General features: G+C 33.4%; 46 protein-coding genes and 2 tRNA genes (1 of these 48 running past the window's edge). 23 read left to right on the forward strand and 25 right to left on the reverse strand.

The features are described from left to right. Positions 1 to 154: 154 nt before the first annotated feature. Together F1003_RS14850 and F1003_RS14855 are read right to left on the reverse strand one after the other, a co-directional pair. Entirely contained in the window at positions 155 to 1675 is a 1521-nt protein-coding gene (locus F1003_RS14850) for an OmpP1/FadL family transporter (protein ID WP_155090228.1), read from the reverse strand. 38 nt (positions 1676 to 1713) lie between these two features. Beyond that, positions 1714 to 2790, reverse strand: a complete 1077-nt coding sequence (locus tag F1003_RS14855; protein ID WP_155090229.1) for a hypothetical protein — start codon at positions 2788 to 2790, stop codon at positions 1714 to 1716. Positions 2791 to 2890: 100 nt separating this feature from the next. Between F1003_RS14855 and proS the strand changes: the two genes are divergently transcribed. The 3 genes from proS to rpsT all read left to right on the forward strand — a co-directional run bounded on the left by proS (position 2891) and on the right by rpsT (position 4826). Continuing rightward, a complete protein-coding gene (proS, locus tag F1003_RS14860; protein WP_155090230.1) occupies positions 2891 to 4369 on the forward strand; it encodes a proline--tRNA ligase in 1479 nt (492 codons plus the stop codon). Between the two features lie 109 nt (positions 4370 to 4478). Then, positions 4479 to 4550, forward strand: a tRNA-Glu gene (locus F1003_RS14865). A gap of 24 nt (positions 4551 to 4574) precedes the next feature. Then, complete coding sequence (rpsT, locus tag F1003_RS14870; RefSeq protein ID WP_155090231.1) at positions 4575 to 4826, forward strand: 30S ribosomal protein S20; 252 nt, start codon at positions 4575 to 4577, stop codon at positions 4824 to 4826. 140 nt (positions 4827 to 4966) lie between these two features. Here the strand turns inward: rpsT and rho are convergent, their stop codons facing one another. Further along, positions 4967 to 6580, reverse strand: a complete 1614-nt coding sequence (gene rho, locus F1003_RS14875) for a transcription termination factor Rho (RefSeq protein WP_155090232.1) — start codon at positions 6578 to 6580, stop codon at positions 4967 to 4969. A gap of 206 nt (positions 6581 to 6786) precedes the next feature. Here rho and F1003_RS14880 point away from each other — a divergent pair, with 206 nt between their 5' ends. Continuing rightward, a complete protein-coding gene (locus F1003_RS14880; protein WP_155090233.1) occupies positions 6787 to 7197 on the forward strand; it encodes a DUF4293 domain-containing protein in 411 nt (136 codons plus the stop codon). Positions 7198 to 7258: 61 nt separating this feature from the next. Here F1003_RS14880 and F1003_RS14885 read toward each other — a convergent pair whose 3' ends face one another. Continuing rightward, positions 7259 to 7753 (reverse strand): metallophosphoesterase family protein, encoded by a 495-nt coding sequence (locus F1003_RS14885; RefSeq protein WP_162306993.1) that lies wholly within the window; start codon positions 7751 to 7753, stop codon positions 7259 to 7261. A 117-nt stretch (positions 7754 to 7870) separates the two neighbouring features. On the opposite strand from F1003_RS14885, the gene truA reads away from it, so the two are divergent. Together truA and F1003_RS14895 are read left to right on the forward strand one after the other, a co-directional pair. Next, positions 7871 to 8617 carry a tRNA pseudouridine(38-40) synthase TruA gene (truA, locus tag F1003_RS14890; RefSeq protein ID WP_155090234.1) on the forward strand — a complete coding sequence of 249 codons (747 nt, stop codon included), beginning with the start codon at positions 7871 to 7873 and terminating at the stop codon, positions 8615 to 8617. A gap of 29 nt (positions 8618 to 8646) precedes the next feature. Continuing rightward, positions 8647 to 10416 carry an ABC transporter ATP-binding protein gene (locus tag F1003_RS14895; protein ID WP_155090235.1) on the forward strand — a complete coding sequence of 590 codons (1770 nt, stop codon included), beginning with the start codon at positions 8647 to 8649 and terminating at the stop codon, positions 10414 to 10416. Between the two features lie 7 nt (positions 10417 to 10423). Here F1003_RS14895 and F1003_RS14900 read toward each other — a convergent pair whose 3' ends face one another. Genes F1003_RS14900 through folP form a run of 5 tightly spaced genes read right to left on the reverse strand, consistent with a single transcriptional unit; the run spans position 10424 to position 14322 of the window. Continuing rightward, positions 10424 to 11209 (reverse strand): DUF3667 domain-containing protein, encoded by a 786-nt coding sequence (locus F1003_RS14900; protein ID WP_155090236.1) that lies wholly within the window; start codon positions 11207 to 11209, stop codon positions 10424 to 10426. After that, positions 11206 to 11994 (reverse strand): DUF3667 domain-containing protein, encoded by a 789-nt coding sequence (locus F1003_RS14905; RefSeq protein ID WP_155090237.1) that lies wholly within the window; start codon positions 11992 to 11994, stop codon positions 11206 to 11208. The genes F1003_RS14900 and F1003_RS14905 overlap by 4 nt, the downstream gene beginning before the upstream one ends. Beyond that, entirely contained in the window at positions 11994 to 12776 is a 783-nt protein-coding gene (gene cdaA, locus F1003_RS14910) for a diadenylate cyclase CdaA (RefSeq protein ID WP_155090238.1), read from the reverse strand. The genes F1003_RS14905 and cdaA overlap by 1 nt, the downstream gene beginning before the upstream one ends. A 34-nt stretch (positions 12777 to 12810) precedes the next feature. Beyond that, positions 12811 to 13494, reverse strand: a complete 684-nt coding sequence (locus F1003_RS14915; protein ID WP_155090239.1) for a hypothetical protein — start codon at positions 13492 to 13494, stop codon at positions 12811 to 12813. Beyond that, positions 13495 to 14322, reverse strand: coding sequence for a dihydropteroate synthase (folP, locus tag F1003_RS14920; RefSeq protein ID WP_162306999.1), 828 nt, complete (start codon positions 14320 to 14322; stop codon positions 13495 to 13497). It lies immediately after the preceding gene. A 143-nt stretch (positions 14323 to 14465) separates the two neighbouring features. Here folP and F1003_RS14925 point away from each other — a divergent pair, with 143 nt between their 5' ends. From F1003_RS14925 to F1003_RS14960, 8 genes are all read left to right on the forward strand, one after another. After that, entirely contained in the window at positions 14466 to 15008 is a 543-nt protein-coding gene (locus tag F1003_RS14925; RefSeq protein ID WP_155090241.1) for a DUF1599 domain-containing protein, read from the forward strand. Between the two features lie 86 nt (positions 15009 to 15094). Further along, positions 15095 to 16189 carry a BT_3928 family protein gene (locus F1003_RS14930; protein WP_155090242.1) on the forward strand — a complete coding sequence of 365 codons (1095 nt, stop codon included), beginning with the start codon at positions 15095 to 15097 and terminating at the stop codon, positions 16187 to 16189. 1 nt (position 16190) lies between these two features. Next, positions 16191 to 17267 carry an ABC transporter permease gene (locus F1003_RS14935; RefSeq protein ID WP_155090243.1) on the forward strand — a complete coding sequence of 359 codons (1077 nt, stop codon included), beginning with the start codon at positions 16191 to 16193 and terminating at the stop codon, positions 17265 to 17267. 31 nt (positions 17268 to 17298) lie between these two features. After that, a complete protein-coding gene (locus F1003_RS14940; RefSeq protein WP_235898396.1) occupies positions 17299 to 17793 on the forward strand; it encodes a TlpA family protein disulfide reductase in 495 nt (164 codons plus the stop codon). Between the two features lie 62 nt (positions 17794 to 17855). Beyond that, positions 17856 to 18605 (forward strand): triose-phosphate isomerase, encoded by a 750-nt coding sequence (tpiA, locus tag F1003_RS14945; protein ID WP_155090245.1) that lies wholly within the window; start codon positions 17856 to 17858, stop codon positions 18603 to 18605. Continuing rightward, on the forward strand, positions 18606 to 19445 hold the full coding sequence (prmA, locus tag F1003_RS14950) for a 50S ribosomal protein L11 methyltransferase (RefSeq protein ID WP_155090246.1): 840 nt from the start codon (positions 18606 to 18608) through the stop codon (positions 19443 to 19445). A 247-nt stretch (positions 19446 to 19692) separates the two neighbouring features. Beyond that, positions 19693 to 20721, forward strand: a complete 1029-nt coding sequence (locus F1003_RS14955) for a M57 family metalloprotease (RefSeq protein WP_155090247.1) — start codon at positions 19693 to 19695, stop codon at positions 20719 to 20721. A gap of 224 nt (positions 20722 to 20945) precedes the next feature. Then, positions 20946 to 21221 (forward strand): ATP-dependent Clp protease adaptor ClpS, encoded by a 276-nt coding sequence (locus F1003_RS14960; protein ID WP_155090248.1) that lies wholly within the window; start codon positions 20946 to 20948, stop codon positions 21219 to 21221. A 46-nt stretch (positions 21222 to 21267) separates the two neighbouring features. Here the strand turns inward: F1003_RS14960 and F1003_RS14965 are convergent, their stop codons facing one another. The 5 genes from F1003_RS14965 to F1003_RS14985 form a co-directional block, all read right to left on the reverse strand. Then, positions 21268 to 22674: an MBL fold metallo-hydrolase gene (locus F1003_RS14965; protein WP_155090249.1), complete on the reverse strand. Its 1407-nt coding sequence runs from the start codon at positions 22672 to 22674 to the stop codon at positions 21268 to 21270. A 72-nt stretch (positions 22675 to 22746) separates the two neighbouring features. Beyond that, positions 22747 to 23550: a sulfite exporter TauE/SafE family protein gene (locus F1003_RS14970; RefSeq protein ID WP_155090250.1), complete on the reverse strand. Its 804-nt coding sequence runs from the start codon at positions 23548 to 23550 to the stop codon at positions 22747 to 22749. Then, complete coding sequence (locus tag F1003_RS14975; RefSeq protein WP_155090251.1) at positions 23551 to 23967, reverse strand: DUF6691 family protein; 417 nt, start codon at positions 23965 to 23967, stop codon at positions 23551 to 23553. 2 nt (positions 23968 to 23969) lie between these two features. Next, positions 23970 to 24527, reverse strand: coding sequence for a YeeE/YedE family protein (locus F1003_RS14980; protein ID WP_155090252.1), 558 nt, complete (start codon positions 24525 to 24527; stop codon positions 23970 to 23972). 57 nt (positions 24528 to 24584) lie between these two features. Next, positions 24585 to 25220: a Crp/Fnr family transcriptional regulator gene (locus tag F1003_RS14985; RefSeq protein ID WP_155090253.1), complete on the reverse strand. Its 636-nt coding sequence runs from the start codon at positions 25218 to 25220 to the stop codon at positions 24585 to 24587. Between the two features lie 85 nt (positions 25221 to 25305). On the opposite strand from F1003_RS14985, the gene F1003_RS14990 reads away from it, so the two are divergent. The 7 genes from F1003_RS14990 (at position 25306) to F1003_RS15020 (ending at position 38466) form a co-directional block, all read left to right on the forward strand. After that, positions 25306 to 25379 (forward strand) — tRNA-Arg (locus tag F1003_RS14990). A gap of 229 nt (positions 25380 to 25608) precedes the next feature. Continuing rightward, the gene (locus F1003_RS14995) at positions 25609 to 27717 is read left to right on the forward strand and encodes a T9SS type A sorting domain-containing protein (protein WP_155090254.1); all 2109 of its coding nucleotides are present in this window, start codon (positions 25609 to 25611) and stop codon (positions 27715 to 27717) included. Between the two features lie 243 nt (positions 27718 to 27960). Next, entirely contained in the window at positions 27961 to 30960 is a 3000-nt protein-coding gene (locus F1003_RS15000) for a CHAT domain-containing protein (RefSeq protein WP_162306994.1), read from the forward strand. 278 nt (positions 30961 to 31238) lie between these two features. After that, the gene (locus F1003_RS15005; protein WP_155090256.1) at positions 31239 to 32138 is read left to right on the forward strand and encodes a hypothetical protein; all 900 of its coding nucleotides are present in this window, start codon (positions 31239 to 31241) and stop codon (positions 32136 to 32138) included. Beyond that, positions 32139 to 33308 carry a CHASE2 domain-containing protein gene (locus F1003_RS15010; RefSeq protein ID WP_155090257.1) on the forward strand — a complete coding sequence of 390 codons (1170 nt, stop codon included), beginning with the start codon at positions 32139 to 32141 and terminating at the stop codon, positions 33306 to 33308. A 50-nt stretch (positions 33309 to 33358) separates the two neighbouring features. Continuing rightward, positions 33359 to 34066 (forward strand): hypothetical protein, encoded by a 708-nt coding sequence (locus F1003_RS15015; protein WP_162306995.1) that lies wholly within the window; start codon positions 33359 to 33361, stop codon positions 34064 to 34066. A gap of 5 nt (positions 34067 to 34071) precedes the next feature. Further along, positions 34072 to 38466, forward strand: a complete 4395-nt coding sequence (locus tag F1003_RS15020) for a caspase family protein (RefSeq protein WP_155090259.1) — start codon at positions 34072 to 34074, stop codon at positions 38464 to 38466. Between the two features lie 9 nt (positions 38467 to 38475). On the opposite strand, the gene F1003_RS15025 is transcribed toward F1003_RS15020, so the two are convergent. The 9 genes from F1003_RS15025 to F1003_RS15065 are packed head-to-tail and all read right to left on the reverse strand — an operon-like array spanning position 38476 to position 52461. After that, positions 38476 to 40542: a CHAT domain-containing protein gene (locus F1003_RS15025; RefSeq protein WP_155090260.1), complete on the reverse strand. Its 2067-nt coding sequence runs from the start codon at positions 40540 to 40542 to the stop codon at positions 38476 to 38478. An 11-nt stretch (positions 40543 to 40553) separates the two neighbouring features. Continuing rightward, positions 40554 to 41903, reverse strand: coding sequence for a CHAT domain-containing protein (locus F1003_RS15030; RefSeq protein ID WP_155090261.1), 1350 nt, complete (start codon positions 41901 to 41903; stop codon positions 40554 to 40556). Between the two features lie 6 nt (positions 41904 to 41909). Next, positions 41910 to 43637, reverse strand: coding sequence for a caspase family protein (locus F1003_RS15035; RefSeq protein WP_155090262.1), 1728 nt, complete (start codon positions 43635 to 43637; stop codon positions 41910 to 41912). A 20-nt stretch (positions 43638 to 43657) separates the two neighbouring features. Continuing rightward, a complete protein-coding gene (locus F1003_RS15040; protein ID WP_155090263.1) occupies positions 43658 to 45742 on the reverse strand; it encodes a caspase family protein in 2085 nt (694 codons plus the stop codon). 10 nt (positions 45743 to 45752) lie between these two features. Next, complete coding sequence (locus F1003_RS15045) at positions 45753 to 47762, reverse strand: caspase family protein (protein ID WP_155090264.1); 2010 nt, start codon at positions 47760 to 47762, stop codon at positions 45753 to 45755. Between the two features lie 18 nt (positions 47763 to 47780). Further along, positions 47781 to 49223, reverse strand: coding sequence for a hypothetical protein (locus F1003_RS15050; protein WP_155090265.1), 1443 nt, complete (start codon positions 49221 to 49223; stop codon positions 47781 to 47783). A 19-nt stretch (positions 49224 to 49242) separates the two neighbouring features. Further along, complete coding sequence (locus F1003_RS15055) at positions 49243 to 50685, reverse strand: alpha/beta hydrolase (RefSeq protein WP_155090266.1); 1443 nt, start codon at positions 50683 to 50685, stop codon at positions 49243 to 49245. Positions 50686 to 50726: 41 nt separating this feature from the next. Next, positions 50727 to 52253, reverse strand: a complete 1527-nt coding sequence (locus F1003_RS15060; RefSeq protein WP_155090267.1) for a trypsin-like peptidase domain-containing protein — start codon at positions 52251 to 52253, stop codon at positions 50727 to 50729. A gap of 37 nt (positions 52254 to 52290) precedes the next feature. Beyond that, positions 52291 to 52461 (reverse strand): hypothetical protein, encoded by a 171-nt coding sequence (locus F1003_RS15065; RefSeq protein ID WP_235898397.1) that lies wholly within the window; start codon positions 52459 to 52461, stop codon positions 52291 to 52293. A gap of 66 nt (positions 52462 to 52527) precedes the next feature. On the opposite strand from F1003_RS15065, the gene F1003_RS15070 reads away from it, so the two are divergent. Then, positions 52528 to 52965, forward strand: coding sequence for a hypothetical protein (locus tag F1003_RS15070; RefSeq protein WP_202913901.1), 438 nt, complete (start codon positions 52528 to 52530; stop codon positions 52963 to 52965). Between the two features lie 74 nt (positions 52966 to 53039). Here F1003_RS15070 and F1003_RS15075 read toward each other — a convergent pair whose 3' ends face one another. Beyond that, positions 53040 to 53213 (reverse strand): SsrA-binding protein, encoded by a 174-nt coding sequence (locus tag F1003_RS15075; protein WP_155090268.1) that lies wholly within the window; start codon positions 53211 to 53213, stop codon positions 53040 to 53042. 609 nt (positions 53214 to 53822) lie between these two features. Between F1003_RS15075 and F1003_RS15080 the strand changes: the two genes are divergently transcribed. Next, positions 53823 to 55781 carry an endonuclease gene (locus F1003_RS15080; RefSeq protein ID WP_155090269.1) on the forward strand — a complete coding sequence of 653 codons (1959 nt, stop codon included), beginning with the start codon at positions 53823 to 53825 and terminating at the stop codon, positions 55779 to 55781. Positions 55782 to 55865: 84 nt separating this feature from the next. On the opposite strand, the gene F1003_RS15085 is transcribed toward F1003_RS15080, so the two are convergent. Beyond that, positions 55866 to 57671, reverse strand: the 3' portion of a protein-coding gene (locus tag F1003_RS15085) for a M56 family metallopeptidase (RefSeq protein ID WP_162306996.1). The gene runs 144 nt beyond the window's last position; the window shows 1806 of its 1950 coding nt (coding positions 145–1950); its start codon lies beyond the right edge, outside the window; its stop codon occupies positions 55866 to 55868.

The raw sequence follows: 57671 nt of genomic DNA on the forward strand, positions 1-57671 counted from the left end.
GTTCACCATTGAGTACGACGAACCGACCAACGGACAGAGAAAGGAGTTCAGAGCCCATTTTACCTTGAAACGATAATTATTAATAATACATAACAAGTAAAAGCCTGAACATATTTGTTCAGGCTTTTTATTTCTTCTTAATCTGTAAAGTATTTTAAATTCTAAACCCTAAGGTTAAAATTACGTCTGTAAACTTTGATTGTATTAGTGCAGAATCTGTTAAGCCTACATTGTATAACTGATAATTTGTATCACGTTCAGATTGACTGAAAGCAACATCTAAATTAAAGTCTCCAAAGCTATATCCTAGACCAAGAGAATATCCTGTTAAATCACCAAAAAAAGTATCATCCTTATAAGGACTTTCTTCAAAGCGATATCCACCTCTAAAACTTAATTGTTTGTATCTGTATTCACCCCCTAACCTATAGGATACAGAAGTGTCTAATACATCACTAATAGCATTATTCAAACCGGAGAAATAAATGTCAGAGGTAGGTCTAAACTTAGTAGAGCTATAGTCTTTTACTGAATAGTCAAAACTTAATAAACCCTGTTTACCAAAGACGTAAGCTAAACTACCTGTAAGTTTTCCTGGAGTTTGTAATCTATATTCTGGAAAAATGTTTATCACATTTGGGTTAATGATTTGATTTACACTAGAGCCATCTTCAATTCTCGTTGTGGCAAGATATTGAGAAGTTTCTTCAGATATTCTATACCATGTAGGGGAATTATAAGATAAACCAACTCTAAATTCTTCTGTTAGTTTTGCAATACCACCAAGTTGAAACGAAAATCCACTACCAGTTGTAAGAAGATTGTTTTCAAAATCTACATTGGTAACTGAAGATGATGCATTATTGTTAGATTCACTAAAAAACGTAGTACGCTCATAATTGATAAAATGTGAATTAAGATTTAAACCAAAATAGAATTTATCATCATAATTTGTTGCAAAATTAAAAGCTAATTTTCCATTGTAACCTCTACTGGCATAGGCATATTGTTGATTAAAATCTGTACCGTTTATGTTTCTTATGTAATCAGTGTTTTCATCTGTGTCTTCAACAGGATCAATTAAAAAGCCTTCAAATCCTAAAAAAGCCTGCTGATGATCAAATCCGTAGAATGAACCAATTTCAGAATAGGCTTCGGATAAAGTTTCGCCTGGAAAAGCAGAAATTTCATCTAACCTCTTTCCTGTCGCATTTTGATAAAAGTACTCAACAATACTTGTGTTTGGGTTGACTCCACTAGCCACCCAATCATCGTCAAAGTCTGCAGACCTGTCATAGGCTGCACTAAGAGTGAAATTTTTCCAAGGGGAGCTTATATTGGTATTGTTAAATACTAAAGTTGCACCAAGTTGATTAATGTCGAAATTAGAATTTGAAGATGAATTTGTTCCGTTAAAATAAGTTATATCATCCTCCTTATTGAATAAACCAAAAGAAAGCGAAGCGTGGCTATTGTTAAATATAGCAGATCCAGCGGGATTGATATTGACACTGGACATATCTCCCCCTAGTGCCCCAAAAGCACCGCTCATAGCTCTAAAGCGAGCAGTTCCTTGAATTTCATCCATTGAATAGCGCACAGCATCAGTAATGTCCTGAGCTAAAATATAAGATGTGCTCGCCAAGCCTATGCAAAGCATAAGTAATTTTTTCATAAGTAATTTTTTTAAATTTTTGGAATTAAAACTATGATTTACCCTCTACCACGTCTTCCTCCTCCAGACGACCTAGACCCGCTTGATGATCTAGAACTGCTGGAAGAACGTACACTACCGGAAGATCTAGAAGAAGAACTTCTTGTTGACCTAACAGAACCTGAAGACCTAGTACTCCTACTTGATCTAACAGAACCAGATGATCTGGTACTCCTAGACGGTCTAGTAATTCTCGTATTGCTTCTTGTGTTTGAAGAACTTCTGACACTCCTAGAAGGTCTAGTAACTCTTGTACCTACGCTACTAGTTGAAGAATTGCCTCTCCTTACAGTATTACCTCTATTCGTTCTTGTGGTATTTGCTGCCCTAGACAGTCTTCGTGTAGAATAATCTCTACTCGAGATTGCAGCATTACTTCTGTTTCTACGAGTTAAATTATTGTTGTTTAACAATGAACCTCTTCTGCCACCATTATAAGCTAGACTATTATTCCCATAGTATCCATTCCAAGCCCAATTGTTGTATCCTGGTGGACACCAAGCATTCCAGCCCCAATTGTTCCAACCCCAGCCCCAACCAGCGTTCCAACCCCAGTTATTCCAGCCGTAAGCCCAACCAGCATTCCAGCCCCAGTTGTTCCAGCCCCATCGATTCCAACCCCAAGGTCGTCCCCAACCCCAGTTATAGCCATAGCCGTAGAACCATGGGTCATTGATACCAAATCCGTACCAACCATTGTCTATAATATTTATTGTAACTGAACTGTTTTGTCCCCAACCACCATAAACAGGTCGTTGCTCTAAAGTATCTTGAGCTCTTTCTACATAATTGCCTTCGTAGGAATCTATATCGGTAAAAATTTCACTTTCTTCTGTAGCTGCATCGAGTTGTGCAGAATTTTCAGCAAAGTAATTTTTATAATAATTTGAGTCCTCAGTAGAAGTCGTAGCTACTATTGGTCGTTCAACATAGGTGTCATCATAATCATCAGTAGCATAGATACCATCGTTATCGTATCCTGCATATTGAAATGAACCACATGAAGTTAACACGGCCATTAAGCCGAGTGCAACAAAAAATGGCAATTTTTGTTTTGTAAATGTCTTAAATTGCATATCTCTTTTATTTTATTGTTGAACATAGCAAAAATAGTTAGTTTTGCTGAACTATTTCTTTATTTAACATAGTCACAATATTTGTGCCAAAACACTAAAAATGAGCAAAAATCTTACGAGTAGAGCTGAAGATTATTCAAAATGGTATAATGAATTGGTTGTAAAAGCCGATTTAGCTGAAAATTCAGCCGTTAGAGGTTGCATGGTAATAAAGCCTTATGGTTATGCAATTTGGGAAAAAATGCAAGCGGAATTGGATAGAATGTTCAAGGAAACTGGCCATCAAAATGCTTATTTTCCATTGTTTGTGCCTAAAAGTTTGTTTGAGGCGGAAGAGAAAAATGCAGAAGGTTTTGCCAAGGAATGTGCTGTGGTAACACATTATAGATTACAGAATGATCCAGATAATGAGGGAAAACTTAGAGTTGATCCAGAAGCCAAATTAGAGGAAGAGCTTGTGGTAAGACCAACAAGTGAAGCCATTATTTGGAGTACCTATAAAGGTTGGATACAGAGTTATAGAGATTTGCCAATCTTAGTGAATCAATGGGCAAACGTAGTTCGTTGGGAAATGAGAACTAGATTATTTCTTCGAACTGCTGAGTTTTTATGGCAAGAAGGTCATACGGCACACGCTACAAAAGATGAAGCTTGGGAGGAGACTAGGTTAATTAATGGTATATACGCAAAATTTGCTGAGAATTTTATGGCTATTCCTGTAATACAAGGTTTAAAAACTGAAAGTGAACGTTTTGCGGGTGCAGAAGAAACCATGTGTATAGAAGCATTGATGCAAGATGGTAAGGCGCTTCAGGCTGGGACATCACACTTCTTAGGGCAAAATTTCGCTAAAGCTTTTGATGTTAAATTCACAAATAAAGAGGGTAAACAAGATTATGTTTGGGCTACATCTTGGGGAGTTTCAACAAGGTTGATGGGAGCTTTAATAATGACACATAGTGATGATAAAGGTTTAGTTTTACCACCAAACTTAGCACCATATCAAGTTGTTATTGTACCTATATATAAGAATGAGGAACAATTTGATGCGATCAGCGAAGTGGCAGATGAAATTATAAGTGATTTAAAAGAACGTAACATCAGTGTTAAGTTTGATAAAAGAGATACACTAAGACCAGGTGCCAAATTTGCACAACATGAATTGCAGGGAGTACCATTAAGAATTGCTATAGGGCCAAAAGATCTTGAAGATGAAACGGTAGAAGTTGCAAGGCGTGATACATTTACTAAGGAAACAGTAATCTTAGATAGAATAAATGTAGTTGTAGAAGATTTACTTGAGGAAATTCAGGAAAGCTTATTTACTAAAGCATTAAACTATAGAGATACTCATATAACAGAGGTCGATGATTTTGAAGAGTTTAAAAAAGTTTTGAAAAACAAATCAGGATTCATTTCAGCACATTGGGATGGTACGGCTGAAACCGAACAAAAAATAAAAGAATTGACCAAGGCAACTATAAGATGCATTCCAATAGACAATAAAAAAGAGTCTGGAGAATGTGTACTTACGGGAAATCCGTCTAGTCAACGTGTACTTTTTGCTAAGGCATATTAATTTTTTTTCAAAAAATATATACTAGTAGTTGCAACATTTAAAAATAGTTGTATTTTTGCATCCGCAATGGAAACATTGTTGGTTCATTTAAATAAGTAAATAACCAAATGGCCCGTTCGTCTATCGGCTAGGACGCCAGGTTTTCATCCTGGTAAGAGGGGTTCGATTCCCCTACGGGCTACAATTTTTAATAAGAAAAAATAAAATGGCAAATCATAAGTCAGCTTTAAAAAGAATTAGAAGTAACGAAAGAAGAAGAGTGCTTAACAGATATCAGCACAAAACTACTCGTAGTGCTATAAAAAAATTACGAGAAGTAACTGATGCTAAAGAAGCAAAAAAAATGTTACCTTCTGTACATAGTATGATTGATAAGTTAGCAAAGAAGAATGTTATTCATTCTAATAAAGCAGCTAATTTAAAGTCTCAATTAACTAAACATGTTGCTGCATTATAATTGCAGAAACCACTAAGATATCTAAAGCCTTCTCATTTTGAGGAGGCTTTTTTGTTACCTTGTTTGTATAATAAATCCAATAAAAAAACCTTAAACAATTAAGTTTAAGGTTTTTCTATTACATATAATAAAGAAAAGTTCTATCCATTCATAGAAATAAGGAACTCTTCATTGTTTCTTGTCTGTTTAAATCTATCATTAATAAACTCCATAGCTTCTACAGGATTCATATCAGCAAGATACTTACGCATTACCCACATTCTTTGAATCGTATTTTCGTCTAGTAATAAATCATCTCGTCTAGTACTTGATGATGTTAGATCAATAGCTGGGAAAATTCTTCTGTTAGATATCTTGCGATCTAGTTGAAGTTCCATATTACCAGTTCCTTTAAATTCTTCAAAGATAACTTCATCCATTTTAGAACCTGTTTCCGTCAATGCTGTTGCAATGATAGTTAATGACCCACCATTTTCAATATTACGTGCCGCACCAAAGAATCGTTTTGGTCTGTGAAGTGCATTAGCATCAACACCACCTGATAAGATTTTACCAGAAGCCGGCTGTACTGTGTTGTAAGCTCTTGCTAAACGAGTAATAGAATCTAAAAGAATCACTACATCGTGACCACATTCTACCAAGCGTTTTGCTTTTTCAAGAACGATATCTGCAATCTTCACATGTTCGTGCGCTTCTTTATCAAAAGTTGAGGCGATTACCTCACCACGTACATTACGTTGCATATCGGTAACCTCTTCAGGACGCTCATCTATAAGTAATATCATTTGATATACTTCAGGATGATTAGCTGCTATTGCATTTGCAACATCCTTAAGCAACATGGTTTTACCAGTTTTTGGCTGTGATACAATCATACCACGCTGTCCTTTACCTATTGGTGCAAACAAGTCCATAATTCTGGTAGAAATAGTACTTTGTCTATCGGCAAGATTAAATTTTTCCTTAGGGAATAAAGGTGTTAGATGCTCAAAAGCGACACGATCTCTGACCACATTAGGGTCTTGACCATTTATTTTACTCACTTTTATTAAGGGGAAATATTTCTCACCTTCTTTTGGTGGTCTTACATGACCAAGAACTGTATCCCCTTTTTTAAGTCCAAATAATCTAATTTGAGACTGAGACACATAGATGTCATCAGGAGATGTTAAATAGTTATAATCAGATGATCGTAAAAAACCATAACCATCTTGCATAATGTCTAAAACACCTTCACTTTCAATAATAGCATCAAATTCAAAATCTGGTTCACGATAACGGTTTCTGTTATCCTTGTTACCATTGTTCTTTGAATTATTATTCCGGTTGTCCTTATTACGATTTTGTCTGTTATCGTTTTTTTGGTTGCTGTTAGAACGTCTATTGTCGTCATTACGATCGTTAGACTTATTGTCCTGCCTCTTATTGTTAGACCTATCGTTACTAGGTTTGTTGTCCTTAGGTTTGGTTTCCTCTTTCTTATCAGAAGAATCTGAAGGTTTTTGATCTTTAGTGTCTTGAGGCTTATCCTGAACTCTTGCTCGCTTTTGTTGAGGCTTGGTTTGTTTTTTAGGTTGTGAGTTGTCAGGTTCTGCCTTAGCTTTTACTGCTTCAGGATTTGCTGCTTGGTAATCAAGAATTTGATAAACCAGGTCTAATTTTTTTAAACTGCGGTATTTTGGTACGCTTAGTTGTTTAGCTATATCCTGTAACTCAGGAAGCTTCTTAGCTTTTAACTGTGAAATTTCAAACATTCGTATGTATTATAATTTTGATATTATTAATTCAAGATTTTCTAAATGAAATAAAAAGAAAAAAAGTGAAATTAATTTGGAAGATTAGATAGATGCAACCCAGAGTGTTACTTCTTTCTATTGCAATTATACAACTTTATTTTCAATAATATTTATCTTTTTAAAAAATAAACTACTAATTTTGCGTTGCTTTTTTAATAAAGATAATGATACAACGCATACAGACACTCTATTTATTTTTAGCTGCTGGTATCTCTGCTGGACTCATCTATGTGTTTCATTTATGGACAAATATGGAAGGTGCTAAGGTGTTTGCCGATGACATAAACTATGTATTTGGATTGTTTTTAGCATCAGCTTTCTTTTCAATAGTGTCTATTTTTAGATTTAAAAACAGAAAATCTCAATTTATGTTGGGACGACTTAATATAATATTAAACTTTATTTTACTAGGAATCTTTGTTTATCAATCTCTAAATTTATCTGGAGAAACTAACGTTTCTGAGAAAGGTATTGGGATTCTTCTTCCTATTTTTTCTATTGTGTGTTTAGTCTTGGCTAACAAGGCTATAAAAAAGGACGAAGATCTCGTAAAATCTGTAGATCGATTACGATGAACCTAAAATCTTAGTATATTAGTGTGAAGAACCCAGACGCTGCCGTCTGGGTTTTTTAATTTTATCGCCTATCAAACTCAATAACTTCCAAGTCCCTTATATCCTTTCCGTCAATCTTAAACCGTAACATGGTTCTGGCTTTGTGAAACCCATGTTTACCAACTGCTCCGGGATTGATGTGCAGAAGGTTTAGTTTTTTATCTGGCATAACCTTTAGAATATGGGAATGCCCACAAATAAATAAATCTGGTGGATTATTTTTGAGTTCCTCTCTAACATTATTGTTATATTTTGGAGGATAACCACCAATATGAGTTATCCAAACATCTACCTCCTCACATTTAAACCTGTTATGTAATGGGAACTCTCTTCTTGCTTTAGCATCATCAATATTACCATAAACGGCACGAAGCGGTTTCAGTTTTTTAATATTATCGGTTACTGATAAATCTCCAATGTCGCCAGCGTGCCATACTTCATCAGCTTGTTTTACATGATTAAGAATTGCGTCATCTATGTAGCTATGTGTGTCTGATAAAAGGAGTATTTTTTTCACCTGGCTGAATTTATTTCAGTATTTATTATTCCCACGACTTTGGGAATCTCTTTTAATTTAAGATTTCTTTAGCAACTAAAACTTTATCTTTGTCTTTTCACAAAAGTAAGATTTCTATTGCGATTTTTCATCGAACTTTCATACAACGGCAAAGCTTATCATGGGTGGCAAAATCAGCCAAACGCAATTAGTGTGCAAGAGGTTTTGGAAAAAGCATTGAGTACTATTTTAAAAAACAACATCAGTATCACAGGAGCAGGCAGAACCGATACAGGTGTGCATGCTTCACAGATGTTTGCTCATTTTGATTTTGATGGCAATTTTGAACCTAATGATTTAGTTTATAAATTGAATTCGTTTTTACCAAAGGATGTGGCAATTCATTCTGTTTTTAAGGTAGCGCAAGAGGCCCATGCGCGTTTTGATGCTATAAGTAGAACTTATAATTATAAGGTTTCTACATCAAAAAACGTATTTGATTATGATTTTACTTATCAAATGCATATGCCATTAAATGTTGATGCTATGAATGAAGCTTGCAAAATCTTATTTGATTATAAAGATTTTCAATGCTTTTCTAAGAGTAATACAGATGTAAAAACGTATAATTGTGATATAAAGGAAGCCTATTGGACTAAAAATTCTGATCAGCTTGTATTTACGATTTCAGCAAATCGTTTTTTGCGCAATATGGTTAGGGCAATTGTTGGCACAATGGTAAATATTGGTTTAGGAAAATTACAACCAGACGATTTACATAAAATTATAGCTTCTAAAGATAGAGGCAAAGCGGGTTTTTCGGTTCCTGCACATGGATTATATTTGGTTGAGATTGTTTATCCGGATAGTATAAAAATTAATTAAAGGGATTTCCGCCTTTGCGGAAACTAAAGATGGCAGAAGCAAGTAAGAAAAAAATATTTGATGTATCGCTCTTCAAGCGATTGCTACAGTACATAAAACCATACAGAAATGTTTTTATTATTTCATTGGTTTGTGTCATCGGGCTCGCAGCTTTTGGTGCTTTAAGGCCTTATGTGCTGCAACAAGCCATAGATACTCAAATAGCGGAAAGAAAATACGATGGTTTTGTGCTCTATGTGGCTGCAATGCTGGTGCTTCTGATTCTTGAAGTCATTTCACAATTGCTGTTTATCTATTATGCGAGTTGGTTAGGGCAATCTGTTGTTAAGGATATTCGTGTAAAATTATTTAAGCATATCCTAAAATTTAAAATGACCTATTTTGATAAATCTTCTGTTGGAGTTCTCATTACAAGAGCAGTAACTGATATGGAGCGTATTGCTGATATTTTTGGACAAGGTCTCTTTATGATATTTAGTGATATTCTAAAGATGGTTGTTGTTGCTGGTGTGATGTTTTACATGAATTGGAAATTGGCACTTATAGTATTTACCACACTTCCAATTATTGTCATTGCTACAAAAATATTTCAGAAGTATATGAAACGCGCTTTTGAAGATGTACGCACTGAAGTTTCTAATTTGAACTCCTTCGTGCAAGAGCGTGTTACCGGAATGAAAATTTTGCAATTGTTTACGCGTGAAACTACTGAATATAGAAAGTTTAAACAGATCAACGAGCGACATAAAAAAGGATGGTTAAAAACGGTTTGGTACAATTCTATTTTCTTTCCTATAGCTGAATTTGTATCATCATTAACTATGGGAGCCGTGATTTGGATCGGTGGATTAAATACGGTAGTTGGGCAAACGGCTTCAATGGGTGATTTAATCGCTTTTACCATGTTTATTCCATTATTGTTTAGACCATTGAACCAAATCGCGAATAAATTCAATACGTTACAAATGGGTATGGTTGCAGCGGATCGCGTCTTTAGAGTGTTGGATACCAAATCCAATATCGATGATGCTGGTACGTTAGAGGCCAATCATTTTAAAGGAGATATAGAATTTGATAATGTTAGATTCTCGTATATAAAAGACGAAGAGGTTCTAAAAGGTGTTTCATTTAATGTTGAAGCAGGTGAAACAGTTGCCATTGTTGGAGCAACAGGTGCAGGTAAATCTACGATTATTAATTTGTTGAATCGTTTTTATGAAATTAATTCTGGTACCATAAAGATTGATAATACAGATATTAAGGAGATGACCCTAAGCTCATTGCGAAACCAAATTGCTGTGGTGCTTCAAGATGTGTTTTTATTTGCAGACACGATTCTAAACAATATCACCTTAAACAATGAGTACATAACTGAAGAAGATGTTGTAACGGCAGCAAAAGCTATAGGTATTCATGAATTTATTACATCACTTCCAGGTGGTTATCATTATAATGTTAAGGAACGTGGTGTGATGCTGTCTTCAGGTCAACGTCAATTGATTTCATTCTTAAGGGCTTACGTTACCAATCCAAGTATTTTAATCTTGGATGAAGCAACATCTTCTGTAGATTCCTATTCAGAGCAATTGATACAAGATGCTACGGATACTATAACCAAAGGTAGAACGTCTATTGTGATAGCGCATCGCTTGGCTACTATTCAGCAAGCGGATAAAATCATTGTTATGGATGCTGGGCAGATTGTTGAAATGGGCACTCACAAATCACTTCTTAAAAAGAAAGATGGATACTATAAGAACCTTTATGAAGTACAGTTTTTAAAGGCAGAGGCCGTTTAATCTTTTGTTATTTTGGTCTAAAATCTTCTAGATTTATTGCTCCAGTCCCTAACATAATAAAGAAAACTGCGAATGAAATAATGATGTAGGCGACAAAGAACAAGGCAAAGAAAATTATAGACCTTAAAATTAAGTCCCAGAAAGAAAGTTTAAAAATACGTGTTAATATATAGCAATTATATATAAACATTAATGGCCATGACAGAAAGCTAAAGGACATATAGCTCTCTGGTGCGACAATCAATACCACTTGTGCTATCAATACAAAAAGTATGCTCAAAAAGGAAATGGAGTAGAGATAGATTATAATATGTTCGGTGAAATTATATTTCTTATTAAGAAAGACTACCCAAGAAATTAACGCGAAGAGCGGAATAAGAAAAGCATAAAACAGTGAATTGTACTCTAAAACACCTTCAAAAGTGTTATTTGCCATTACATCTTGATTCACTGTTATTTCTTCAAACATTTTTGAAAAATCAAAGTGTTCTAAGTAGAATTTTTTAATTATAAAAATAGAAAGACCAGATAATGTTAGCGATAGCCCAAAAAAGCTTATTGGGTTAATATATTTCTTTCTAACACCATTGATGTAACCGACGATGACATCTTCAGGATTTTTAATGAGCTGAACAAATGTTCTAAGTAGTTTGTTATCATAATTGAAAAATGTTTCGCTTAAATGCTCAAACAGATTCTTAAAGGATAATCGTTTTCTAATGACTTTTCCGCCACAGCTTTTGCAGTAATCGTCATTTTCATGTAAGTCGGTATGGCAATTTTTACAATTCACTTATTTAATGCGATTACGATTCCTATTATTAATCCAATTATAAGCATAAGGAGTATAAATGCAAGTAAATAGACTAACATTACCAATATGAATTTTGCTGTAGTTTCCCAAAAACTTTCTTTAAATACTCGTTTTAGAACGAACCCAAAATAAATAAACGTTGGTAGAGTTATAATCGCAGAAACGATCAAATAGTTTAATCCAAAAACTAGGAATAAAATACTGAAAACAGCAGTAATAATTATTATTTGAGCAGAATAATACAAATTAATGACCATATGCTCGGTAAAATTATAGCGCTTATCTCCGAAAAAATAATAAACAGTCCAAGACCCTAAAGCTGAAAAAGGAACCATTATTATATATATGAGACCTTGGTAATTAGTCATGCCATCAAAACCTGAATTTAAAAAAGGATTATGTTCATTACCAGGTGTGTTGGCAATGGTGTTTAGAAATTCGGAATCGAACTCTAAGGCCTCCCTAAAAAAAGTGGTCATTAAAAAAACCTGAATACCAGCAAGAGTCAAGGAAATTGCAAAATACTGAAGTACATCAATATATTTCTTCCGTGTACCATTAATGTATCCCTCAATGACTGTTTCAGGTTTCTTGAATAAATCAATAAACGTTCTAAAAAACTTATTGTCAATTGAGATAAACTGTTCATTAACCTGTGCAGCAAGCACCTTTGGAGTCAAACGATTCTGAATCACTTTAGCACCACACTCATCGCAGAATTTTTGAGTTTCACGTAGGTCCTTATTGCAATTTTTACAATTCACTAAACTAGATCTTGTTTAATTTTTTTAATAAGGTCATCAGTGTCCTTAAACATTACAAACTCTCCATTCTTTATATATGAGATTTGCCCGGTTTCTTCGCTAACTGCAATAGCCAAAGCATCAGTTTTTTCGGTGATACCAACTGCAGCTCTGTGTCGCAATCCAAAACGTTCTGGAATATTCTTTTCATTATTTACAGGCAGAATAACTCGAGTTGCTTTTACAACATTATTGTCAATGATAATTGCACCATCGTGTAATGGGCTGTTTTTAAAAAAGATGCTTTCTATAATGGGTTGTGAAACCAGAATATTCATGGAGTCACCAGTGTTGGTCAAAAAATCGAGATTATTATTACGTTCTATCACTATGAGCGCTCCAGTATTTGTGGTTCCCATTCTATTGCAGGCATTAATAATAGCATCTACATCTGTGGTGGTTTGGTCATCGTTTTTTAGGAATTTAAAGTTTTTAAAAATTCCCTTTTTACCACCAATATTGGTAGAACCTACGAGTAGCAAAAACTTTCTGATTTCTGGCTGAAAGACCACAATAAGTGCAATAATACCCACTTTCATAAAGCCATCAAAAATGCTGTAAAGCATTTGCATTTGCAGGTAATCTGTAAGTCTCCATGCAAAATAGATAATAAGAATACCAATAAAAATATTGATGGCAACCGTGCCTTTAACCAGTTTATAGATGTAATAGAGTAGTATGGCAACAAGGAAGACATCTACAAAATCTATAAATCTAAAATCCCAAAGTTGTAAGTTTTCCAAAGGTTAACGGTTTTTGCTAATTTAAGAATTTAAGTTAATAAATGATTTCAACATTACTTATTTCGGATTTATCATTTAAAACCTGACTAAGTTTATATCTTAATCTAATATATTGTTGAAAGCTTATATCTTTATAAAAAACCAATTGTATTTTATTATCATTTTTTTTGTTAAAAGACTTACTTCTTAAAAATGAATCAATTTTCATGATGTCACCCTCTGTTTGTTGATCATTATAAAAATCTGATACAGAAACAAAATCATTTGAAATAAAGTGGATAAGTGCTAATTTGTTTTCACTATTAAAAATTTCATTGAACTCTAGGGAGTTAATATCAATTATATAATTTACATCCGTAAACTCAACAAACCCTAAACTCCCCATACTAGTATCATTACAAGTAAAGTAATTCTTGGCATCTTCATTTTTGTGCATAGATGCTTTTTTGCGTTTGTCTTGTAAATACTGAATATGTGGTATGGCTTGTTTTAGTGTTAAGCGTTTATCCACGTTAACTAACCAATTTGTTGTTCCAATGAGGTTCTTTCTGTTAAAAAGTGTTGAGTCTGGTTGGGTTTCGTCATAAAAAATATAAGCTGGTGATACATCCTTAACCTCTGTAATTTTAGCATTTTCAATTTCTGGTAATTGTACAATGCGTTCGTTATCACAATTTAGCAGAAATAAAATAAATAGTAGGTATATGTAACGCTTCATTTATTTGGTCTTAAGTTGGTTAAAAAGTGTGACACATTCCACAGCTTCCTTAACATCATGTGCCCGAAGAATTTTCGTCCCTTTTTCTAAAGCTATCATATGTAAAGCAGTTGTACCGTTAAGTGCATTGTCTGCAGTTGTGCCTAGTGTTTTATAAATCATGGACTTTCTTGAGACACCAGCTAAGATCGGTTGGTCCGTAATTTGAAGCAATTCCATATGGTTGAGCAGCTTGTAGTTTTGTTCTAAGGTTTTAGCAAATCCAAATCCAGGATCTATGATGATGTCGTTGATTTTTGCCTTATGTGCAGCGGCAATCCGTTCAGCAAAATAGAAATTGATGTCCATTAACAAATCGTCATAATCCGTTTGCTGTTGCATGGTTTGTGGATTCCCTTTCATGTGCATCATAATGTAGGGTACACCTAATTTTCCAACCGTTGACATCATGTTGTCATCAAGTTTTCCTGCTGAAATATCATTCACCATGGCAGCACCTGCTTCTATACTTTGTTTGGCAACTTCACTTCTAAAAGTGTCCACAGAGATTAAAGTATCCGTAAAATGTTTCAAGATTAATTCCACAATAGGCACCACACGCTTTAGTTCTTCCTGTTCGCTGACTTCATCTGCGCCAGGTCGCGAACTGTAACCACCAACATCAATAAAAGTAGCACCTTCACTGAGCATAGTCTCCACTTGTTTCAGAATCTCAGATTCAACTTTGTATGTGCCGCCATCATAAAAAGAATCTGGTGTAACATTAAGAATACCCATCACTTTAGGTGAGGATAGGTCAATTAATTTGCCTTTGCAGTTTATGGTTATTGGATGGTTCAAGATTTTAAATTTAAGACTCAAAGTTATTAACATATTTCCAAATTCGTAAATGCTTATAAAAACATTGAACGCGTAACTTTGAACTTTGGACTAAATAAGCGAAATTTACGCAAAATAATAATAGTTTTTAGATGCAAGATACATCAAAACAATACGATGCTGTTGTCGCCAAATGCAGAGCGCTTTTTGTAAATAAAATGAGTGATTATGGTAGTGCCTGGAGAATTTTGAGATTACCATCACTTACGGATCAAATTTTTATAAAGGCACAACGTATTCGTAGTTTGCAACAAAATGCAGTTAGAAAGGTTGATGAAGGTGAAGTAAGCGAGTTTATTGGCATTATTAATTATTGTATAATGGCTTTAATTCAATTGGAAAAAGGTGTAGTAGAACAACCTGATATGAACACTGATGAAGCCGCTCAACTTTATGATGAGAAAATTGCGTTGACCAAACAATTGATGATGAACAAAAACCATGATTATGGTGAAGCATGGCGCGATATGCGTGTAAGTTCCCTAACGGATTTAATCCTTCAAAAATTATTGCGCGTAAAGCAGATTGAAGATAACGCGGGCAAAACTATTGTTAGTGAAGGTATTGATGCTAATTATCAAGACATGATAAATTATGCGGTTTTCGCCATGATTCATTTGGGAGAAGGTGAATAATTGTCATTCCTGCGAAGGCAGGAATCCATTATAAATTTTAAAAAAAAACAATTAGATTCCTGCCTACGCAGGAATGACAAAAAAATATGAAGTATTTAGTTCAAATAAGCAGAATATTAGTCGGAGCCCTGTTTATCATTTCAGGATTTATAAAACTGAATGACCCTTTGGGCTTTTCATACAAACTTCAAGAATACTTTGGAGAAGATGTTTTAAACATGGAATTCTTAATTCCGTATGCATTATTGATTTCTGTATTTGTTGTAGTCTTTGAAGTGGTTTTGGGAGTGTTTCTTCTAATTGGTTACAAGCCAAAATTCACAGTCTATAGTTTATTGGCAATGATTGTGTTTTTTACATTTCTAACGTTTTATTCGGCATATTTTGATAAAGTAAAAGATTGTGGTTGCTTTGGTGACGCTTTAAAACTGACACCTTGGGAGAGTTTTACTAAAGACGTCATTCTTTTGGTGTTGATTTTAATATTGGTGTACGGATTAAAACACATTAAACCCATATTCACTAAACTGCCAACTACAGTAATAGCTTTACTCAGTTTTATAGCATCACTTTGGTTTGGGTACCATGTATTGATGCACTTACCTGCAATAGATTTTAGGGCATATGCTATTGGGAAAAACATCAAAGAACAAATGACCATTCCAGAGGATGCACAGAAACCTATATTAGAATACACGTGGACATTTAAAGTGAACGGTGAAGAGCAAGAGTTTGTTACAAATGGTAGTTATCCCCAAGTTGATGGAGAGTATATTGGTGTAGAAACCGAAACCATTGACGAAGGCTATATTCCACCAATACAGGATTTTTCAATTGAGTCTGTAGATGAAGATTTAACGTCGCATTTTTTGGACATGGAAAACCTGTTAATTGTAGCGATGTATAACATTTCAAAAGCCGAAGAGGACGGAGTAGTTAAGCTAAAAGCATTTACGGACAAAGCTATGGCCAAAGGTTATACCGTTATCGGTTTAACATCATCTGGTGAAACTGAAAAACAACAAGTAAAGCAAGACCACAACCTTAATTTTGACTTTTACCTGTGCGACGAAAAAGTGATTAAGACCATTGTACGCTCTAATCCTGGAATTGTTATCCTTGACAAAGGTACTGTGGTTGATAAGTCACATTGGAATGATATTGAGGATATAGAACTTTAATTTGATAAAATATCTCGTAAATAAACTATTCTACGCCTTCATCACCTTAATTGGTGTGGTTACGGTTATTTTCTTTTTGTTTACCATATTACCTGGCGACCCTGCCAAAATGATGCTAGGACAAAACCAAACTGCTGAGCAGGTTGAAGCTGTAAAGAAAAAGTATGGTTTTGATAAACCGTTGGGAACACAGTTTTTATATTACCTTAATGATTTATCGCCAATATCTTTTCATTCTAATAGCTCGAACGATTATACGCATTTAACTCCAAATAAATACAATGCTTCAAAACTGTTCAGTTTAGGGAGTACCACTACGGTTATTAAAACGCCATATCTAAGGGAGTCTTTTACCAAACAAGGTAAAAAAGTAACCGAAGTCATTGGAGAAACCATTCCCAACACTTTTGTTTTAGCCGTTTCAGCAATCATAATTGCTATTATTATAGGAATTATATTCGGAATCATTTCAGCATTATATAAAGATACTTGGATAGATAAATCCATTCAGGTTTTAAGCACATTTGGTATGAGTGTACCATCTTTTTTTAGTGCTATTTTATTTGCGTGGTTCTTTGGGTTTGTGCTGCATAAATACACCAATCTTGAAATGACAGGGAGTTTATATGAGCTAGATGACTTTGGTGAAAAAATGACCATTCAATGGAAAAACTTAATACTTCCGGCCTTAGTTTTAGGTATTCGTCCATTGGCAGTTGTAATTCAGCTGATGCGAAATTCATTATTAGAAGTTATGGGTCAGGAATATATTAGGACAGCAAGAGCCAAGGGTTTAAGTGAATATCAAGTCATAAAAAAACATGCTGTAAAAAATGCATTGAATCCTGTTGTAACGGCAATTTCTGGTTGGTTTGCTTCGATGTTGGCTGGTGCGGTTTTTGTGGAGTACATCTTCGGTTGGAACGGTTTAGGAAAAGAAATCGTAAATGCATTGAATACTCTAGATTTGCCTGTTATTATGGGTGCTGTTTTGGTTATCGCCATCGTATTTATCACCATCAATATTTTAGTTGATGTTATGTATGCATGGCTCGACCCAAGGGTTAAGTTGTCTTAAATCTATCAATTAGTATTAGAATTTGAACTCAATGAAACACATACATATGAATATTATCTTAATCGTTTTGGTTATGCTATTGGGTTGCCATACAGAAACGCCAACAATATTTTCGGAAGCTGCGATGAATGACACCTTTATTTCTCTAGAAGGTGAATCTGTTCAGTTCAAAGATGTTATAAAGCAGTATGAAGGCAGGCAAATAGTCATTGATGTTTGGGCAACATGGTGTCGCGATTGTATAGAAGGAATGCCTAAAGTCAAAAAATTACAGAAAAAATTCCCAGATGTAACCTTTCTGTTTCTATCATTGGATAGAAAACAAGAACTTTGGAAAAAAGGAATCGATAGGTTTAAAATTGAAGGAGAACATTACTATATGCAATCGGATTGGGATGGTCCATTTGGTGATTTTTTAGACCTCGATTGGATTCCGAGATATATGGTTGTGGATGCTGAAGGAAACATCAAACTATTTAAAGCCATAGAAGCAGACGACAAAAACATCATAGAAGTATTAAAATAATTACTTTTGTTTATTCCAAGGAGTAGCTTAGAACCGTATTTAAATTAACAACTTTCATTATTATGAGAAAACATATTGTAGCCGGAAACTGGAAAATGAATAATCAACTATCAGAAACCAAAGCTCTGATCACCGATTTAAAGCAACAAACCCAAACTTCTGATGCCGAGGTGATGATAGCGCCAACATTTACAAACTTATGGCACGCTTTTGAAGCTTTGAGGCAAGAGGATATAGAGGTGATTGCGCAGAATATGCATTTTGCGGAAAATGGTGCCTATACAGGTGAAGTGAGTGCAAGTATGCTGAAAAGTGTAGGCATTCAAACGGTCATTTTAGGACATAGTGAACGTCGAGCTTACTTTAATGAAACGGATGAGTCTTTGGCAAAGAAAGTTGATGCCGCACTAAATAATGAAATGCGAGTGATTTTTTGTTTCGGTGAAGAATTAGCAGATCGTAAAGCGGGAAAAGAGGAAGCAGTCGTTGAGAGCCAAATAAAAAATGCATTGTTTCATTTGGGAGCCGATGCTTTTAAGAACATTGTTCTAGCTTATGAACCTGTTTGGGCTATTGGAACAGGAGAAACTGCAACTCCAGAGCAAGCACAAGACATGCATGCCTTTATTAGAAAAACGTTATCAAATAAATATGGTAATGATGTCGCTAACTCAGTATCTATTCTTTATGGAGGTAGTGTTAAACCAAACAATGCAAAGGAGATTTTTTCTAAGCCAGATGTAGATGGTGGTTTAATCGGAGGAGCTTCACTAAAAGCTGAGGATTTTTACGCAATTGTAAATGCGTTTTAAATGTCTAACACCACCTACATAGGCTACGATTTTAAAGTCGAACCACTACAACCAGCAACGGAAATCCTGATTGCAGAATTAGGTTATGCAGGTTTTGAAAGTTTTGTTGAAAACAATTCTGGTGTAACGGCCTACATTCAAAAAGAGGATTGGAATAAGAATATTCTCGATGATATCCATATTTTAAATTCTAATGAGTTTAAGATCACATACGAGTTCAATGAAATAGAACAAACCAACTGGAATGCCGAATGGGAAAAGAATTTTAAGCCCATAGTTGTTGATGATTTAGTAACTGTTCGTGCGCCTTTTCATGACAAGCCAAACACTAAATATGATTTAATTATCGAGCCTAAAATGAGTTTTGGTACTGGACATCATGAAACCACACACATGATGATTCAACATATCTTAAAGAACGATTTTAAGGGCAAATCGGTTTTGGATATGGGTTGCGGAACTGGTGTTTTGGCAATTTTGGCAGAAAAAGTTGGAGCCACCAAATTAGATGCTGTTGATATTGATAATTGGTGTTATGTTAATAGCTTAGAAAATGTAGAGCGCAACCAATGTGAAAATATTTCAGTACATGAAGGAGATGTTTCCTTTCTACAGAATCAAAAATATGACTGTATTATTGCAAACATCAATAGAAATATCTTACTCCAAGATATACCTGCTTATGCAAAAAGTTTGAATAAAAGCGGGAAACTTTTCTTAAGTGGTTTTTACGAGGATGATTTAGAACTTATTACCCAAAAATGCCTCGAAAATAATTTAATTTTCGAAGATAAAACTCTTAAAAACAGATGGATGGCTGCTCAGTTTAAAATTGAATAATTCTTAATTTATTACATTATTTTTTAAGTAATCCTCAATATTTTGTGTTAATTTAACATAAAAATATAAAAAAGTGTGGTTTTTCCGTAATCTAAGTTTCTCTTTTCTACGTATATTTATACAAATAATATTATTTTAATTGTAGCAGATTTTCTGTTGATACATCGATACGTATCGACCCAGATTTACCTATGCAATTGTTTACGTAAACGTATAAAACAATTCAACTAATTTAAACATTTTAAAAATGAAAAAACCATTAAAATATTTAGCAATTGCCTTTTCAGTTTTTACACTGGTATTTACAGCTTGTGAAAAGGACGAAAATATCGATGACACTTCTAATTTTCAAGAAGATATGATTATTAACATGAATAATTTAGATAACAGAACCTTAGTTACAGATGCCGACCTGCTCGAAGCCATATCGGCTTTGGATATTGATGCTGGTATTGTGTCTAGAGGCGATTTTCATTTGCCTGATGGTACAATAGAAGAACGCATTTATATAGGCAGTGATATCACTTTTACATTTGAAGACCTTAATGATTTAATTGGTGGTGGTGCTGAAGGGCGCCAATATAGTACCTATAATCTTGTAGAGGGAGCTTATCTTACCATTGATATTTTAGGATATACAGGTGGTAGTCAAGCTTTAAGTAGTAAGGCTCGCACAGCTTTGCAGTATGCGGTAGACAACTACAACAATCTTAATACAACTCTGCAATTTAACCTAACCTTTGGTACCAATCATCAAGCAGCGGATATGGTAGTTTATGACAACACGGTTAATAATCCTAACGGTACTGGAGGTGTAGCAGGGTTTCCTAATTCAAGTGGGCAGCCACATAAATATATTCAGATTTATGGTATAGAGCAGTTTTCAACTAATGTGAACGAGCATGTGATTACACATGAAATTGGTCACTCGGTTGGTTTCCGTCATTCAGATTGGTTTGACCGTGCAAGTTGTGGTTCTTATAATAACGAAGGACAAGGTTCTAATGGGGCAGTGCACATACCAGGTACTCCAACAGGTACGGACGTTACATCGATTATGCAGGCATGTTTTTCTACTAGTGCAGATGGTGAATTTAATGGAAATGATATCACAGCATTAGAATATCTGTATTCACAATCAACCTCTGGTCCATGTGATGGAGTGCCTGCGTGGAATAGTGGTACAAGTTACAGTCCTGGTGATCGCGTAACTTATAATGGAAGTTTGTACGAACGAACTTCTAGTGGATGGAATTATCTCGGTCCTTGTAACTAAGTAGTTAGAACAATATTTTTTGTCACCAAATTATTAATGGGTTGCTTACTAGTAAGTAACCCATTTTTTATTGGTAGAATTTCAAATTAAAACAAAGTCCTGTCATGGAGTTCTTACAAGTTATGTTTAAAATTGAAGTTTTAACATTTCAATTATGTCTATATAGTATTCTTTTTCGTTTTTAAATTGAATTTTTTTTAAATTAGCTTAAATACCTAATCCCAATGGGCATAAAAGAAAAACAATCCGAAGAACTACTTCTCGAAGAAGACGTATTAAAACAAAATGAAATCGTTTTATTCAATGATGATGTCAATACCTTTGATCATGTCATTGATACCCTAATTTATGCTTGCGACCATGTGCCAGAACAAGCAGAGCAATGTGCTATTATTGTACATTATAAAGGGAAGTGTACTGTCAAAACAGGCTCTTATGATGATTTAAAACCACGTTGTTCTAAACTTCTTCAAGCTGGTTTAAGTGCTGAAATTGTATAAAAAAAGGTTGCAAATGCAACCTTTTTATTTTTGTATTGTTATCAAATTACAAAGTAGAAGGACAAACAAAATCTGTTGTTGGTAAATCCGTTTTCTTAATGGCACCAAAACCACCAGCGATATCCACAAGTTTGTCAAATCCTCTTGCTTTTAAAATCGAAGCAGCAATCACTGAGCGATAACCACCAGCACAGTGTATGTAATATGTTTTGTCTTTATTGACTTCATTCATTTTTTCATTGATAAAATCCAGGGAGAGATGTTGTGCATTTTCTAAATGCATGGATTGGTATTCACCATCTTTTCGCACATCAAGGATATTGATGTCATTTTCTTTTGCTCTATCTGCAAATTCATCGGCTGTTATAGACTCTAGGGTTTCAATGTCTTTTCCGGCAGCTTTCCATGCTTCAATGCCACCTTCTAGATAACCTAAAGTATTGTCATAACCCACACGAGATAATCGCGTTACGGCTTCAGCTGACTTGCCCTCTGGTACAACCAACACTATTGGTTGTTTTATGTCTGTAATCAGTGCACCAACCCAAGGAGCAAAAGAACCGTTGAGACCAATAAAAATTGAATTTGGGATATGGCCTTTTACAAATTCGCCCTGTGGTCTTACGTCTAAAACCAAAGCAGATTCATGATTTGCCATAGCTTCAAATTCTTCTGGGTTTAAAGGAATATCACCTGTATTTAAGACGGTGTCAAAAGCATCATAGCCTACTTTGTTCATCATGGCATTTTTTGCAAAATATTGTGGTGGTGGCGCGATACCATCAAGCACTTCTTTTATGAATTCTTCCTTGCTCATGTCCTCTCTTAAAGCGTAGTTGGTTTTCTTTTGCTCTCCTAATACGCCAACAGTTTCTTTGCTTAGGTTTTTACCACACGCAGAACCAGCTCCATGCGCTGGGTAAACAATAACGTCATCAGCCAAAGGCATAATTTTATGTCGCAGCGAATCATAAAGCATTCCTGCCAAATCTTCTTTTGTAACATCAGATTTTATGGCTAAATCTGGTCTCCCTACATCTCCTAAAAACAAAGTATCACCAGAAAATATAGCGTGGTCTTTACCGTTTTCGTCTTTCAATAAATAGGTAGTTGACTCTAAAGTGTGTCCAGGCGTGTGTAATACTTTTATGGTAAGTTTCCCTATTTTTAATTCTTCACCATCTTTAGCTGAGTGAATATCATACTCAGTAGAGGCTCCAGGTCCAAAAACTATGGTTGCACCAGTTTTCTTTGCTAAATCGACGTGGCCAGACACAAAATCAGCGTGGAAATGGGTTTCTAGTATGTATTTTATTTTTGCATTATTCGCTTTTGCTTTGTCTATATATTGTTGCGTTTCTCGTAATGGATCAATTATTGCAACTTCACCATCAGATTCAATATAATATGCACCTTGTGCAAGACATCCTGTATATAATTGTTCTATTTTCATATCTGTTGTTTTTTTGAATAGTACAAAGTTACAAAACTTCACACCTCTGTTTGTGACATTTATTACACAGCTTTAAAATAACTCTTTGTATATAATATAGATAGCCATTATAAGCGTAAAATAACCAAATCCTTTTTTGAGTTTTTTACCACTAATAAATTTTGAAAGGTAAACTCCTAAAACTATTCCTATAATAGATATCGCGGTAAAGAGTAGAAGGAAATTCCAATCGATGTCTATGTTTGGGATATCGCCAAGGAATCCAATTAAGGATTTTACAGCAATAATTAAAAGTGAAGTGCCCACTGCTTTTTTCATGGGCAACTTAGCTAAAAGTACTAATGCAGGAATTATTAAAAAACCACCACCAGCACCAACCAAGCCTGTAAGTATACCTACTACAAGTCCTTCTGCGGCAATGAGCGGATAATTAAATGATTGTATATCGTTATCAGTATTGGTTAATTCTTTACGCTTGTTTCTTATCATGGAAAAGCTTGCAAGTAACATTATCACTGCAAACAAAACCATAATAAATATAGAATTGGTAACAACAAAATCTCCGATACTAAGTACTTCCTCCGGAATCATCTGTACTAAATAGCGTCTGGTAAGATATACAGCTATAAAAGCTGGTACGGCAAAAATGACCGCCGTTTTTGCATCCACCAATCCCTTTTTAAAATTTTGAAATGCCCCAATTATAGACGTTACTCCTACCACAAAAAGGGAATAAGCTGTAGCTACAATAGGGTTCAGCCCAATAAGGTATACTAAAATAGGTACAGTCAAAATAGATCCTCCACCACCAATTAAGCCCAATACAAGCCCAACCACCAATGCACCAACATATCCTAATATTTCAGTGAATTCCATTTAGTGCGGTAGTTTGTCTTTTAGTAAGCCGTAAACATAAGTCCCTAATAGTGCAGCGGCTATGACGATTAATATTGAAAATACACCTGTACCAATTAGGATATACATTGGTCCTGGGCATGCACCAGCTAAAGCCCATCCTAACCCAAAAATGGTGCCTCCTATAATATATCTTGAAAACCCTTTCTGTTTTAAGGGGACTTTTAAAGTTGAGCCTTCCATCGTTTTTATCCTTCTGTATTTTGAAATCAATAGTAATATTACACCAGTTGCAACCGCAGTGCCAATGATGCCGTACATATGAAAAGACTGAAACTTAAACATTTCAAAAATGCGGTACCATGAAACGGCTTCAGACTTTACCAATACAATTCCGAATAAAATGCCGACTAAAAAAAACTTTATATACTTTCCCATTTTTAAAATAGTATTGGATAGATGAAATGAATCATAATTAAACCTCCTAAGAAAAAACCAACTACGGCAATAAGCGAAGGTAATTGCAAACTGCTTAGACCCGTGATAGCGTGCCCAGATGTACAGCCACCAGCATAACGCGTGCCAAACCCAACTAGAAAACCGCCAATGATAAGTATCAAAAAGCCTTTAATGGTAAAGACCGCATCCCAACTGAATAATTCTGGTGGTAGCAGACTTTTTCCTGCATTTTCAAAACCAAGTGTTTTCAAATCTTGAATTGTATTTTGACTCAAATCAATGTTGGTTGGGTTGGACAATAAAAAATGCGCAATAAAACCACCAAGAATAGCTCCAAGGACCACGACTAAATTCCAACGTTGACTTTTCCAATCAAACTTAAAGAACTCTACTTTTTTACCAGCTCCACCAATGGCACAGAGCGTTCTGAGGTTAGATGACATACCGAATGTTCTTCCGAAGTAGAGTAGAAGAAACATTACAATGGCTATTAATGGCCCAGATACGTACCAAGGCCAAGGTTGTAATATATATTCCATAGTTTTATTTTGAAGCAAAAATAGAGTTCTGTAGCTTAGTCAATGTTACAAAAGTTACTAAAAGTCTAAAACCGTAATTCTATTTCTACCGAGTTCAATTCTTTTTTCCTTTTCCAATTGTTTCAAAAGCCTAGAAATTACTACTCTAGAAGTATGCAAATCTTCAGCAATTTCTTGATGTGTTACTTTTAAAGTTTTGGAAGCCGTCAACTTAACTTGATCTTTGAGGTATTTATGAACGCGTTTATCCATTTTCATAAAAGCTAAGGTATCTATAGTTTCAAGCATTTCATCAAATCTAACCTGATAGCTCAACAAAATAAAGTTACGCCAGCTTTCATTGGTGTTAAACCACAATTTCATATTATCAATAGGTATCATTAATACCGAGACATCTTCATCTGCAACGGCTCTAATCTTACTTTTGGATTTAGCCATGCAGCAAGTCAATGACATTGCGCAAGTATCTCCGCTTTCTAAAACATAGAGCAATAATTCGTTTCCGTCTTCATCTTCGCGCAGTACTTTTATATTTCCATTGATTAAAAGTGGTATATAATTAAGGTCTTGCCCTATATCTATGATAATATCGTGTTTCTTGTAAGTTTTGGGCAAGGCAACACTTGCAATGCGCTCAAGAATGTCGGAATCAAATAAGTAATGAAACGGTTGAAGTGATTCTTTAGTAATCATGATTCAAAAATAAGGATTACAATTTTGAAATAAATAGTTTGGTTGTTTTTTAATAAATGTCTTATATTTGCACCCACTTAAAAACGGCCTCGTGGCGCAACTGAATAGCGCATCTGATTACGGCTCAGAAGGTTACAGGTTTGAATCCTGTCGAGGTCACGACTAAATCAACAAAAAGTTGAAAATAAAGCAAGCTAAGAAATATAGCTTGCTTTTGTTTTTTATAGAATTCACTAAATTTTTTATTATAATTCCTTAAAGACGATAAGGGATGTTTACCAGGTTCAATTTGTAATTGGTATATTTTATTTTTCAGTAACGAAAAATTATCCTATTTTAGAAAAACATTCCCAGACTACTTGCTATTTCTGCTTTTTAATTAATTAAAATGAAACTTGCTATTAACACTTTTTCCATAGTTTTTAAACTATGGTTTTCATTTATGTTTTGCATTTATGGTCTAAATGCTCAAATCACGTCATATCCTTATTTAGAAGATTTTGAATCCGGACCAGGAGGATGGACCGTACATGGAGCAAACACCTCTTGGGAATTGGGGGTACCATCTGCAACTTACATAAATTCTGCTGCATCGGGTAATATTGCTTGGGTAACGAATTTAAGTGGAGATCATTCTACTGATGAATTTGGCTGGGTAGAGAGTCCAGTTTTTGATTTATCAAGTTTAACGACACCTTATCTACAATTTAATTATTATTTGGATTGTGCTACGCCTGATGCTGCTACAATTCAAATATCTACTGATGAAGGTGCAAATTGGAATACTTTGATTAGTTCAGACGGAAACCCACCTTCTGGAACAATTATTAATTGGATGAATTATACAGGTACTATAGGGCCGCTTAGCACGAGTGGTTGGTCTAATTATTTTGACTATTGGAAAACAGCTGTTTACACTTTAGAGGATTTTTTAGGAGTGGAATCTATTAAATTTAGAATAGTTTTTGGATCTGATCATATAAACCAGTTTAATGGCTTTGCTTTTGATAGATTTCAAATCTCAGACACTTACTGTTATGCTGGTGAGGAAGAAGATTATTATAATAATGACCCAGATAGTAATTGGATTAGATGCATAGATAATGGCGAAAATGTTGATTTAAATGCTGTTGTTGATGATTTTTTAACTAATACAGGCAGAACACCAAATTTTGTAACTAGACGATGGGAATTCCTTAGTGGGCCTTTCGGGCCAAGGGGTCCTAAAGTTATTACGCTTAGCAATGATGACGATGACGCAGATTTTCCTAATACGGGATCTGGTTTAGGGCAACTCTTTACATTTAATTATATTGTTGAAGATGGTCAGTGCCAAGACAATGTAGAAATTAATATTTGTATGGACCCAGAGCCATCTGGTAGTTATGATGAAAAAGTTCTGTATATCTGTTCAGGCGAGTCTATAGAAAATGGATATGAGTTATTTAATGCTTTTTCTTTAAATGGTATCAGAGAAATTGCCGAAACTGATTTTTATGGGGATTTGGTATTAAAAACATGGTACGAAGATGTTGCATTTGGTAATGATGCCCAATATCCGATAGATGCCGAAGGTTTTTATGTATATGAAGACAACACATCTAACCAATTAGAAGCCGAAGTTGTAGAATTAGATTGCAGTGATAAAGATATTGAATTGTCATTTGCCAATGCCCAAAACACTACTGATGGAACTGATGATTTTTATGAAGTTGATGTTATGATAAAAACAACGACTCCGGGTAGTAGTTTTAAACTAGGGGATGGAAAATTATTTATTAGATATAATACTGATGCGTTTGGTACATTTGTAAATGCATATAAAAATGTTCAGATTACCCACCCTTCAGACCAAGGTTATATAGCTGGCCAAACTATAGACTCTGACCCAAATGTTAATGTCTATTCATCACTTTTCCCCCTAGATAACATAAATGGTGTAGCAGACCCAGAAAACATTACTGATAGTGATATTTTTAGATTTTCTTGGAGCTTTAGACAACTTTATAGTACAACTATGTTCGCGGCTGACAATGTCTCTAACACACCAGCCAAGTTATGCCGCATTAAAATAAAATATGAAGATTCTAGTTATGATCCACAATTAGTATTTGAAGGCTCTGGTATCTATGACAATAAGTTTACTACAGCTGCAATATGTGGTTGGGTAAACGGAGGGCCAGATATAACAGATTGCACAAGTGAACCTAAGACCTTGATAATTAATGACAACTTTAGCTCTGTACTATCAACCACAGACTATTCTACATTAAATAGTATAGTTTTGCATCCTAACCCTTCAAACGGAACTGTTAATGTTTCGGGGAATATGGGTTCATTGAATCGTATACAGGTGTTTTCGGTTACTGGTGCGCTTGTTAAGGAAGTTGAAACTACTTTGGATGTAATTGATATTTCAAATTTAAAATCTGGATTGTATTTCTTTAAACTTTTAGGTGATAATGCAACAAAAACTGTAAGGGTTATAAAACAATAAAAGAATAATTTAATAAAGATGAATCTACGTGGGTTTTTCATAATTTTTTATTGTCTAAGTGTAACTTTAATTACATCATGTTCTTCTCAAAAACCAAATCTTAGCTCTAATTCATGGAATCGTCATTTTAATTATGCAAAGATTCAATTAGATAGTAGTAAAGTAAAGGAGGCCCTTCCTCATTTAGAAAAGTCTTACATCATACTTAAAACAAAAAAACCTAGCAATAAGAACTTAGGTAAAGTGGCTGAGTTATTAGGAACAACCTATGTAAAAAACAAAAAAAGGAAAGAAGCCGTTGAATGTTATGCAACAGCTATTGAGTGTTTAGAGCTTAACAATCAAACCCACCTACCAAAATATTCAGAACTTTTATATGGTCTTGGGTTAAACTACCGTCGATTAGGGGATTATAAAAATTCTATTAATACGCTAAAAAAGCGTTTAAGTATTATAGAAGTTATTTTAGGTAAGGAGAATGTTGATTATGCCAAAACTTTGAATAGTATTTCTTATGCTTACAGGAAATTAGATAATTACGATGAGGCCATTTCGTATAACCTGAGATATGGGAATATAATGAAACTTGTTTATGGTGAAAACAGCTCAGAATATGCTAAGAGTTTGAGTTTGTTGAGTCAAATATATTGGTCTCAAGGTCAATTGAATAATGCTATCCCATTGCAGCGCAAAGTCATTACCATGTATCCAGAACGTGTAAGAGATACAAGCTATAATTATGCAGTTGCTATTTATACAATGTCTTTATTGTATAAAGATACCAATCAATATAAAAAGGAAATAGAACTTCTTAAGCAATTTAAGGAAATAATGCTAAGGACACCCAAATACCATAGGCACCTGATTAATGCCGATAATAATTTGGCCGTTGCTTACGATAATATAGGTGATTATCAAAAAGCCATTGGCATTATAAATAATGTTTTAAAGAATACACCAAAAGATGACTCTAATTACCCTAAAAGATTACAAAATTTGGCATATTATCAAGCCAGGCTTGGTGATTATACTAAAGCAATAGAAACCTACGATAAAGCTATAGAAGCTTGTAAAACTATTTATGATGTTGCACACTCTAACTATGCTCAATTAATTGATGCCAAGGGTCAAATGCATTTAAAAAAAGGCGAGTTTCTTAAAGCAGAGCAGCATTTTAGAGAAGCTATGTCCATTTTAGATAAAAACGAAGGCATCAAACAATCACATTCAGAATATGGGTTTTACTTAAATAATTATGCAAGGTCCCTATTAGCTTTAGAACGTTATGATGAAGCCATAGTTTCTATAAAAAAAGGGATAAAATTATCGGAAGGCAATTCAATACCAGATCCGGTTAGATATTACAGAAAGCAACAAGACTTAGCTGAAGCCTATATGAAAACGGAAAAATTCGATGAGGCTTTATCAATACTCAAAAAATATGAAACTGATGTAGCTCAACGACTAGGTAAAAGCCACCAAGATTATGGTGCTTATTTGAAAAACTTAGGGAAAGCGCATTTATTGAACTCAAATCATAATGAGGCATATAATTATTTTGATGCATCAAACACTATAACGATTAACCAAATAGACAAGGTTTTTAAATTTAGAACAGAAAAAGAAAACAAAGAATTCATGGAAATGCTAAGACCAGAATTTGATGAGTTGCAAGCATTGGCCATAGATAATAAAAAGTTAAGTTCTCAATTGATTTATATAAACTTAAACAACCAATTATTGCTAAAGAACTTGCTGTTATCACAATCCAAGCAAATAATTGAAAAGTTATCGGATAATACAGATTCTATAACAGCAAATATGATCTTTGAATACAGGCAACTAAAATCCAAAGTCTCAGAACTTGTTAGTTCCAGTATATCACAGAAAACCGAAACCTTAGATAGTCTCTATAACGTTCTTAATTCTAAAGAAGCAGAGTTAACGAAGTTATATGCTGAAAAATATGAGAATAACACCAATTTAAAAAAGGATTGGATTCTCTCAAAACAAGAGTTAAAGGAGGATGAAATAGCTATAGAATTTTCCAATTTTAGAAATACTAATGAGGACTCCCTAATTGATTCTTATTATGTTGCTTATCTGTATAAAAAAGATTGGGTACATCCAAAAATGGTTAGTTTGTTCAACGAGAGGGATCTTCTAGAACTCGTTAAAGACAAAAGCCCCAGTGAACTTTATAAAACAAGAGGTTCTAAAGCCAAAAGTATTTCAAATTTCGAAAGTATTTATCATTTAATTTGGAAACCTCTAGAGGCTGAACTTGATAATATAAATACGATTTATTTTTCACCAAGTGGTATTCTCAACCAAATACCATTTGGCGCACTTGCTGTAGATGGTAACAAAAGACTTATAGACAAATATGATTTAATAAGGTTAAGTAGTACAGGGAAACTACAAGAACGATCAAAAAAACTGATTCCTAATGATATACTTATTTATGGTGGGATAGAATATGATTACGCTAAAAATGGTAAAATGCTAGATAGCACATTGCTAAACATTAAAGAGTTAGAAAGTTTTAAATCTAGTAAAACAAGTAATACTAAAGGCGATTTTTGGGATTATTTGCCTGGAACGCTAAACGAGGTTGAGTCACTAAAATCTAACTTTGACAATTATGGAGTCTCATATCAAATGTTTTCTGGTAAAGAAGCTTCTGAAGAAACGTTCAAAAACTTAGATGGCAAAAGCCCTAAAATAATTCATATAGCTACACATGGCTTTTTCTATGAGAACTATAAACAAAACAATACCGATTACGCAGCACAAGGTAAATTGAGTCCTTATACATATTCAGAAGATCCACTTTTGCGTTCTGGACTGATTTTAGCCGGTGGAAATTATGCATGGAAAAACGGAATTAACCCTTATGAACAAGAAGATGGTATTCTAACATCCTTAGAAATTTCCAATCTCAATTTATCTAATACAGATTTGGTGGTTTTAAGTGCATGCGAAACAGGTTTGGGCGATATAGATGGCAGTGAAGGTGTGTACGGTTTGCAGCGTGCTTTTAAAATGGCTGGTGTGGATCTTATAATGATGAGTCTTTGGGAAGTGCCAGACAAAGAAACCTCTGAGTTTATGCAGATATTTTATGATAAGTGGCTTGGCGGATTAAATATAAGAACTGCCTTTAACCAAACTCAGCGTACCATGTCTATAAAATATGCTAAAAGCCCAGAGAAGTGGGCGGCTTTTGTTTTATTTGAATAATAAATTAATAGTTAAGATTAGCTCTTCCTGTTATACTTTTAAACTTCAGATAAAGACGATCTGATTATTGTTCTGTTAATGACATTCCAATTTTAATTCATGCAGTTGAGATTGCCTTTATATGTAACTTCCTATTACTTTTGGTATACGATTATGCTTATTCTATTTAAAAGACTACCAATTTTGGCAACCTTTTTGTTATTTATAGCTAGTAGATAATAAATTTAGTATTTTGTTAAATATTAATTTATAAATTACATATCCTAAAGTTCTAAAATATGAAAAAAGTAATCTCATTGCTATTGTTATTGCTTATATGCTCTTGCAAAGTACACCAAAGATCAAATATTCAATCTAACGAAGAGTTTGTTGTAGAAATGAAAAGAGCAGACACTAGAGGAGGATTAATAGAAACCGTTCTACAAGGTGTGTTCTTTGGGGCATCGTATTTAGCGGATAAAACATCAGAGTCTTTAGTTAGCAGATATTCTCAGTCACTATCTATAAATAACTACTATAACTCGGATTTAGGTAGTGTAGAAAAAACATTTAAAGAGATTCATATAAAAAAATATTCTAAACCTAATAACCCAGAAAAGAAAGCGCAAATAACATCTATTGTACAAAATGATTTTAGTGCAATGCCAAAATCTAGAGGTGCATCAGCATCACTCAGTATGGATGATGTTATAAGAGTAGAAGAAGATGATTTATTAAATTTTTATGCTGTAATTGAATTGATAAGTGATCCACAAAATCCAGGTATAACGAGGCTAAGTTTTAATGAGTTGAGAGTCTTCTTTTCTAAAACTAAGGTGTACACCGATGAAGATTTAAACGCAAAAATTTCAATTTTAATTGAAGGTCAATGGAGAGGTGATGATGGAACTCCATTAAAGGCTACATTAATTGAGCAAGAATACGATTTTAAAAATCTTAAATATGGAGCTGATAATTTAATTGATAAGCCCATATTATCTCCTTGGTATTATGATATCCCGATCACTACTCAACTAGATGATAACGATAACTATGGAGTCGTAAAGATAAATGTAAGGCTAGAAGAATATGAAGGTAATAAGAGTAAGTATATCAATAAATTACCAAGTATGCTTAGCGATAATAAAGATGCTATAATTTCTGATGGCGCTTCTGCAATCGAAAAAATCACAAACTAATTGAAAAAAATATCCGCTGTTAAAGTGTTGTACAGAGATGCATTGCTATGTACGGTAATGACATTTATAATTGCCGGTATATTATATTATGCATTTGTAAACCTTTCTATCTTAGACCCTTTTGAAAAGGCTTTCAAGGATTTTAAATTTACAGACATGTATTATTCTGAGCGCATAAATAAAGCGCAACGAAACAACAAAATAGTTATAGTAAACATTAAACATGCTGATCGTTTTCAAATAGCAGAGGTTATCAATAAGATTAGTGAAAGCCGACCACGTGTTATAGGCCTGGATATTATTTTTGAGGATAGAAAAATGGAATTTTCAGACTCTTTGCTCAAAGCAGCTATTTCATCTAAGGATAATATTGTAACGGCTTATTTTCACGAGAATGATTCAATTGTTAATAATCATAAATACTTCCAATTTAACGACGAAGATAAAGGGTATATCAATTTAGACTTAAAAGGGCAAAATACCGTTATAAGGGATTTTTTAGGCGTAAAGGGAAAGGATAACAAGGAATTTGCTTTTTCCACGCAATTGGCATTAAAAGCAGGCTATATAGATGAGGCCTATGCTTTAAAGGAATTTAAAGTTCCAATTCCAATAAACTACATTGGTAACAAGGATGTTTTTTTAAGTTTTGATTTTGAAAAAGTGTTGAGTTCTCAACAAATTCCGGCTTTTAAAGATGCAGTTGTAATACTTGGATATCTAGGTGATGAGAATGTAGCCTATGATATTGAAGATAAACACTTTACACCACTAAACGAAGAATGGGTTGGTAGAGCAGTGCCAGATACATTTGGAGTCATTATACACGCCAATATTCTAAATATGCTCTCTAAACAGAATTTACTCTATAGAATCTCTAAATTCACCACCTATTTATTATCTTTTGTTGTTTGCTTTTTTACTATATTCTTTTCCATGAAACTTTACGTTAAAAATGGTTTTGTTTTTGACCTCTCAGAAAAGATCATTCAATTACTACTTTCTGTAATTTTAGTGTATTTGGCTTTATTATTGTTACAAGCTAATATATATCTAAGTGTGGTGCCAATGATACTGTTATCGGTACTGGGAATAGAAATGATAGATTACTATGAGCATTTAGTTAAATACCTTAATAAAAAATTTAAATGGGAAAGTCGTTTATCTTAATAATAATCTTCTTTTGCACTGCAATGCTAAGTGCCCAAGACAGTCTTTGTGTGTTTAAGACCAACTCTGGCATTATAGCAAAAATTGACGGTAAAAAAAGACCTTTAAACAAAGGAGATTTTTTAAATGAGAAAAGCACTATATATGTTAGCTCACCTTCAGAAATTATGCTTATAGATTCCCAAGGAGACGCTTTTAATATAGAAGATGTTGGTACCTATACTTATAAAAGCATAATCCAAAATAAAGCCATTGAAGATCAAAAATCATTGACCTCAAAATATTTTAAACTCATATGGGATGAGTTATTAAAACGTAAGTCTGGCAAAACGATTATTGGAGGCGTTTTTAGAGGAGACGTACTTATGAAATATCCTAGAGATAGTACTAAAACAGCAAGTTCTAAATTAACTTTAAGTTGGAAAACTCAGGATGAGGCTTCACAATATTATGTGATTATAAGACCTAAGAATTCTGAAGAGGTGCATAAATTTGCAACAAATGGTAATACATTAACACTCTATAATGACAATCCCATTTTTGCTGAAGGAAATGAATTTGAATGGTCTGTAACCACATTAGAATTCCCAAATCTTAAGAATATACCTTTTTATGCTTTCACATTAATTGAAAGATCAGAATACGAAGCACTGAAATCTAGCTATAAAGATTTGATAAAAGACTTAAAAGTACTTGGTTTATCGAGTACAGAAATAGAAGAATCTATTTGTGAGACTTATGGGATTTGTAAAAAGTAGAAGTAATGTTAAAAAATAGGTTAGTCTTTTTTGTTCTTTTGGCATTCTGTATAAATGCAACTGGTCAAGAGACATTTTTAGAGACACCTCATGTAATAAATGATTTACTCTACAATCCCAGTAGTAACGAGATTATTTTTGCCAATGATGTATCTCTTTATTTTGCAGATTATGAGACGTTAAAGGTTAAAGATTCGATTCAACTTATAAATATTAAAAATAAATATATCAGTAGCTTTGAGTATTTAGACACACCGCAACCACTTATCATAATTAAGACTAGAACCAAAGGAAAATTTTATAGAAATTTTTTCGAATATCCTGAAGACTCTACCTACTTTTATAACCGTACACAACGAAAAATAGCCAATAAATTAGCAGGTAATTTTTATGTCTCCTTTAATTATATAAACCCAATGATAGCTACTATAGGCTTGAATAAATACTACGATTACAAAGATGATTATGGTAATGTAAATAAGTCTCCAGCAGCTGGTGAATTACAAGCTTTACCAGATCGCAAAGTAGTTCCTTCCAGTGGTGTTGTTAGAAATATTAAGGTAAATAATGAAGGTGACAAAGTAGCTATTGTTTATTACAAGTATTTTGGTGCAGAAGTTTCTCATGATCATATTTTAGAGCTAAGAAGCTTACCAGATTTGGGTTTAATAAATTCTAAAAAATTAAAGGATAGAACTACTTCTATTTATTTCTCTGAAAAGGATGATTTCATAGTCTTGAAAAAGGATGCTAACCCAATGACTAGTGATTCGTCATTATCTACAGAAGAGTATTTTCAAGTGTTTAATGCATCTAACCTTGAAGAGATATCAGAATTACCAAAAGACTTAAAGATAAAAGGTGCAATAGAGAATGGTACCGTTTGGAAACAAGTTAATAGTGAGATCATTAATGAGGATTTCACGACTAAGAAAAAGAAACAACAAATATGGTCTAACCTTACGCCTTTTTCTGTTATCGATGGATTTGTAAAGACTGGCAATGGGCAAGTTTTGTTGTACGGAAACAAAGGCTATGGTTTAGCAGGTGAAAAACATGGAATATTTAAGTTCCAACTAAAAGACGAGGCTATATATTCTGAGGTGAAGACAGTGAGTGAAATTGACTCACTTTATAATCCATTAGATGCTAAAATAATGGATAATAAGGTTGCTGTTAATGCAGTACAATTTAGCCCAAAAAACAACTTGCTCTTAATTGAAGATAGCCCAAAGTATGAACTCAATGGATTTCAAATATGGTCGTCATTAGACAAAATGAAACTCTACGACATTGAGTTTTCAGAAAATATAAATCCCTTTTTAGATAATGAAGGTAAATATTGTCTCATTTTTGAAGAGTATCAAGGCAAGAATTATGGTGACTTCAAATTAAAGGTTTTAGATATAGAAACAGGTATTGCTAAAGTAAATCTATTTGTAGGTGCCGATTTTAAAGGCTTAAACGCAAAATGTCACAATCTAAAAACTAAAAATAATGAATGGATATGCAGTGATGGTTATGCTAAATTTTGGATAATAGATACAAATGACCTATCAGTAAAACTATTAACCGATTTGTCGAACAGCAAATATTACAGAACAGATGTTGAAACTTTTAGAGGCATTCCAGATAGCGATAAGGTATTAGTAGCATTACAAAGTGTTAATGTAGCGCCAAATCATAATGTAACAGAATCTCATTTCGAGGGCTATAAAATTTTAGATGCCAATAGTGGATATTCTCATGATGTATCAGTGCTTAAAGATAAAACTGATGTTTTTCCGCTCAGTGAAGCTGTTTTTATTTTAAAGGACAAAAAGAATTTAGAGATATACAATAAAGACTCTGGTAATATAAGTTCTATTTTAGAACTAGAGAGTAATACTAAAATTTCAAAGGTCCTTCAATTAGACAACAGAGTAGATATAGGTATTGACAAAACAGATAGGTATTCAGATAGTCTTACTATTGTTAGTTACCATTTAAAAAACTCATCAATAATTGAAACATATAAAATTCCTTCATCATACGGTTTATATAAAACCTATGAAGGACTTAACTATTTTTTATATAACGATGCTTATTATACCTTTAATAAAGACTTAAATGCCAGGGTAAGATGGAATAATCATAAACCTAAGTTTACACAGCCTCACGACTTAATTATAAACAAAGAGGGAAAACTTCTTTATAGAGGAGAGTGGATTATAAACTTAGAGACTTTAGAAGTTGAAGATAAACTTCTGAGCTTTACCGATAACGTACTTTTAGATAATAATAGAATTCTTATGCTAGATAATATTGGCGAGGAATTCGACTCTAAAAATCATAAATTTAGGATTGTAAGTGCCAAAAACACAGATTCAATTTTATGGGAAAGTAAGACTATAAAAATAGCGTATAATGAAAATCCCAATACAAGAGTCTGGACAAATGATAAGAACTATATTTTGTTCTATAATAATTCTCAACTTGTCGAGAAGCAAAATATTTACTTAATAGATTTAAAGAATAAGAGGTTAATTTCTAAAAGGGTAAATCAAAAAATAAAGAAAGCGGTATTTGCAGAAGAATCAAATAGAATTGCATTAATACCACATTCTAAAGATTTTCAAAAGAATGATAAAAGTAGATTACATAACCTATCAGATTTAAAATTTGTTAAAGAACTCAATACCAAATATGATGATGAAATAGATATGAATAATTATATCTATACAGACTACGAGTTTTTAATTCATAATGTAATTAATGATGATTCTGTCGTTGAGAAAAAAACGTATTATGCAAGACAATCGCTAACAACTTCAAAATACTTAAAAAGTAAAAATATAATTGTAGCAGGCACAGACAATGGTTCTTTAGTATTTTGGGATCTAGATATTAGTTCTCCAAAGCATGTAGAAAAAATTTCTGATTCAGAAATTATTGGTATTACTCAAGTTAAAAACCAATTATATGTTTTAAGCAAAGATTCAGGAATAAGCGTAGTTAATTTAGACAATTTAGAACTAAAGGTTACATGTAAAATCTTTGAGAAAGATGAATATATTAGCCTGGTGTGGATCACACCAAATGGTTTCTTTAAAGCAAGTAAGTCAGATATTAGAAATTTTCATTTTGTTAGAAAAGGAAAAGCATTACCACTTGTAGATTACGAGGTGTTTTTAAACAGACCAGATTTAATAATGGAAAATCTTGGTTTTGCTTCACCAAAATTATATGGTTTGTATAAGGAAGCCTATTTAAAACGATTGACGAGAAATGGTTATGATGAAAGCACTGATATTTTTAGTCTAAATAGACCAAAACTAAAACTATTGAATAGAGCTCAAATTCCTATACTTTCTGAATATAAGCAACTAAACTTAAACATTGAAAACACATCAAAGGCAAAGGAATTATTGGTTTATATTAATGGAGTGCCCACTAATAAAGAGGTTATAAGTGATAAACAAGAAATAAATATTTCAATTGATTTAAATAATGGAATTAATCGAGTTTCAATCTTAACTAAAAATGAAATCGGTTTAGAATCAGATCCAGTTACTTTTGAAATTACGAGTACTGCACCACGGACTAAATCTAAATTATATTATATAGGTATTGGAGTATCTAAGTACCAAGATAGTTCTATGAATCTCAGGTATGCAGATAAAGATGTAGAACGAATAAGTGAGGTTTTAACTTCTAAATATGAGGATAGATCTTACTCAAAAAAATTACTCAATGAAGATGTGAATAAAACAGATGTAAATGAGTTAAAGACTGTATTACAAACTACAGATATTGACGATACAGTTATAATATCATTCTCAGGTCATGGACTAATAGGAAAGGACAACGAGTTTTACTTTGCTACGTACGATATGGATTTTGATGCTCCAGAAAAACATGGAATTTCTTATACAGAAATACAAAATCTTTTAACGGATATACCAGCGCGCAGAAAGTTATTATTAATAGACGCTTGTCATAGCGGAGAGCTCGATACAACTGATAACAATAAGACCTTAGAGACAAAAGTAGTAGAGCATATTCCTGAAGGAGCAAAGGGTAGCAAAGCTAAAAGTAAAGGAGCAACAAATAAAGAAACGTTTAGGCTTATGCAAACCCTATTTTTCGATAGCGATAGAGGTAATGGTGCTTATGTAATTTCGGCAGCAGGAGGTTCTGAATTTGCCTATGAAGATGACGAATGGAAAAATGGAGTGTTTACCTATAGTTTTATAAATGCGCTTAATGATTTAGGTTACGATACATGGAGTGGAGAAGAAGGAATACCAATTTCTAAATTGAAGACCTATGTCTATGAAAAAGTAAAAGAGCTAACCAATAATATGCAACGCCCAACCTCTAGAGCCGAAAATTTAGAGTGGGATTGGGTTTTAGAATAGCTTGAGTGTTTACTCAATCAACACAAAAGCAGCCCATTTATCTGGGTTGTTCGGATATAAATTATTCATTTTTCTCTGTGTTTCATTAAATGCTTGCCGAATTGCATTATTTTCTAGCCATAATTCATAAAAACTGGTCATAAATTCTGCAGTTTCTATATCTGGTACTTCCCATAAGCTCATTAGTATCATGTTTGCACCAGCCATTTTAAATGCGCGTTGTAAACCATACACCCCTTCATTTCCTCTAATATCACCAAGGCCAGTTTCACAGGCACTTAATACGACTAAATCGGTTTGAGATAAATCTAAATTAGATATCTCTAAAGCCGTTAATATCCCATCTTCTTTTTCATAAGGATTATAACCATTTTGCCATGCATAGTCGGCACCTGCTAATATCAATCCCGAGCGCAGCAATGGGTTGCTAGAGCTTTTATATTCATTGGTTTTTGTGGTACTGCTATCTGAAGAATTTTCATAGAAGAAACCATGTGTAGCAATATGCAGAATATTAGGGCTATTACCGCTTAAGTTTTTTATAGCCTTTTCATCGGCAGCTTTACTGGTTAAATAATTGGATGTTTTGCCTTTTAAATTGAATAAGGTTGTTAAATTTTCTATTTCATCTTTGGTGCCTTTTAGATATGGCCAATTTTCATTTTCTCCTCTAATACTATTTCTACTTCTCAGTCCTGGTAGTGTAGATTGTTTTGCCATTGGCTTTCCGTCGGAATTATAGCTATAATCAACACCACCAATAAAAAGAGCGGTTTCAGATCTGGGTTGTTTAAGGTCTCTTTTAATTGAGGTAGAGCTATTAACTTGTATAAGATTAAATCGTTCGGTAAGTAATTTGTCTTCAGTGTTTTTCAATGCAGCTAGGGCAATTTGATGTAACATACCATCAGGTGAAAAATAAATTGTTTTTATGCCTTCTAAATGCTTTTCAAGAGGTTTAATGATTAGGTTGTAAAGGTCTTCAGTAGTAGTATTGTTAATTCTATGTGCTTTTGAACCCCTGGAATTATCCATTCCCTTTGTTGAAGTATTTTTTATAATATGTTGTAATTGCTTTTCTTCAAACAATGGGATCACTTCTAGTGAAGCATTTGGGTGCTTTTTAATAAGATGAGCCACATAAAGGGTGCTATCAATCCATTTCTCATTAAAATAGTTGAATCTTACAAACTCAATGGCTATTTCCTTTTCTTTGAGTTGTATACGTCTCCATTCGCGTTTTAAGGTAAAATCTTCACGAAAATTTCTTCTGTGGTATAATACTAATTCAGATTCTAAACCAATTAAACGACCCTGCATGGTTAAAAGCTGATTGCTTCTGTCTTTTTCATTAAGACTTAGTTGAAAGGTGGTAAAATCTTTGAGGTTTCTATATTCTCGTATTTTTTTATTTATAATATCATCATTTAAGCTTTCTAGGTTTTTGATAATATCCTTAGATGAATTTAATAAAGCTCCTTTTACCAAAAGAGCGTTATTAGTAATTATATGATTAAAGCTTTTGTATCTGTAATTGGTTTTGTAAGCAAATGAATGAAATAAATTTATAAATGGTAAAATGTTATTTTCGAGAAATGTAGCACGTTCATCTTCGAAGCGGTATTGAAATGCTTGTTCGGTTTGTTGTAATATGTTTTCGTCGGCACTTTTAAATGTTGGTATTATTGCTTTAGGATTTTCAAAACTGAGGTAATATTCAGAGAGTTCTTTAAAGGAATTGGTGTAGGTTAATTGTTCTTTTTTTAAATCGTCATTTCTTATTTTAAAAATTTCAATATTTGTTGCTAGTTCGTTGTCATAATCATTTAAGAACTTGTAATAAAAATTCAACTTATTTAATATGTTGAATTGGTTTCTATTAGAATCTTTAAAATTTTCAAAAGCAAAACTTTTAGCCAATTCTCCTTTTCTTATAGCCTCATGCAGTTGGCCGTTTTTGGCTAATTCTGCAATTTCTGTTATTTGCTGATCAAATTGCTGTTGAAGTGCTTCTTTAGATTGTGCAGAAACTGCATGTGTAATTAATAGAATTATTAAAAGATTAAAGTACTTCATAGTATTTTATCTTAATATGGAACACCAAAAATTGAGAAGGCAGCCCAATATTTTGGATCATCATTAACTTCATTTTTATATTTTAAAATTGCATTTCTAAGCGCTTCATGAGGCATTAACTCTTTAGCAATTTCTAACTCATTAAAAAAGAACTTCATTAGCGTTGCGGTTTCACTATCGCTTATATTCCAAAGACTCATTAATACGTGTTGTGCGCCAGCAATTTGAAATGCTCTTGCTAATCCAATAATACCTCCTTTATGAGATTTTCCTAAACCTGTTTGGCACGCGCTTAGGACCACCAGATCAGCTTGGAGTTTACAGGTATGTCTAATATTCATAATCTCCCTTAACGATAGATAGGATTTATCTGTCTTATTATCTGCGAGTACCAAAAAGCTATGATCCATAGGTTGCTCAGAATTGGATATACCATGAGTAGCAAAATATAATAAGTCGTACTCGCAAATATTTTCTAATGTATTTTCTTTAGTAGCCTCTTTGCTATTCAGCTGTTTAAATAGCGTTGGATTTGAGTTTTTGATGATATAATCTACTTCTTCTTCCGCACCTGGTAAATCGGGAAACTCCCAGTCTAAATTATCAGGATATTTTGGATTCGCTACAAATAGGGCATTTTCCCATTTGTAAGTAACCTCATTAATCCTCTCATTAAACTTAGTGGTGTTTCTATCACTAGAAAGCATAAGCTCAAATAAGTTCGGAGCTATAGAATAACTCATTTTTTCTATTAAATAAGACTCCTCATCCGAATATCGTTCTTTAACTTTAAATGCCGAAAAAGGCAAGGTTGCAATATTGAATGTTGGTACTATTATAAGGTGGTTAAAATTACCTAATCCTAATTCTGGTGGTAAAAGGATTTTATTAAGTTCTGTAAATGAATCTTCTAAATTAGTGTCAGATACGGTTTTAGCTTTTGCACCTCTTAGCTTTGGTGCTCTGTTAAGAAAGTTTGATGAAAATAAGAGATTGGTATTAGTTACATGATTCTGCAATGTCACTGAATCTATTACTACTTTACTCTCAGCATAAGCCACGTTACCATAACCTTTAGAAAACAAACTCAGCTTTAAACTATTATCGTAATAAGTGTAAACTAAGATTCCGACATTTTTGTATAAATATTTATCTAATACCGATTTTAATAAGCGGTCATCAAAGTTGTCTGTTTCTATCCAATCTTGGGGAGCTCCCCTGACATTGTATAGTGCTCTAATGTTTTCTTCATGTTTTTTTATAATATCTTTTATTTCGTTTGTAAGAAGCTCATCTTCTTGTCCGAATGAGGCAAGGTTAAAAGCGAAAAAAGCAACAAGTGATAGTAGGAAGAGTTTCATGATACATTAATTTAAAACTTTAAGTAAAAAATCGCCTCTTGGATGATGCCTTCCAAACTCTTTTAAAATTGGAGTTGTGGCATTTCCTCTTACATAAGAGTATATTTTACCAGGCGACAGGAAGTCGTCTTCATTTTCTAACGCGGTTATTAACTTATCTGCAAATGGGGAATGGTCTAAAGAATTATTCCAATAATCAGGGACTTCATATTTGCCAGATGCCAAAACTATTCTAGCATAGTTTTCATCAGTTTCTTGTATGAATTCTTCAATAGATTTATCAAATTTTGTGTTGCTATAGTTCTCAGCTACCAAATCTGCATTATTTAACTCAAAACTGGCTCCATAACATACATCGAAAATTGAGAATACCTGTTTTGCCTTAACTCCATCTAAAAGCCTGTTTATTTTAGCCATTGATAAGTAACTATCTAATGTGTAGTCCTCACCTAGGTCATTACTATCCTTAAAAACCAAATAACCATCAGAAAAGGATTCACTGTAGTAACCATGGCCAGCAATAAAAAAGATAAGCTTATCGTTTCCGTCAATTTTAGAGTTGAATTCAATAAAACTTTTTAAAACTTCAGTTTTATTTTTATTAAAGACACTTTTAGTTTTAACATTGAATTTTGTTTCGAGAATATCAGCAATTTTTTTTGCATCATTGATTGGGTTTTTTAGATTATTCCAATCTGCCATACCATCGTATTCATTTGTGGCAATTACAAAAGCGTATACATCCTGAGTACCTTCGTCTAAAGTTTCTGTTTTGGTATTGTTATTTTTTGCTTTTGATCCTCTAGAGGCGGCTTTCTGAGTGATTCTTAGAAAGATATCCCTATAATCAGATTCATTATAGATTTTTACATAGTCTGGATTATCCATTTCGCAATAGCGTTGCGCATTCAATAAATTGAGTTCAAATGCTCTAAAGTTTGATGAAATTAAATGTAGATTTGGACTTGATAATATAAAATCATAAAGTCTTCCATTCTTTATCTCTCTATCATTGCAACTTCCACCTTCAAAACCAGGTCCTTTAGTAGTAATGATTACTCTATTTCTATCAGTGCCTTCAATTATTTGTGGGTTTGATTCAAAAAGATTATAAACCAAATTAAGACCAAAGGCTTTACCATAGCCAGCTTCTGATATGACGTATTGATTTTCTGAAGCAATTTGCTCCATTAAATGCGCTATTTCAGCCAATGGGATAAAACCTTTAGTTATAGAATCATCAATACCAATGACCGTTCTTAAAGGAGGATCATTTGAGTTGATATATGGTAATAAAAATGTTTTACCTTCTATAGATTGAACGGATACTCCACTGTAAGAGAAAATAAAATCATCTTGTGGTTTAGCTCTTTTGATTATATCTAAGAAAGTGTTTTTTATATTTTCCTTGGTAGCGTCTTCATTAATTAATATAAGCGAGTGCACATTCTTAATTATTTTTTTAGCGTTCCTTCTATATTCGAGGAGTTTAGTTTTATTATTAGTTTTTTTATAATGCTCTAGTTTTTCTTGTTCTAATTTTAAATCAGAGCGTATTTTATTATTAAAATCTATTGCATCTTTAGCGCAATATTTAAAATCGTATTCATAAGCACTTGTTTTATCTATACCAACAGAGATGATATATAAATCGCCAATAGGCAAATTTGGGTCAACGCCTGGCTTGATGAGTAACGAAATATAAACAAGCATTAAGGATTTATGAAATTGCATGACTAAAATTTATATTGTTCTTATTCGCGTTTTAAAAAAATAAACTCCCCACCTTCGTGGTTAGTATTTCTTATCACACCATATTGAGGAATATTCTCCGTATTATTTAAAACCACTTCTTGTATGGTTTTAAATAAGTCGCTTGCCTTTAAGTGCACAGACTGATTTTCTTTTAGCGTTTTAAGTAGATACTTAATAAACACGCTTTCATCTGGTACAGGTTTGTCTAAACCACTTGTCATGGCATTACGTGCATTCTTTTTTAAGAGTTTCTCGACTGCTCTTGTTGAGGTTTCCGTATTTACATCTCTATTAAATTCAAATATAGAACCACTAAAACAAGCATCACTAATAAGTAGCGTGTGCTTGGTTTTTATATTAGAGATGTAGTCTTTTATATCTAGATTAGACATCCATGAACTCTTACTGTCTAGTACCGCATCAGAAGGAAGCCAGTAGCCTCTTTTAAAATCTTCATCATATACACCATGGCCAGCATAAAATATTAAGAGATGATCTTTTTCAGAACTTTTCTTAAATAATATATCCAAGGCATCGAATATGTCTCTGCGCGTAGCATCTTTTAGAAATGTAATGTTTGATGCCTCAAAGGCATAGTTATTTATTAATACATCATTTAACTCTGTAGCGTCATCAATAGGAAACTTTAAATCGCTGATATTGTCATCGGTATAATTTTCTTCTGCTATGATGAGTGCTCTATAGGTGAACTCTGAAACTATATCTTTTTTTCTTTCTTTTGGTTTGGTGCCTCTTGTAAGTTGGTTATCATAACGAAAAGTATTTAATCCATTAAGTTGTTCGTTAAGAGCTTCAATTTGCCTGTTAAGAACTGCAATGTGGTTGTTTTTTTTCTTGTATTCCTCTAAGAGAAATAAAATTTTTAAAGAATCTGACATTTTATCAAAATGCTCGGGTAGTTCTTCTCCTTCAATGTTTTCGTCATTATACCAATCGAATAAGTATCGAGCAGAATTTAGATTCGCTAATGATTTACCTCTTTGTGCACTTTCAAATATTAAATCGTATTCTTTGGCTTCTTCTATATTACCCAATGATTTATGTATTTCAGATATTTCAATAAGTTTATTGTTGTACTGTAAACTGAATATTCCAAAGTATTCTTTAATTGTAGATAGATCTAATAGTGCTGATTGCAGTTCTGGAGAATAACTTAACTCGTACTTATCTATTGTTGTGTTATAAGGTAATTCGCCTTTTTCATCTACTATGTTATACTCAAATTCATAAGTAAACATTTCCGTATAAAAATCTTTAATATATTCTAAAGATGCATTATCATCTGAACCTCTACTTTTTAGAGTCTCAATTCCTATCATTGGATTTAAATTTAGAGGTATTGGAGATGCAAAGCCTTTTAATGTCAATGTTTCAAAAGGAGGCGCAAATTGAAAATAACAGCTACTAAAAATTACGGTTTTATGAGGTGGTATTTTTCTTTCTGAGCCTATGAGTGCACAATTAACGTTTGGTATAAATCCAGATAATTCCCCTCTGCTATTAATTTCTATAACACTAAAGTAAATAGGATTATCAGAGAGATTGGTTACCTCTAAAATTGCCGCAGAATCAATAGTATTAAAATTTAGAATACCATTGGTTTTAGGGTGATTATCTACAGAAATTGTCTCTAATTCTTCATTAGTATTATAAACAACAGGTAGAAGTCTAAAGCTGAACTTATAGGCTTCATTTTTAAGGTTCAAATTTTTAATTTGGAAACCATAAGCATATTGATAAATTTTATCTTCTAAAAGGTCAATCGTTTTACTCGGTTTAGAATTATCTATTTTATAAGTGATTCTATTGTCAGGTAATTGAGTTATCGTATAATTCTCGTCATTATAACTCAACGAAATATGACTTTTAGATTTGTCTTTCTCAATCCACCCAATTTGTTTTTGCTTTATAAAAGATGAGATATTTGTGCGTAGGTCAGGATTATTAAAAGTGTCATCGAAATGTACTTTTAAACCCATAGAATTGTACGAGGGTGCGGGCATTTCTTGTGCCTGCACACTCATAATAATAGAAAAGAAAATAAGAATAAATGCTCTTTTCATATATTCAGTTTTACTCCTTACTTTTCACAATCTCATACACAAACTCAGTACTATAGCCATCGATTTTACCTTTTAGCCTGGCTCCTTTATTACCTCCACTTCCGCGAGTTTGAGTAAAAGTTTCTCCAACAAAATCTTCTAAAGGATTATTACCGCCTGGACCACGAGTTGTAACTGGTCCTCTGGTTTTTACAGTGGGTCTAAAATTTATAGGCTTTGGAGTAGCAAAACCTTTTAAAATGAGGGTTTCGTATGGGTCTCCAAATTCGTATGGACAATCTTCAAATACCATTGTCTTTCCCGGTGCTAAAAGACGCTCATTATCATTAATTTGATAAACATCATTTGGCATAAATGGAGCGATTTCGCCTTTAGAGTTAATCTCAATAATACTAAAATATAGTGGTTTTTCACTTTTATTGGTCACCTCTAAAAATACAATATCATTGTTTGTATTTACTTTAAACTTTCCTGCTTCATCGGTAAAAGCATCTTCTTCTATAAATTCTACGGTATCCGTATCTTCATCATATTTTCCAGGTAGTAAACGGAATTCAAACTCATAATCGTAATTCTTTAAACTTAAATTTTTAAGGTAAGACCCTTGGGCATAATTAAATAGAGTATTGGTGATATCCTCAAAATTATAGTCACCATCTATTTTCGTTTGCCTGTATATAGCTTCATCACTATTTAAAGCGGTTTCTTGGCCACGTACTGTAAGAACAGAAAGTGTGTCTTTAGATTCTGCAATGATGAGATTGGCATCTAAGCTGTCCTTAACAATTGCTCCTACTTTCTTTTCATTTAAGAAGCTCTCCAGTGCCTTTTTTACGGATTTGGATTTTACGGACTTATCGATGTACAGATTCATTTTAATGTCTCCATAAGTTAACTCATCAATAAACACCCAATATTCTTTTGCATTCTTTGTATTTAGAGGCGAGTCAAGTCTAATGATGGCCTCATTAAAAAAAGCGTTTGTTATTTTTCCCTGAGCAATCACTTTATTGTCATCAACTTTTGTAGTTCCTGCTGGTAAAATTTTAACAGTAGTTTCATTAAACAAGCCTTGTAATTTGCCTGCATTAATTTTAATGATATCTTCTCTAGATACTTTTGAAACTTCAAAGTAAGGCTGTTGTTTAACATACTCGCCACCAAATAATTTATAATCTACATCACCTTCAATCGTTGGTGATTGGTTTGGTGCTATCACATTCATATTTGCGGCAATGGAAGAAAATAACTTTCTGTACGTCACATCAGAGCCTAATTCGCTCATGGCTTTATTAAACGCAAAACTTAAAGAGCCATAACCCTCATATTCGTAATTAAGCTCGTCTGCTGAGGCACCAGAAAGCATAACAAAAGGTGATGCGTTGGGACCAGCCTTAGTAGGTTTTAAAAGTCCTTTATCTTTTTTATTACGATTAGGATCTGGTGTCCAGCCTGGTGGTGCAAACGTGGCTTCTCCACCTCGTGCTTTTCCTCCTCTTGTTGCAGAACCTGAGTGGCAGCTATCTAGTAAGATTAGTAACTGACCGCTTTTGCCTAATGCATTTCTAAAATTGGCAATGATATTACCTATTTCGTCATCTCTAATATGGTTTTGGCCATCGTATACATTTGGTACATACTTTACCAAGGCATCATAGGGTACTATAGATTCGTCTTTGTCATCAATTTCTTCACCATTATCATCAAATATCTGTTGACCATGGCCTGAATAATGAATCACTACAATATCTCCAGGTTTTATTTTAGATTGTAAATCCTCAATTGCTTTTAAAATTCCAGTTCTAGTCGCTTGCTCATTTTTTAAAACCAAAATGTTACTTTCAGTGAAGTTCTGGTCTAAAAGCGTGTTCTTAATTAACTGTACATCGTTAACTGAACTAATAGAGGACCATCCTGTTTTAGCAGGGTAATCACCAACAGCGATGATAAGTCCATACTTTTCTGCCATAGCATTTAAGCTAAATGCTAGCATTAGTGTAAGTAGTATTACTTTTCTCATTTTGTAAGTTTTAAAAAATTAGTTTAAGTCAAATAAGCTAAAGGAGATACCAAAATAGTATCCAAAATCATACACGTTTCTTGTAAAATCTGTAACGTTATCGAAGTTTGTTGTATCTCCAACGGATAAACCATTAGTCAATTGTTTTACAGGTCCGTAGGCTAAACCACCTGAAAGAGATAAACGACTCTTGCTACCAAAAAACATCGACGGACCAAAAAGGAAGTTAACACCTTCTATAGTTTCATTTGATGAAATAGGAATGGATAAACCAAAGCTTCCGCCGAGATTAAAATTCTCACCCATAAATGGATAAAAATTAATCATAGTACTAAGGTTGGGTACAAAGAAGTCATTCTTGTCTGCACCAATAACACCATTATCTAGATAGTATTTGTTAGAACTAGAACCAAAGTTATTAAGCGTCATAGCAACACTGGTATTAATTTTAAAACCACCTTTAGATAGTAATTTTATATTTCTCTTCTTTAGTGTTGTTTGTGTATTATCACTATCCATGCTGTTAGAGAACTCACTCTGTACAAATTTTAGCTCAATATTTACTTTATCTGCTGATAATTCATAATCATAGGTTTGCTCAAAGTTAGAAGCTTCGAGTGTTGTGTAAAGTGAGCGCAATACTTCTAAATTCTGTAAACTTTGTTCTGTAGATCTATTTAAATTAGTCATTAAACGCTGTAAGTCTGAGAGTGCAATATTTCGTGATACTAATTCACCTCTAGATATTGATATGTCTTCATTTTCAATAGAAGCTTCAATGTCGTTAGAAATAGCGTTTAGGTTACCTTCTAATTGAGAGCGACTATCTTTAATAGATTTCTCGACCTTTGCCAGATATACATAAAAATTATCTTTTGCACTTGGTAAACGCACATCTATTTCTTTATCAGCAGTTTCTAATAAATTTTTAAGAATGGTCTCTTTGTCTAAGTTAGGATTTAGAAGATTAGATACCAATGTTGTCTTTAATGCCGAAACATTTGTTATGGTGTTATTTAAATCCTCAAAATCACTATCTACTGCAGCTCTTGTTTTGCCTCTACTAGCGCTGTCTTTAGTAGTTTCGAAAGCGTCGGTATCAGGCAGATTAGATGTGTGTAAATTTATATCATCGTCTGTAAATTTTTTAATACCACCTAAAAGCGAGCTAAAATTGAACCCTTGTCCAGATTCAAACAATTCTTCTTCTTTTACATCAGTTTGTACCTGTATTGCAAAAGGGTTTACATTTCGTAATTTAAGCTCAACTAGGCTATTACGTTTTATTTTAGAATTTTCTAGAGTATCAGTGACTTTACCATTTTTATTTAGCTTTAGATATTTAACTTCTTCAGTTTGATAGTCATAAGTCACTCTGTATCGTTCTTGTGCAATAGCATTTCCTGATAAAAAGACTGTAAATACGATTGCATATATGGGTTTAATGTAATTTGTTTTCATAATATCAATTTTAAATTTCTTACTGTTTTATTTTCCAATAAATATTGTTTTTAAGTTTTGTTGTAAGCAAGTGCTTTCGATTTAGAGCACGTTGCCCAGATTGAATAATATCAAATATGTCTGAAATGATGGAATTGGTATCAGCAAAATAAGAATGACTTAAAAAACTTGTATCTATTCCGGTAGCATCAATAGTTTCAATACCATCTATAATTACCATTTTATCACCGGCATCACCAGCTCTATCATTTCCATGAAGCAACTTTGAAGCCTTAAGAGCTAAATCATCTGACGAGACATAAAGTGTTATTGGTTTTTTTGTTTTTGAGATCATTTGTGGGGCAATGTCATTTTTAAAGACGTCAGCATCGATATCTGGTGCTGCTAATATGATTTCTTTTATTCTTGAACGCAACTCAGGTTGATTTTCCATAACTTCAATCAATGCTTGGGTTAAACCTCTATTGCCCATGCTATGAGCTACCAAATAAATTTCTTCAGCTTTTGATTTTGAAAGGTAATCTTCTAAAAATCGTTTAATATTTTTTTGGGACCACTCAATATTTTTTTCATCCATGCCATATCTTAATGTTGATGCCTTTGAAGGCCAACTATAAAAAACGGCTTTACCATCAAATTTTAAATCATAGGATATTTGAGCTGTTCGCTTTGCGGCTTCACTAAAAGATGTATTGTATCCATGGACAAATAAAAAAGTACTTTTCTTATCAGACTTCTGTATATCATCAGCTAACCTACTAAAGAAATTTTCTTTGTTTAACAGGGTTATTTCATGCAGCATGACATGCTTTGATGGATTTTCTGAAAATTCAAACTTCCATATAGATGGGCTCTCTATTTCTCCAACTCTATGATCGTGAGGTATGCTGACTTCAACTATTCCGTACTTTAATATCGATCGTTTTGTGCCAAAAGCATCATTTAAATTATCTGAGTTAGTATAATTTCTATCCGTACCAAAATAAACCGGAAGTTTAACAAAGTCGGGCGTATTACTGCCTCTATCTTTAGTTTCTGAATCTAAATTGATTAAGCAGATTATAAAACTTTGTTCAACCTGTATATCATTTACTCTATAATTGAGTCTAATTTTTAAATTGCTTTGTTTTTTAAAACTGTCATTGACAAGTAGCCAAAATTTAAAATCAAATTGATTAAAACTATTTAAACTCTCAAAAGTTCTACTTTTGTAATGAGATTCAACCTGAATATTTAGGCTATCTAAGTTAATTACGGAATCCTTTTTAGCTAACTTAAATTTTGAATAATCACTTTTGTTAGTGAGGCAAGAATCGTTTTGAGCTATGTTATAATCTAATAACTCAACAAAGTCATTGTTTTGACCATAAACACAAGATGTGATTATGAATAAGCTAAGTAATTTGAAGCTTATGCAGAATTTTTTCTGCGATTCATTAAATGTAATTACGTTGAGAAACATTAATAGCTAATTTTATGTTTAAGTGGTAAAAAGTAATGATTTTACAATCTACCTTTTCTAGCTTTCTTCAAATATTTTGCCAAAGATTTATGACCAGCTTTTCTAGCGACCTTTTCTGGTCGTCTTTTTTTCTTGTTTTTAGCTTTTGCACTTACCCCTTTCTCAACCAAAATTTTTGCTAAGGATAGGTTTCCACTTTGCGCTACTAAATGCAGCAGGTTATCATTGTTAGATGTTGTTACACTTATATCTGCACCATTAACCATAAGTGTTTGTGCTATGTCTAAGTTTCCTCTTGTAACAGCAACTTGAAGTGCAGTGTATTTAGAATCCATACCAGCATCAGCTAAAATATCGTAGTCTAACAAGACGTCTAGCGCATCTAGATTATTGTTTTTTAATACAAGGTCAATTAATTCTCTTGCATAGCTATCAGAAATATTTTCTGAAGTATAATTGAGGATACTCTCTAGAGCATAATTATTATTGTATTCTATTGCTAGATTTTCAAACCTGCCACGTTGTTGAGTATATTTATAGTCAAAAATCCAACAGTAAATTCCCCAAGAATCAAATCGTTCTTTTAAATTATTAACGATAGCATATTCAATATTGGAGTAAATTGCCATAAGCAAAGCACTAGGCGGTACAGCTGTTATTTTATGCGCTTGGCAACCCGCTGTATATTTTACTTTATCCCATTGCACCGTTTTAACGCAGTCGCAATAAGGGTCGTATTTGTAATCTCCTGTATATCTGCCACCACTATATTCTACGGCACCTCTTACAAGTATGCCTTCAATGAAACCATTTTGATCAAAAACTGGTCCGCCAGAGTTTCCGGGAAAAGAATCAATATCACTTTTAAACCAATTATTTGGGGAATTATCTACAACTATAGCATTAGTAGAGAACTTAAGAGGAAGTCCGGTAGGACATCCTATAGTGTTTATGGCACCTTCTTCTAATACTTTGCCGCTTGTCCTAAAACGATAAGGATTTCTACTAGATTTTCTATCTAGTTTTAGTATTGCATAATCGTCATCAGTTATATCATCTAATTTTGATGTGATGATACTTTCAACCTCAAAAATATTTTCTTTTTTAAATTTAAGTTTATTACCGTCTATAAAATCAGATTCGCTTGTGTAGTCAAAAACCCAGACAAATTGGTCAGCTTCCTCCATTGAATTAATGCAATGGCCTGCGGTTACCAAAATATCTGGCGCGATCAAAAAGCCTGTGCAAGATCCAACTGTTGGTTGATCTAAAAATTTTACGCTTGGATCAAATTTATTAGTGCCAAATTTCATGGCTAGTAAATCCCTAAGGGACCAAGAATAGAATTCATCATTGTATATACTTTGTTTAGAAATCATAACAGCTGTAGCTCTAGCAAAATCTTTAAAACCTTCAGCGTCTTTAATTTCTTTACGGTCATCTTCACCAAAGACACCTCTTGGCACGTCTGAGCCAGGTTTACCAAATGGATATTCAATAATTTTTTCTTGTGCATTTAGTGATAAGAAACAAATCACTATAAATAGGGTAGGGAAAATATTTTTCATAAGACTTTAGTTAATAGCTTGTTAAAGTTATTGATTTTTATCTTATTGACAAGTAATAAGCCAAAAGGATTTTTGAATTACCTGGTGGTGCAATACCGTAAGCTTTGCCTAGTTGATACTTATTTAGTTTTCCTGTTGTAAGTTCGTCTAAAATTTTCAGTTTAAAAGGTTCTGAATACCGTCTGATTACTTTGTCATTTTTGTACATAATGTTTAAAATTATGTAGCCTTTATTCAGGACGGGTCATTAAGAACACCAACGGACGAATCTGGTATGAATAACGGAAATGACGAAGATGGTGTTTGGTTTGGTACACCAGATATGTCACCAACACCAAACTTTGTATTGCTTATATTAACTGCAGGATGGGCTTACGAAGGTTGGGTAGTGGGAGATTCTGGGCCATTAAGTACCGATTCATTTACTGTTTTTGATGCTGTAGATAGTGGAGCACCTTTTAGTGGAGCATCTGCAGGGTCACCTGTACCATGTGAAGATTCTTTTGAGAATCCACCCGCTGGTGGAACATTTCCATTAGATGTAAGAGGACGTACCGTTGTGATTTCTGTAGAACCAGTACCGGATGATACTCCAGCACCTTTTGTGCTAAAGCCATTAGTTGGTACCGCTGATAATGATACTGGACCTGCAACACATGCATTTGGATCTAATTTAGCACCATTACCATCAGGTTCTATTACAAGAAATTAAGAGTCCGGAATTATTTGAGAAAGAAAAATTGCCGCTACTATTGCAATAGGTTAAATTGAGTTTTTATAAAAAGTCTACCAATCGGTAGTCTTTTTTTCATCTAGCGCATTCATAGTAACATATGCACGCCAGCCTATAAGAGCAAGCTGTAGTTTAGTTGCTTTGCTAAGGTCTAATTGCTTTTTGGTGTAACTTGGAAGAATCGCCTTATTGGCTTTTGCGATAAGCTTAAAGAAAGATTTTCTCATGTTGTCGATTGGATTGTAAAAGCCGCTTGATGCTTTTGCGAGTTGTCAATTACTGACAAAAATAGTAAAACTTATTCTAGAACTAAGTTCTACTTTTTAATTGGTTGTTGGTTTGGTTGGTTTTAATTTAGAATACTGAAAAAATAATGTCAATAATCAATTTTGCTAATGTCATCATAATTTTTGGGTTTAGAGGTTCATAATTGTTTTCATTTTTTTGATTGAGTTTTCAATATATATAGGCAACAAATAATTCTCCAAATGTTTTCATAAAAATCGATGAAATTGCATTTATATTTATAAGTTAAATGATTGTATTTATTATAATTAATTGTGACTTACCTTCAATTAAGTTATAATTTATAATTAAAAAATGTTATTTGTATTATAAAATATAATATTTGAAGGGTGTTTTTTGAATGAATTTTTAAAACGTAGAGGCATTTCATCTTAAAAACACTCTTTTTTTAACTTTTCATGTTTTGTTGGTTTAATTGAACTGACAGATGTCGTAGTATTTCTGAGCATAATTTTGTATTTACTTTTTACTATTTTGGGTTTTAACATTTAGGCAACATATAACTGCTATCTTTGTCAAAAATTTGAAATATGAAAAGGTTTTTTCTTTTGTCTTTATTGTTGTTGTCTCTTATGGGTTGGTCTCAAGTTTTAGTCATTAATGAACTTGATCCAGATTCACCGAGCACAGATGATAAAGAGTTTATTGAGTTAAAGTCGCAAACACCAAATTTTTCTACTGATGGTTATATTCTAGTATTTTTTAACGGATCAAGTAGTGGAGGTGATTCTAGTTATATGGTCATAGATTTAAATGGTTATACAACAGACAATAATGGGTTGTTGGTCATAGGAAGTGAAGGTGTGTCACCTTTTCCACAAGTTCTGATTGCTGAAAACGTAATTCAAAATGGCGCGGATGCTGTAGGTATTTACCAGGCTTCTGTTAATGATTTTCCTGAAGGTACATTGGCGACACAAACAAACCTAATTGATGCTTTGGTTTATGATACTAACGATGCTGATGATAATGACTTAATGATGCTTTTGGGTGAAACTATGCAGTATAATGACAATGGTACAAATGCTAACCCAAGATCTATTCAGCGTTTTGTTGATGGTATGGGAATGGAAACCTATTCTACGGCGACACCAACACCAAGGCGCGAAAATGATGGTTCAGGGATTCCTATTAATCCAGTTGCAATCTCTGTGGAACAGACCCAGTATGATGAAGGTGCAAGTTTTGATATCACGTTCACATCAGAGACCAATGTCACTTCAGATTTAGATTTTACCATAAGCTTAAACAATTTTGGTTTTAATACTTCTGATTATACAGGAAATATAAATCTTACTATTCCTAATGGGGGAAATTCGTCAAGCACCACAATTAATTTAATAGATGATGCAGATGATGAAGGTGACGAAGTTATCCAAATTCAATTTGTGGATTTGGTGGAGCCGATTGTGGCGTCGAATAATTTTGTTGAGGTTAGGGTAGTGGATAACGATTTTACCATGGCTGCTTGGGGAACTCCTGTGAACCCTACAACAGGAATTGTACAAAGTACACAGCCAGAAGGTTATTACGATAGTTTGGACGGATTGGCTGATGCAGCTCTAAGACAAGCCTTGCAAGATATTATTGCAGACCCTACTACAGTAAGGGCGCAGACCTATGCAGATGTTATAGATATATTATTGGAGGCTGATCAGAATCCAGAAAACAGTAATCAGGTTTGGTTGCTTTATACGGAAGAAGGCAGAGCCAAATTGGATTTGCAAACCAGTAGTAGCAACGCAGGTAAATGGAATAGGGAACATACTTTTCCAAGATCGAGAGGCGGTTTTTTTGATATAGAAGAAGATGAAATAGCTGATGGTATTGATGTTTTTTGGACAACTGAAGCCGACTCGCTTCGTCATGGCAATTCAGATGCACATGCTTTGAGAGCTGCAGATGCTGCGGAGAATAGTACACGTGGTAATCAGCACTATGGAGAATACGTTGGGCCATCGGGAACTTTGGGTAGTTTTAGAGGAGATGTGGCAAGAAGTGTGTTGTACATGGAAATTCGATACAATGGATTGGAAGTGGTGAATGGCTTCCCAAATACGACAGGGCAATTAGGTGACTTGGCAACACTATTGGACTGGCACAGAAACGATCCTCCAGACGATTTTGAAATGAACAGAAATAACATTGTTTTTAATTGGCAAAAAAATAGAAATCCGTTTATAGATCAACCGCTTTTGGTGGAATATATTTGGGGAACTAATGTCGGTGATACGTGGGATCAGTCATTAAGTATTGATGATAACGAACGCTCTAAAATATCTGTATATCCTAACCCTACAAATGGAAGGCTTTATATATCGGGATTGCATAATGTTGATAGAGTAGAGGTGTTTTCTGTTGAAGGAAAACGTTTAATGTATTTCAACACAGTAACTAATTATATAGACATAGACATAGCATCTGGTTTATATCTAGTAAAACTGATTAGCAATAACCGCTCTGTAATTAAGAAAGTAATTAAAGAATAAAACGAAACATTGTTTTAATAGAAAAAGCCAAACTGCATATAACAGTTTGGCTTTTTCAGTTTTGATTGATTGATGAAATTATGTTTAGTTCTTTTTGGTTTTTACTATTATCACGCCGTCTTTTCCTTTATCGCCATATTTTTCTAGAGCATTTTTGTCCTTTAAGACTGTAACGGATTCAATTTCCTTAGCATTTAAGTCTTTAAACTTTTCTCTTGAAACCTCTTTACCATCGACAATAAATAAAGGGCTCTTGCCGTTATCGCCAGAAATAAAAACATTGTTATCGCTGTCATCTAATTCGATAACAAAAGTATCTTCTGTGCCATCGGTCTTGGTAACCCAAACATTTTTCTTTTTCCCATTGGCAGTATTTATTTTTTCACCATTAACAATAATAGTTTCCTTTTTATCGTCTCCATCTTCATCTACAATAATTTCGATGATTTCGCCATCTTCGTCACCAGATATTACTCGTACATCTTTAGACTGCTTTATTTTCTTTAGCTTACCTTTTTTACCACGTTTTTTAACAATGACTTTTGCTTCGTGCTCATGATCTTCATCATGTTTAGGGTCTTCGTGTACGTGCTCTTCGTGTTCGTCGTCAGATATTACAAAAACATTGTTTCCACTTCCGGTTTTGTGGATTTTATGCTTCCCATCGGATTTAGTTTCATAAACATAAGTGTTGTGACCATGTTTAGCGTGGCCATTACCTATTGAAATGCTATTATTCTCTTCGTCAAATACAATCTTAATAGGTTCAATAGCTTCATCATCTGAGCTAATCTGATAATTAGTACTTGATTTTTTAGACTTGGCATCAATCTTTATAGCTGTTATTTCTCCCTTATTATTGCGTTTTACACCTTTGAATTTAATAGTTAAGCCTTCTTTTTTTAGAGTCTCTTTTATTTTATCTAATTCAGAATCCGTTGTGTTTTTGTCAATAATAGTAATAGATATATCACCTAGTGTTTTCGATTTGTTTTTAACAGCTTTCGTTGTAGTTGGTGCTGTTAATCTATTTTGATTCTTCTTTGGTACATTAGCTTTATTGGAAGCAATAGCTTTGTTGCTATTGTCAAAGCTGATGTTGTTGTAGAAATCATTTAACTGAGAAGAGGCTTCATTCTGTGCAGTATTGCTCAGATTTGCTGGGTCTTCAACTTCTATTAAAATTTCCTTAGTATTAAAACTCATTAGGAAAAGTGCTAATGCTGGAAGTATCAATGCATATTTCCAGGCATTTAATCTGTTTGATTTTGATTTGTGTAACATAATTATTCTTTTTTTGATTTGTGAATTATAAAAAGTATTGGTAATCAAGAGTTTGTTTTTTGGAACACTTGATTTTAATAATACGAGTTGATAGCTTTTTTCGCATTCCGAAAAATTTTGTGCTTTATCATCTGCGATAAATTCTAAATTTTGCTCTATTTCTTTTTTGTAAAGCCAAATAAATGGGTTGAACCAAAATACTACACAAGCCAATTGCGTTAGCATAATATCAACAGAGTGCAGTTCTTTGGCGTGGGCTTTTTCATGATTTAATATGTGCTCTAACTCTTCATTAGAGTATTTGTTTGGGTTATAAACTATCCAATTAAAAAATGAAAAAGGCGGAATGTCGTTATCAGTTTCTATCAATATATATGAGCCATTTTTAAAATAGCTATGCCTGTTAAAAAGTAATTTAAGCGAAGCCAGTTCCATCAACAGTTTGCTAAGAAAAAATGCAACGCCTATACCATAGATTATAAATGAAAGTTGTAACCAATCAAATGTAGTTGCGTTTTTGGATATGCCTTGTTCTTCAGTCCCAATATCAAAAGTTGCTGAAGCTTCGACAAGCACAGGAGTATATTCTATATAAATAGGTATGAT

Source organism: Winogradskyella ouciana, assembly GCF_009709615.1.
Taxonomy (GTDB): Bacteria; Bacteroidota; Bacteroidia; order Flavobacteriales; family Flavobacteriaceae; genus Winogradskyella; species Winogradskyella ouciana.

Bases quoted from the DNA above. Each gene is read 5' to 3' on its own strand.
- F1003_RS14850 (WP_155090228.1), bottom strand. From the start codon at position 1,675: ATGAAAAAATTACTTATGCTTTGCATAGGCTTGGCGAGCACATCTTAT.
- F1003_RS14855 (WP_155090229.1), bottom strand. From the start codon at position 2,790: ATGCAATTTAAGACATTTACAAAACAAAAATTGCCATTTTTTGTTGCA.
- proS (WP_155090230.1), top strand. From the start codon at position 2,891: ATGAGCAAAAATCTTACGAGTAGAGCTGAAGATTATTCAAAATGGTAT.
- rpsT (WP_155090231.1), top strand. From the start codon at position 4,575: ATGGCAAATCATAAGTCAGCTTTAAAAAGAATTAGAAGTAACGAAAGA.
- rho (WP_155090232.1), bottom strand. From the start codon at position 6,580: ATGTTTGAAATTTCACAGTTAAAAGCTAAGAAGCTTCCTGAGTTACAG.
- F1003_RS14880 (WP_155090233.1), top strand. From the start codon at position 6,787: ATGATACAACGCATACAGACACTCTATTTATTTTTAGCTGCTGGTATC.
- F1003_RS14895 (WP_155090235.1), top strand. From the start codon at position 8,647: ATGGCAGAAGCAAGTAAGAAAAAAATATTTGATGTATCGCTCTTCAAG.
- F1003_RS14915 (WP_155090239.1), bottom strand. From the start codon at position 13,494: ATGAAGCGTTACATATACCTACTATTTATTTTATTTCTGCTAAATTGT.
- F1003_RS14925 (WP_155090241.1), top strand. From the start codon at position 14,466: ATGCAAGATACATCAAAACAATACGATGCTGTTGTCGCCAAATGCAGA.
- F1003_RS14930 (WP_155090242.1), top strand. From the start codon at position 15,095: ATGAAGTATTTAGTTCAAATAAGCAGAATATTAGTCGGAGCCCTGTTT.
- F1003_RS14940 (WP_235898396.1), top strand. From the start codon at position 17,299: ATGAAACACATACATATGAATATTATCTTAATCGTTTTGGTTATGCTA.
- tpiA (WP_155090245.1), top strand. From the start codon at position 17,856: ATGAGAAAACATATTGTAGCCGGAAACTGGAAAATGAATAATCAACTA.
- prmA (WP_155090246.1), top strand. From the start codon at position 18,606: ATGTCTAACACCACCTACATAGGCTACGATTTTAAAGTCGAACCACTA.
- F1003_RS14955 (WP_155090247.1), top strand. From the start codon at position 19,693: ATGAAAAAACCATTAAAATATTTAGCAATTGCCTTTTCAGTTTTTACA.
- F1003_RS14960 (WP_155090248.1), top strand. From the start codon at position 20,946: ATGGGCATAAAAGAAAAACAATCCGAAGAACTACTTCTCGAAGAAGAC.
- F1003_RS14965 (WP_155090249.1), bottom strand. From the start codon at position 22,674: ATGAAAATAGAACAATTATATACAGGATGTCTTGCACAAGGTGCATAT.
- F1003_RS14970 (WP_155090250.1), bottom strand. From the start codon at position 23,550: ATGGAATTCACTGAAATATTAGGATATGTTGGTGCATTGGTGGTTGGG.
- F1003_RS14975 (WP_155090251.1), bottom strand. From the start codon at position 23,967: ATGGGAAAGTATATAAAGTTTTTTTTAGTCGGCATTTTATTCGGAATT.
- F1003_RS14980 (WP_155090252.1), bottom strand. From the start codon at position 24,527: ATGGAATATATATTACAACCTTGGCCTTGGTACGTATCTGGGCCATTA.
- F1003_RS14985 (WP_155090253.1), bottom strand. From the start codon at position 25,220: ATGATTACTAAAGAATCACTTCAACCGTTTCATTACTTATTTGATTCC.
- F1003_RS14995 (WP_155090254.1), top strand. From the start codon at position 25,609: ATGAAACTTGCTATTAACACTTTTTCCATAGTTTTTAAACTATGGTTT.
- F1003_RS15005 (WP_155090256.1), top strand. From the start codon at position 31,239: ATGAAAAAAGTAATCTCATTGCTATTGTTATTGCTTATATGCTCTTGC.
- F1003_RS15020 (WP_155090259.1), top strand. From the start codon at position 34,072: ATGTTAAAAAATAGGTTAGTCTTTTTTGTTCTTTTGGCATTCTGTATA.
- F1003_RS15025 (WP_155090260.1), bottom strand. From the start codon at position 40,542: ATGAAGTACTTTAATCTTTTAATAATTCTATTAATTACACATGCAGTT.
- F1003_RS15030 (WP_155090261.1), bottom strand. From the start codon at position 41,903: ATGAAACTCTTCCTACTATCACTTGTTGCTTTTTTCGCTTTTAACCTT.
- F1003_RS15035 (WP_155090262.1), bottom strand. From the start codon at position 43,637: ATGCAATTTCATAAATCCTTAATGCTTGTTTATATTTCGTTACTCATC.
- F1003_RS15040 (WP_155090263.1), bottom strand. From the start codon at position 45,742: ATGAAAAGAGCATTTATTCTTATTTTCTTTTCTATTATTATGAGTGTG.
- F1003_RS15045 (WP_155090264.1), bottom strand. From the start codon at position 47,762: ATGAGAAAAGTAATACTACTTACACTAATGCTAGCATTTAGCTTAAAT.
- F1003_RS15050 (WP_155090265.1), bottom strand. From the start codon at position 49,223: ATGAAAACAAATTACATTAAACCCATATATGCAATCGTATTTACAGTC.
- F1003_RS15055 (WP_155090266.1), bottom strand. From the start codon at position 50,685: ATGTTTCTCAACGTAATTACATTTAATGAATCGCAGAAAAAATTCTGC.
- F1003_RS15060 (WP_155090267.1), bottom strand. From the start codon at position 52,253: ATGAAAAATATTTTCCCTACCCTATTTATAGTGATTTGTTTCTTATCA.
- F1003_RS15065 (WP_235898397.1), bottom strand. From the start codon at position 52,461: ATGTACAAAAATGACAAAGTAATCAGACGGTATTCAGAACCTTTTAAA.
- F1003_RS15070 (WP_202913901.1), top strand. From the start codon at position 52,528: ATGAATAACGGAAATGACGAAGATGGTGTTTGGTTTGGTACACCAGAT.
- F1003_RS15075 (WP_155090268.1), bottom strand. From the start codon at position 53,213: ATGAGAAAATCTTTCTTTAAGCTTATCGCAAAAGCCAATAAGGCGATT.
- F1003_RS15080 (WP_155090269.1), top strand. From the start codon at position 53,823: ATGAAAAGGTTTTTTCTTTTGTCTTTATTGTTGTTGTCTCTTATGGGT.